The organism is Bradyrhizobium sp. 956_D2_N1_4 (assembly GCF_052076025.1).
Classification (GTDB): Bacteria; Pseudomonadota; Alphaproteobacteria; order Rhizobiales; family Xanthobacteraceae; genus Bradyrhizobium; species Bradyrhizobium barranii.
The window spans coordinates 1-56,103 of record NZ_CP197237.1 but is presented as its reverse complement, the minus strand read 5'-3'; the positions used below and the strand labels follow the sequence as shown (position 1 = coordinate 56,103).

The window sequence follows — 56,103 nt, the reverse complement described above, 5'->3', positions numbered from 1 at the left end:
ATGCCGAAGGCGTCGCCTGATGCATCGAGCGCGAGCCCGCCTTGTTGCGCGAAGCGCAGGCGTACGTCGAGCTCGATCCGCGCATCGATGTCGCCGCCGCGCAAGGAGCGCCAGCTCTTGCCGGACAGTGATACCATGCCGAGCGCCGCGCTCGGCGCATCGCGATCGGTGGCGACGACGACCGACAGCGTGCCGAGGGGCGGAACGGTCGCGGCCAGCTTGACCGGCGCAAGACTGGCATCGGTGCGCAACAGCGCGATGTCGGTCGTATGGTCGCGGCCGACGATTGTGGCGGCCGCGGTGCTGCCGTCGGGGAGGCTGATCTGGATATCGCCCTCGTCGGCCAGCGCTTCGTCGGCGGTGACGATCAAGCCGGGTTTCCAGACGAAGCCGGTGGCGCGGGAGCGATGCGAATGCACGGCGACGACGGATGGCGCGGTGCGCGTCACGACATCCGCGAGCGCGGACGAAAGGGACGACAGAGGAGTGGGGTCGGTCATGGAAGGCTCCTGTAAATTGTCCTCAATCTGGGATGTCGCGGGCGATAGCGAAACTGGCCGGGTGGCCAGGACAGATGGGGCGGACCGGCTTCCGCAGGACTACGGCCGACGAACATGTGATTGGGAGGCCTTCACGGGAACGTGTAGCAATCCAGAAATTGCACCGCACGTCCCTAAGCGTTTCCAGCGAGCCCCGACCGATGACCGTCGACCTCACCCGCCGTACCCTGCTTCAACTCGCCGGTGCGACCTCGCTCGCGATGGCGGCGGCCGCCGCCGCTCGGGCCGAGGGCCTGCCGCAAGGCGGCGGTCCGACCTATGCCAGCCGCACGCCGATGCGGGTGGGCATGGTGACGCTCCGGGTCAAGAACCTCGACAAGGTCGCGGACTACTATCGCGACGTGATCGGGCTCACCGTGATGGAGCGCTCCGCGACCGGCGCGACGCTCGGCACGGCCGGTATCACGCTGCTCGTGCTGGAAGCCCGTCCCGAGGCCGCGATCGAGCCGCGCAACGCCGCGGGCCTCTACCACACCGCCTTCCTGATGCCGTCGCGAAAAGATCTCGCGCGCTGGCTGGTGCACGCCGCCTCGCACCGCGTGCCGCTGTCGGGCTTCGCCGATCATCTCGTCAGCGAATCCGTCTATCTCGACGACCCCGAAGGCAACGGCATCGAGGTCTATGCCGACCGCGATCCCTCGCAATGGCAGTGGAGCGAGGGCAGCGTGAAGATGGCGAGCGACGAGCTCAACATCCCTGACCTCTTGTCGCTGACCAACACGCGCGTGGCAGACTACGCCAAGGCGCCGGATGGTCTGCGCGTCGGCCACATGCATCTGCGTGTCGGCGATCTCGCCGAGGCCGAACGGTTCTATCACGGCACGGTCGGCCTCGATCCGACCCGCCGCCGTGGCGGCGCCGCGTTCCTGTCGTCGGGCCGCTATCACCATCACCTCGGCATGAACGTCTGGCAGAGCCAGGGGGCCGGCCAACGCGACGATCAGACCACGGGGCTCGCCTGGTTCTCGCTGGTGATGGCGAAGCAGGACATTCTCGCTGCGCAGGAGGAGCGCCTGCGCAAGGGCGGCGCGCATGTCACGGCGCTCGCCAATGGTCTGGAGGCCGTCGATCCCTGGGGCACGCGGGTGCGCCTGATCAGGGTTTGATCGATAGCGCGGGCATTGCTATGACCGGTCAGGCGCTAGCCAATTTTCCGGGGTTCAGCCTGACATGCCTGATTTTCACGGCGTCTTTCCCTACCTCATTTCGCCCGTCGATGCCGATGGCACGGTGCGCACCGAAGTCCTCGGCAAGCTCTGCGACGATTTGATCGGCGCAGGCGTGCACGGGCTGACGCCGCTGGGTTCGACCGGCGAGTTCGCCTATCTCAATGCCGCGCAACGCACCGCGATCGTGCAGACCACCATCGAGGCCGCGAAGGGCCGCGTGCCGGTCGTGGCCGGCGTCGCATCCACCTCGACGGCGGATGCAGTGGCGCAGGCGAGGGCGTATCAGAAGTGTGGTGCCAACGGCATCCTGGCGATCCTGGAAGCGTACTTTCCGCTCGCCGATGCCCAGGTCGAATCGTACTTCCGCGCCATCGCGGATGCCGTGGACATCCCGGTCGTCATCTACACCAATCCGCAATTCCAGCGTTCCGATCTCACGCTCGACATCATCGCGCGCCTCGCTGAACATCCGCGCATCGGCTACATCAAGGACGCCTCGACCAATACCGGCCGGCTGCTCTCGATCATGAACCGCTGCGGCTATGCCTTGCGCGTGTTCTCGGCCTCCGCCCACATCCCGGCGGCGGTGATGCTGATCGGCGGGCTCGGCTGGATGGCGGGACCTGCCTGCATCATCCCGCGCCAGAGCGTCGCACTCTACGACCTCTGCAAGGCCGGCCGCTGGGACGAGGCCATGGCGCTCCAGCGCAGACTGTGGCGGATCAACGAGGCTTTCGCCCGCTTCAACCTCGCCGCCTGCATCAAGGCGGGGCTGGCGGTTCAGGGCTACGACGTCGGCGATCCCGTCCCGCCGCAGGCCGCGCTGTCGGCCGACGCCCGCAAGGTGGTGGAGGCGGCGTTGAGGGAGCTTGATTAGCCGTCATGGCCGGGCTTGTCCCGGCCATCCACGTCTTGCCCTGTGGCACATAGAACGTGGATGCCCGGGACAAGCCCGGGCATGACGAATCTGTGGGTTCACCGCCCAAAACCGCGGCTGGTATGCCTCCGATCGATCCGCTAAAAGGCGGCCCGCAGTTTCGAAAAGACCCTGAGGACCCCACGGAATGAACATTCTTCCCGGCAATTTGCGTTTCGGAGCGGGCCAGCCCGTCAAGCGTTTGGAAGACCAGCGGCTGCTCACCGGGAAGGGTCAGTTCATCGACGACAAGCCGGAGGAGGGCGCGCTGTGGTTGCATGTGCTGCGCTCGCCGCATGCGCACGCGAAGATCGTCGCGATCGACACCAGCGCCGCGGCATCGATGCCGGGCGTCACCGCGGTCTACACCGGCGCTGATCTCGTCAAGGACGATATCGGCACCATTCCGACCCTGAGCATCTTCAAGCGCCCCGACGGCAAGCCGATGACGGTGCCGCCGCGCCGCCTGCTCGCCCATGAGATCGTCCGCTATGCCGGCGAAGCCGTGGCCGCAGTGGTGGCCGCCTCGCGTGCCGAGGCGCAGAGCGCGGCCGAAGCGATCGTGATCGAATACGACGTGCAGCCCGCGGTGGTCGATCCGGTCGAAGCGGTCAAGCCCGGCGCGCCCGTGGTGTGGCCCGAGGCGCCCGACAACATCGTCGGTGCGATGAGCTATGGCGATGCCGCCAAGGCGGACGAGGCATTCGCCAAGGCCGCGCATACGGTCGAGCTCGACATCGTCAGCCAGCGTCTGGTGCCCTCCGCGATGGAGCCGCGCTCGACCATTGCCGAGATCGACAAGAAGACCGGCCGCCTCCTCCTGCATGTGCAGTCGCAGACGCCGGCCTCGACCCGCGACGTGCTGGCGGAAGCCGTGCTCAAGCGACCCAAGGACAGCGTCCGCGTGCTGGTCGGCGACATCGGCGGCGGCTTTGGTCAGAAGACCAACCTCTATCCGGAAGACGGCATCGTCGCCTATGCCGCGACCAAGCTGAACCGGAAGATCCGCTGGCGCGGCGACCGCACCGACGAATTCGTCGGCGGTACCCATGGCCGCGATCTCACCTCGACGGCATCCTTCGCGCTCGACGAGAAGGGCAAGGTGCTGGCCTATCGCGTCAAGTCGATCGGCTGCACCGGCGCGTACTCGTCGGGTGCGGCGAACATCATCCCGCTGGTGCTCGGGCCGTTCGTGCAGACCGGCGTCTACGATCTGCCGCTGGTGCATTTCGAGGTGCAGTCGGTGATGACTCACACCGCGCCGGTCGGCGCCTATCGCGGCGCGGGCCGGCCCGAAGCGGTGTTCATCGTCGAGCGCCTGTTCGACGCCGCCGCGCGAAAAATCGGCATGGATCCGCGTGCGATCCGGAAAGCGAACTACATCAAGCCGGCGCAGCTGCCCTACACCAACGCCGCGGGTCAGGTTTACGATTCCGGCGCCTTCGCCCACCTGCTCGATCGCGCCGTGAAGTTGGCCGATTGGGACGGCTTTGCCGCGCGCAAGAAGGCGGCGAAGAAGAAGGGCCTGCTCTACGGCCGCGGGCTCACCTCCTACATCGAATGGACCGGCGGCCGCGCGCATACCGAGAAGGTCAGCCTGCACGCGACCTCGCAGGGCCGCGTCGTGCTGCATTCCGGCACCATGGCGATGGGGCAGGGGCTGCAGACCACGTACACCCAGATGATCTCCGACACGCTCGGCATTGCCATGGACAAGATCGACGTCGTCCAGGGCGACACGGATCTTGCGATGGGCTTCGGCAGCGTCGGCTCGCGCTCGCTGTTCGTCGGCGGCACGGCCGTGGCAGTTTCCTCCAACGACCTGATTCAGAAGGCGCGTGAGAAGGCGGCCAACGTGCTGGAGACCTCGGTCGAGGACATCGAATATCAGGGCGGCATGCTCACCGTGGTCGGCACCGACCGCCGCATCAGCCTGTTCGATCTCGCCGAGAAGGAGGGCGGCGCCAAGCTCAGCGTCGATTCCGAAGGAGAGGTCGATGGCCCGAGCTGGCCGAACGGCACGCATATCTGCGAGGTCGAGATCGATCCGGAGACCGGCGTGTCCAAGGTCGTGCGCTACACCACCGTCGACGACGTCGGCGTTGCCGTGAACCCGATGCTGGTCACCGGCCAGATCCATGGCGGCGTCGCGCAGGGCATTGGACAAGCGCTGTACGAGGGCGTGTCCTACGATGAGGACGGCCAGCTCCTCACCGCGAGCTACCAGGACTATTGCATCCCCCGTGCTGACGACGTTCCGCCGATCGAGGTCACGCTCGACGACTCCGCGCCCTGCCGGACCAATCCGCTCGGCGCCAAGGGCTGCGGCGAATCCGGCGCCATCGGCGGCCCGCCCTGCGTCACCAACGGCGTGATGGACGCGCTCGCCGAGCTCGGCATCACCCAGCTGAACACGCCCCTGACGCCCCAGAAGATCTGGAAGGCGATCAAGGACGCGAAGGTGGCGGGTTAAGCGGGGCGCGTTGTTACGCCGGCTGTCGCCATACACCCAGCTGTCGTCCCGGGGCGCGCAACGCGCGAACCCGGGACCCATAACCACAGGAAGTGGTTTGGCGAAGACTCGTGGTGACCAGCTCGCGCCATAACCTCACCCTGTGGTTATGGGTCCCGGATCTGCGCTTCGCTTCGCTGCGCTTGTCCGGGACGACAGCGGAGAATGCCCCGCCAGCTCTGGCTAAATCCCCACGCCCTTAAATCCCCAGCATCATCTTCGCAATGATGTCGCGCTGGATCTCCGAGGTGCCGCCGAAGATCGTGTAGGCGCGGCCGTTGAGATATTCCGGGACCACCGTCAGCATCTCCTCAGGCGTCGCCGGCGCATGGTTGAGCTTGTAGAGCGGGCGCATCGGCTCGACCGCGAGCGCGTCGTGACCGATCACGTCGACCCCCAGCCGCGTCACGGCCTGCCTGATCTCGCTGTTGCGCAGCTTCAGGATCGACGACACCGCGCCGGGATTTTGCCCGGTCTGAAGTGCGGAGAGCACGCGCAGCTCGGTCATCTCCAGCGCGTCGATATCGATTTCGACCTCCGAGATGCGCGTCGCGATATCCGGGCTGTCGATCGCGCGACCCGTCAGGTCCGACTCGGCCAGCTCCGCGATCGCCTTCAGACCCTCGCGCAATTTTGCCGAGGCGATGCCGGAGCCGCGCTCGAACTCGAGCAGATATTTGCCGTAGGTCCAGCCTTTGCCTTCGTCGCCGACGCGGTTGGCCACGGGCACGCGCACATCGTCAAAGAACACCTGGTTGACCTCGTGGTCGCCGCCGATGGTGAGGATGGGGCGCGTGGTGATGCCCGGCGTTGTCATGTCGATCAGGATGAAGCTGATGCCGTCTTGCTGCCGCGGTCCGTCGCTGGTGCGCACCAGCGCGAACATGCGGTTGGCGTGGTGGGCGTGCGTGGTCCAGATTTTTGTGCCGTTGATGATGTAGTCGTCGCCGTCGCGGACCGCGCGCGTCTTCAGCGACGAGAGATCGGAGCCGGAGCCCGGCTCGGAATAGCCCTGGCACCAATAGTCTTCGCCGGAGAGGATGCGTGGCAAATAAAAATTCTTCTGCTCGGGCGAGCCGAAGCCGATGATGACGGGCCCGACCATCTTCACGCCCATCACGTTGACATTGGGCACGCCGGCGCGTGCGGATTCAGTCTCGAAAATCCAACGCTGCGCCGGCGTCCAGTCCGGACCGCCATATTCGACCGGCCAGCCCGGTGCGCCCCAGCCCTGCCGGTGCAGCGCGCGCTGCCACGCCATGCCGATATCAGGGTCGGAGAACACCGACGGCGTCAGCGCGGTTGCGCGCTTCATCTCTTCGGTGAGGTTTTTTGCAATGAAGCCGCGCACCTCGTCCTGGAAGGCGCGCTCCTCGGTGTTGAACGAGAGGTCCATGATGCGCTCCTTGTGTCAGGCCGTGCGGCCGAGCTGGGCGTGGCGGCTGTAATGGTGCGCGCTGCCGCCGAACAGCGTGTCGAAGGCGACCAGCCGCTTGAAATAGGCGCCGACCTCGAGCTCCTCGGTGACGCCCATGCCGCCATGAAGCTGGATCGACTGCTCGCCGACGAAGCGCGCGCATTTGCCGATCTTCGCTTTCGCACCGGAGGCAGCGCGGGCGCGCTCGACCGGCGAGCTATCGACCTTCAACGCGGCGCGCAGCGCCATCGAGCGCGCCTCATCGACCTGCATCGCCATGTCGGCGAGGCGGTGGCGGATCACCTGGTTGGCGGAGAGCGGCCGGCCGAACTGCTTTCTGATCTTGGTGTATTCCAGCGTTGTGTCGAGCAGCGTCTGCATGATGCCGACGGCTTCGGCACCGAGCGCAGCCATGGCGCGGTCAACGGCCCATTCGATCGCGGGCAGGGCGTCGTGTCCGTCGCCGAGCAGGGCATCCTCCGGCAGCTCGACGCCGGACAGCTCGATATTGCAGGCCCGTCCGCCGCCGAGACGTTCATAGTCGGTGATGACGACGCTGGGCGTCTTCGCCGGCACCAGGAACAGGCCGATCCGTCCCGAAGGTCCCTTGTGATCGTGGATATGCGCGGAGACGATGATCTCGTCGGCGGCGAGGCCGTCGAGCACCGCGATCTTGCTGCCGGCAACGCGCCAGCCTTGCGCCGTCTTGTGGGCGACGGTCGCGACTATTGCGAGATCGAACCGCGCCGCGCGCTCGGAATGGGCGAAGGCGAGTTTCAGTGATCCGTCCGCGACCTTCGGCAGCCGCGCCTGCTTCTGCGCGGTGCTGCCGCATTTGTCGATCAGCGAGGCTCCAAGCACCACCGTTGCAACATACGGCTCCGACACCAGCCCGCGACCAAAGGCTTCCATCAGAATGCCGATCTCGACCGCGCCGCCGCCGAGCCCCTCAAACTCTTCGGGAATCGGCAGCGCCAGCCAGCCAAGCTCGGCGAACTGCTTCCAGACCGCTGGGCTGAAGCCGAGCGGGTCGTTCGCCATCTTGCGGCGGTGATCGGCATCGTAGCTCTCGGCCACGAAGCGCTCCGCGCTTTCGCGCAGCAGCCGTTGCTCGTCACTCAGGTTGAGGTCCATGTCGTTACTCCGCGGCCGCCGGCGGCTTGCGCACGGAGGGATGCAGTCCTGATGGATCGACCACCATGCCGAACTGCTGAAGGTTATGGGCGTGACAGAGCTGATGCAGCGCAAAGGCCTGGTCGATCGCGGCGGGCTGGCCCATCACATCGACCGAGCGATTCACGGCTTCCTTGGTCAGCTTCAGCGCGAAGGACGGCTTTGAGGCGATCCGGCGCGCCAGCTCCAGCACCGACGCTGAAAGCTCCGCGCGCGGCACGACCCGGTTGACCATGCCGAGCTGATGCGCCTCCTGCGCACTCCATGCGTCGGCGGTGAACAGGAATTCCTTGGCCTTGCGCGGGCCGAGCTCCCAGGGATGCACGAACCATTCGACCCCGCAGACGCCCATGGTCACCACGGGATCGCAGAACTGAGCATCGTCGCTGGCGACGATGAGGTCGCAGGCCCAGGCCAGCATCAACCCGCCGGCGATGCACTTGCCGTGCACCTCGGCAATGGTCGGCTTGGCCAGGTTGCGCCAGCGCCGCGTGATCTGGAGATATATTTCCTGCTCGCGCGCGAAGCGGCCATGCGCGTTCGCCTCCGCAAAGCCACCCCAATTTCCGATCGGCGGAAAATCGACGCCTGCGGCGTTCTTGCCGCCGGGGCGCAGATCGTGGCCCGATGAGAAATGCGGCCCGTTGCCGGCGAGGATGATGACCTTGAGCGCGTCGTCCTGCACCGCCTCGTCGAAGGCGGCGTTGAGGTCGTAGGTCATCTGCAGGTTCTGCGCGTTGCGCGCCTCGGGCCGGTTCATCACGATCCGGGCAATCGCCGGCTCGGGCCTCTCCACGAGGATGGTCTCGAACGAGCTCATCGCGTTCCCCTTGGCGTTTCCGTTCTTGTTTTGCTCAAGTTGACTATGTCGGCCAGGGATAGGCAAGGGGCTTGCGTCAGGCGGTTGCTTTTCGCGCCGCCGGCACAAGATGTCTGGCACCGCGCGCGTTCAATCTGATAGTTTACGCCAGATTTCACCGGGAGGAATTTGATGCGCAAGATCCTGACCGTGCTGGCGGCTCTGGCCTCGCTGAGCCTGACCAATTGCGGCTACAACGCGATCCAGAGCGAGGACGAGCAGATCAAGGGCAACTGGTCCGAGGTCGTGAACCAGTATCAGCGCCGCGCCGATCTCGTGCCCAATCTCGTCAACTCGGTAAAGGGCTTTGCGCAGCAGGAGAAGGACGTGCTGCTCGGCGTCACTAATGCGCGCGCCAAGGTCGGCAGCATCCAGGCGACGCCTGAGGTGCTGAACGACCCCGCCGCCTTCCAGAAGTTCCAGGCCGCCCAGGGCGAGCTCTCCAGCGCGCTGTCACGTCTCTTGGTCGTCACCGAGAACTATCCGCAGCTCAAGTCCGATGCGCTGTTCAAGGATTTGATGTCGCAGCTCGAAGGCACCGAGAACCGCATCACGGTCGCGCGCAACCGCTACATCAAGGCGGTGCAGGACTATAACGTCACCATTCGCTCCTTCCCGAGCAACCTCACCGCAATGATGTTCGGCTACAAGGAGAAGCCGAATTTCGCGGTCGAGAACGAAAAGGAGATCTCGACCGCGCCGAAGGTCGATTTCAATCCGGCGCCTGCGCCGTCGAAGTAGCTGCGCGCCGTTTTGCGAATGCGCCCAGCCCCACCCACCGCCGTCATTCCCCGCGAAGGCGGGGAATCCAGTACGCCGCGGCTCCTCCGTAGTCCTCTGGCGTCTCTGGAATACTGGATCGCCCGGTCAAGCCGGGCGATGACAGCGAGGTTGTGGCAAGCGATAGCCGTATTCGTACTCCTCCTCGCATTCAATTTCCCCGCCCTTGCCGACGTCGCCATCCCGCAACTCACCGGTCGCGTGGTCGATCAGACCGGCACGCTGTCGAGCGGCGACATCGCCGCGTTGTCGCAAAAGCTGCGTGATTTCGAGACGCGCAAGGGCAGCCAAATCGCCGTCCTGATCGTGCCGACGACCCAGCCGGAGACGATCGAGCAGTTCTCGATCCGCGTCGCCGACGCCTGGAAGGTCGGCCGCAAGAAGGTGGACGACGGCGCGATCCTCATCGTCGCCAAGAACGACCGGCACTTGCGCATCGAGGTCGGCTACGGTCTCGAGGGCGCGCTCACCGACGTCACCTCGCGGCGGATCATCGACGAGATCATCACGCCGAAATTCAGGACGGGCGATTTCGCCGGCGGCATTACTGATGGCGTCGATCGCATGATCCGCGTGATCGACGGCGAGCCGCTGCCGGTGCCTTCGCCGACTGTGAATTTCGGCAATCTGGACGATATTGCGCCGCTGTTCATCGTGACGCTGTTCGCCTCGATCGGGGTTGGCGGCTTCTTCCGGGCCATGCTGGGCCGGCTGCTTGGCTCATTGGCGACCGGCGGCATCATCGCGGCGCTGACCTGGCTCATTCTCGGATCCTTCGCAATCGCGCTCGCGCTCGGAGCGCTGGGCTTCGTCATCGGCTTCATCGCCGATCTGTTTGCGGCGATGGCGCCAGCCACGAGATCGTCGCGCGGCGGCTCGTGGTCGAGCGGCTCCTCGGGAGGTGGCTGGAGCAGCGGCTCGTCGTCCAGCGACAGCGGCGGTTTCAGCGGCGGCGGTGGCAGTTTTGGCGGCGGCGGCGCCTCGGGGAGCTGGTAGCGGTCATGGGCATCAAGCGCATTGCCAGACATCTCGTGCAGCATCATTGGCGGGCGAAGCAAATCTTTCCGCCAAAGGTGCTCGCCCGCATCGAGCAGGCGATCAAGCAGGGTGAGAGCACGCATTCCGGCCAGGTCCGCTTCGTCGTCGAAGGCGCGCTCGACGGGCGACCGCTGATCCGCAACCAGCCGGCCCGCGAGCGCGCGCTCGACGTGTTTTCGCATCTGCGTATCTGGGACACCGCGCACAACAACGGCGTCCTGATCTATCTCCTGCTCGCCGATCGCGACGTCGAGATCGTGGCCGACCGCGGTATTCACGCGAAGGTCGGTGACGAGGGCTGGGAGAGCATCTGCCGCGCGATGGAGGCCGAGTTCGCCTCCGGCCAGTTCGAGCGCGGTGTGATCGGCGGCATCGCTGCGGTGTCGCGCGAGCTGGCGCGACATTTCCCACCGCAAGGCCCGCATGCGAACGAGCTGCCGGATGCGCCGGTGGTGATGTGACGGATAGTGATGTGGGCGGAGCGGTGACGTGAACGGAGTGGGCGCCGCCCACTCCGTCATTGCGAGGAGCTCTTGCGACGAAGCAATCCAGACTGCGGCCTTGGAAAGATTCTGGATTGCTTCGCTGCGCTCGCAATGACGGTGTGGAGGCAGCCATTCCGCGGCCGTTCATCTTCCCCCGCTTACAATTTGTTTCACGCCCGCCACACCGGTTCCACGTTCCCGGCCCAATTCGGCCCCGGATGACTTCCTAAAATTTCGGTAAGCGGGTCCCGAAGTAAGGATTTCGCAAGCAATGAAAGTTACCAAAAGGTCAATCCAGAGTGGAGTATTCGAACTGTGAGCGAACCAATGGCTGAGCAGGCTGCCCAGGATACGAGCGTCGTGGAAGCTTCGACCGCGCCGCAGGCCGTCGAGGCTGCCGGCATCGAGGCCCCCTCGATCGCCCCCGACCATGAGTCGCCGCCCAAGCCCGATCCAGTCAAGGCAGAGGCCCCGAAGGTCGAGCCGCCCCGGATCGAAGTGCCGAAGTTCGAGACCAAGCCGGAGCCGAAGCCCGGCAAGCTCATCGTCATGGCACCGTCGGAGCGCTCGTGGGAGCGCGAGGAGTTTGCCCCGCATGTGAAGGCGGACGAGTCGCGCGAGACCGGCGACAAGCGCCGCCTGTCGGCGATGGCCGCGGTGGTGGCGATTGCGGCCAGCGTCGGCGCCATCAGCGGCGCGCTCGCGACCGCCGGCATGATGCATTTCGCAGCCCCGGCCCCCGCGCCGGCGCAGGTCGCCGACACCAGCGCGCTGGAATCCTCGGTTGCCAGGATCGATGCCGATGTCGTCGCACTGAAGGCGAATGTCGAGCACACCTCCAAGACTGGCCTCAGCCAGTTCAATCGCGCCAATGACCGCCTCGACAAGCTCGAGAAGGCCCAGGCCGAGCCGATGGCCAAAATCGCAAAGCTGTCCGAGACCGTCGACAAGCTCCGCGCCACGCCGCCCGCGGCCCCCGCGCAGGCCGCGGCAGCCGCCGCGAAGGAGACCACCGGCTCGATCGCGCCGACCCAGGTTGCGACCGCCGCCGCCGCACCGGTTCCGGCCCCAGCCGCGCCCAAGACCGAGGTCGGCCGGTTGCCGACGATCGACGGCTGGGTGCTGCGCGACGTCGCCAATGGCGGCGCACTGATCGAGGGCCGCGGAGGCCTCTACGAGGTCTATGCCGGTGACCCGATCCCCGGAATTGGCCGCGTCGATGCGATCCGCCGTCAGGACGGCCGCTGGGTCGTCGTCACCAGCAAGGGCCTGATCGTCGCACGCTGAGCGTTCGATATCCGCTCTTCAAAGAGGCGCTTCACCACCATGTGAGGCGCCTTTTGACTTGAATAGGCCGGCTTACGCGGTGTTACTGAAGGCATGAGCCGCGCGTTGCGAATTCTCTTTGCTGCCGCCGTCTTGCTTGGCGGAACTGTTTCGCTTTTCGCAGCGGAGAACGCGCCGTTGACGCGCGGCACGGCGATCATCGATCCCGATCTGCTCCGCAAGCTCGACCAGAACGATTCGCTTACGATCTTGCGCCTGCTATGGCCGGAGCGGAACGCAAACGTTCCGCTGACGACCGATTTGCTGTTCTCGTCGCTGTCGCAGCTCAAGGGAATTCCACCCGCGATCGACGCGGAGTTCGACCACTACATCATCCGGCAGAAGGCGGCGTACCCGACCGAAACCATCGGCGTCGGCGAAGGCTTTGACGTGCAGCTGTTCGATCGGGCCAATCTCAAATCCCGCGACACCCGCTTCGTGCTGGCGGGCATCGTCAATCGCATGGACCGCGCCTATGTCTCGGAGGAGGCGTGCGGCGAGATCAGGCTGATTTATCGGCTGGTGCGTTTCGAGAGTAAGCCGGAAGGTGGCAAGACCGCGACGCGCCTGCCGATGACGTTCAATCTGGTGATGAAGGCACGCGATGCGCGCCAGACCGATGCGAACGGAAAGCCTGTTACCTGTGCCGAGGTCGCGCGGCGCTGGCTCGACAATGGCGACTGGCAGGGGCTGATCGGCGGCGGCATCTCTCCTTCCGACGCCATGCTCGATCGCATCGAGACCAATATCCAGATCTCGATCGCGCCGAAATCGGCATTGCACGATTTCCGTTCCGACTATCTGCTCAAGGTGTTCAAATATAACCCCGCGACGAAGACGTTCGAGGAATCGACGCTGGAGAACCAGATCGACCGCGACCGCATCCTCGCCGACAACGATCTTCGACGTGATTTCAAAGCCTGGCTGCTCGCGCCGGAAAATCTCCGCGAGTTCGATCGCGGCACAGTGCTGATCCCCGAGACATTCCTGGCCAAGGCCGCGGTGGTGCCGACGCCGGCGGGCCTTGACGCTTCGCCGTTGCAGCCGGAGTTCGGCATGGTGCAAGGGGAGGACAGGGACAGCAACAAGGGCGAGCCGGTCTTCACCGACAACGACGTGGTCGGCGCGCTGAAGCAGGCGGCGGCGCGTGGCATCGACATGCAGAACATCCGCTCGGTCGCGGGCTTCCAGCGCCGCCTCAACGACGTCACCTGCGCCGGCTGCCACCAGACCCGCGGCATCGGCGGCTTCCATTTTCCGGGCGTCGATTGGCTGGCGGACAAACCGTCGAACTCCACCATCGTGCCGGCCTCGCCGCATTTCTTCGGCGACCAGGTTCGCCGCCGCGACATCCTGACCGCATTCGCCGCGGGAAAACGCCCTGATTTCTCACGCGGATTTGCCAGCCGGCCGCAGACCCGCGGCAGCGGCGAGCTGGCCGGCACCGAATATCAGGATGGTTGGGGTGCCCATTGTGCCCTGCAAAATGCGGGATCGGGAACGCCGGATAAGAGTTTTACGTCATGGAGCTGTGCTAAAGGTCTCACCTGTCAGGCTGCCGCGGCATCGAGCCGCATCGGCATGTGCTTCATCAAGACGCGTTAGCGCGTGATCCGAAAAAGTGTGTAGCGGTTTTTCGAAAAGGTCACGCGCCAGATAAAACCAGCAACCGGTTTGGATGACCCATGACTGAGACCAGCGACGCCGACAAGGAGCGCAATCGCGAGATCGCGCGCAATGAGGAAGCCAAGCAGGTCACCGGCAGCATCCGCGTCAGCACCTGGGCGGTCGCGGTGGTCGTCATCGTCGGCGGGATTCTGTTCACGCTGGGCTGGCTGGCACTGCGGGGTTAGTGCCAGCGCCCTCACTTCGCGTAATTCGTCATCCGCTTGCCGGGCAAGAGTTCATAGGCCGGCTTCCAGCCGGGCAGGGTGGCCATGCGGCCGAGCCAGGCGTGGACGGCAGGATGGCTCGCCGCGAAATCAAAACCGTGCTCGTCGCTCGGATAGTGCAGGTAGGCCATCATCGAGATATCGGCGACCGTCGGCCTCGCCCCGATCGCAAAGGCATTGTGCTGGAGATGTCCGTCGAGAATGCCGAGGAAGTCCTCGAGCCGCCGGCGAAAATGCTTCAGCACCTGCGGATCGTTTTTCTCAGTGAACGCCCGCATGAAGCGATAGGTCGCCATGTAGCCGGTGAGCTTGTGGTTGTCCCAGAACAGCCAGCGCAGCAGCTCGAACTTCTCGTCCTCGGTCTCGGCACCGAAACGGCCGTACTGCCCGGCAAGCTTCAGCAGCAAGGGCGCGGTCTGTGTCATCTTCACGCCGTCGACCTCGAGCACGGGAATCTCGCCCATCGCGTTCACGGCCTTGCGCCATTCCGCCGTGCGCGTGACGCCACCACCGAAATCGGTCCACACCGGCTCGAACCTCTCGCCGCAAAGCGTCAGCATCAGCGCCAGCTTGTAGCTGTTGCCGGACTCCGGGAAGTAGTGCAGGCGATATTTGGGCATGAGGGCCTCACGAGACGCGATGTTGTCGTGAGTTTATAGCGAGATCGTCCCACGCCGTCATTGCGAGCGCAGCGAAGCAATCCAGCAATGCATCCGCGGTGGGATTCTGGATTGCTTCGCTGCGCTCGCAATGACGTCGTCTGTGACGACGAGCTACCTCCCCAACGTCGTCCCGGACAAGCGCGGCGAAGCGGAGCGCAGATCCGGGACCCATAACCACAGGAAGGTGTTTGGCGAAGACTCGGAGTTGGCAGCTCGTGTCACAACCACTCCCTGTGGTTATGGGTCCCGGGCTCGCGCCTTGCGCGCCCCGGGACGACAGGGGAGTTTGTGGCGCCGCCCTACCCCACCGCGCCTGACGACCGCAGCTGCTTGATTGCCTTCTCGTCGTATCCCGCCCCGCGCAAAATCTCGTCACTGTGCTCGCCGACGGCCGGCGGCTTGCGCGGCTGGACCTTCTTGGCGCCGTCGATCCAGATCGGGCTGGAGATGGTGAGCATGGTGTCGTTCTCGAACGGCACCAGCACCTCGTTGTCGAGCATCTGCTTGTCGTTGGGGATGTCGTCGAGAATGCCGACGATGCCGAACACCAGTCCGTTGCCGTCGAGGATCCTGCGCCACTCGGCGAGATCCCTGGTGGCAAACGTCTCGTCAAAAATCTTGATCAGCTCGACCGAGCGGGCGTGGCGGTCAGCCTTGGTGGCAAAGCGCGGATCGGTGATCAGGTCTTCGCGTCCCAGGCATTTGGCGAGCGTCGGAAACTGCTTCTCCTCGCTCAGCAGCGACAGGATCAGCCAGCGGCCGTCCTTGCACTGGTAGTGGTTGGCGACCGCATTCAGCGCGCGCTCGCGCGGCCGCCGCTCGGCGAACCTGGCGCCGCAGAGCTTGGCCTGCGCCAGCGTGCCCGCGGCCCACACCCCGTTCGCCATCAGATTGGAGGCGACATGCGAGCCCTTGCCGGTCTTCTCGCGCTGATACAGCGCGGTGACGATGGCGCCATAGAACGCCATGGCGCAGGGATGGTCGCCCATGCCGGCGACCGAGCGGGCCGGCGTCGTGTGGGTGTCGGCGCGGACGAGGTCCATCAGGCCGGAGCGCGCCCAATAGGCGTTGCTGTCGAAGCCGGGCTTGTTGGCCTCTTCGCCCTTCTCGCCATAGCCGGTGAACGAGGCGTAGATCAGCCGGTCGTTGAGATGGGCGAGGTGGTCATAGGTGATGCCGAGCTTGGCGCGCACCGGCGGCGGCATGTTGGTGATGAAGACGTCGGCCTCTTCGACCAGCTTGTAGAGCACGGCCTGCGCCTCCGGCTTAGAGAGGTCGAGCGCGATGCTCTTCTTGTTGCGGGCCTCCAGCAGCCAGGCGAAATTGTGCTCGCTGCTCGGATAGCCCGGAATGTTGGGCAGATTGCGGTAGGGGTCGCCGGCGCCGGGCGGCTCGATCTTGATGACGTCGGCGCCGAAATCCGACAGCACGGTCGCGGCCGCGGGCGCTGCGATGAAGCTCGCGCAGTCCAGAACCTTGAGCCCTGCAAAAATGCCCTTTTCCATCGCGGCGTAGCTCCCTCGCTCTTGTTGTTTCCCGCGCGCTGGAATTGGCGCAGATCAAGTCATAGCAGCATTAGACCGATGTTTCAGCGGGATGCAACGGCGCCAGGCGCAGGGCCTCACTCCTCCCCCGCAAGCAGCGCGGCATTGCCGCCGGCTGCCGCGGTGTTGATCGTCACGGTCTGCTCGGTCGCAAAGCGTGCGAGATAATGCGGGCCGCCCGCTTTCGGGCCGGTTCCGGACAGCCCGTTGCCGCCGAATGGCTGCACGCCGACCACGGCGCCGATCATGTTGCGGTTGACATAGATGTTGCCGACCTGCACGCGATCGATGATCGCCTCGATGGTGTCGTCGATCCGGGAGTGAATGCCGAGCGTGAGTCCATAGCCGCTGCGCTCGATCGCCTGCAGGACGCGGTCGAGGTTTTCCGCGCGATAGCGCACGACGTGCAGGATCGGTCCGAACACCTCCTCGGTGAGCTGGCCGGCGTCCTTGAGCTCGAAAATGTGCGGGGCGACGAAGCAGCCCTCGGGCGCAGTGCCGGCAAAGTGCAGCCGCGCCTCGCTCTTCATCCGCGCGATATGCGCATCGAGGCGCTGCTTGGCCTCGGCGTCGATCACCGGACCGACATGGGTCGCGACATCTGCGGGATCACCAATCCTGAGTTCGCGAGCAGCGCCCGCGATCATCTCGATCATGCGGTCGGCAACATCCTCCTGCACGAACAGCAGCCGCAGCGCCGAGCAGCGCTGGCCGGCGGAGCGGAAGGCCGAGGTCACGACGTCGTCGGCGACCTGCTCGGGCAGCGCGGTCGCATCCGCGATCATGGCGTTGATGCCGCCGGTCTCCGCGATCAGAGGCACGATGGGCCCGTCCTTGGCGGCGAGCGTCCGGTTGATCAGGCGCGCGACCTCGGTCGAGCCGGTGAAGACGACGCCGGCGATGTCGGCATGCGCGGTCAGCACGGCGCCGATGCGGCCGTCGCCGGTGACGAGATGCAGCGCGCTCTTGGGAATGCCGGCCTCGTGGAGCAGGGCTACGGCCTCGCGGGCGATGCGCGGCGTCTGCTCGGCCGGTTTTGCGACGACGCTGTTGCCGGCCATCAGCGCCGCCGTGACCTGGCCTAGGAAGATCGCCAGCGGAAAATTCCACGGCGAGATCGCGACGAAGGCGCCGCGCCCGCGCATGGCGAGCGCATTGCTCTCGCCGGTCGGGCCCGGCATGGCGGCATCAACGCCGAACAGCTTTCGACCCTGCGCGGCATAATAGCGGCAGAAGTCGGCGGCCTCGCGCAGCTCCGATAGCGCATCGTCCAGCGTCTTGCCGCCCTCGGCTTGCAGCAGCGCGATGAAATGGGCGCTCCGGCTCTCCAGAAGATGCGCGGCCTGCTCCAGTGCGGCCGCGCGCGTAGCCGCCGGCGTCCGGCTCCAGGCGGCAAAGCCGGCGCGCGCAGCAGTCACCGCCGCATTGGCTCGGTCCGGCGTTGCGTCGGCTATGGGCTTGAGGTCGGCTGCCTCGGCCTTCACGTCTGCCAGCAACCGGTCGAGGGCCGCGCGCGCGCCGAATTCGACGCCGCGCGAATTGCGCCGCTCCGGCGCGAACAGATCGCCCGGCAGCGGAATTCTGGGATGGGCCGCCGCTTGCGGCCGGACGATGGCATCGGCCGGACGCTGCAACAGCGCCACAACCGGCACGCGATAGTCGGCCGCCTGCGCCACGAACGACGAGTTGGCGCCGTTCTCCAGCAGCCGCCGCACCAGATAGGCGAGCAGGTCGCGGTGGCTGCCGACCGGGGCATAGGTACGATAAGCGATGTCGGGGTGATCCTTGGCGAGCTGTTCATAAAGCGCCTCGCCCATGCCGTGCAGGCGCTGGAATTCGAAGCCGCCACCATCTTGCGCAAGCTCCAGCACGGTCGCGACCGTCAGCGCGTTGTGGGTGGCGAATTGCGGGAAGATGCGCGGCCGCAGACTCAAAAGCTTCGAAGCGCAGGCGACGTAGTTCAGATCCGTCATCGCCTTGCGCGTGAACACGGGATAGCCGTCCAGCCCGCGCTCCTGCGCGCGCTTGATCTCGGTGTCCCAATAGGCGCCCTTGACCAGCCGCACCATCAGCTGGCGGTCATGCGCGCGCGCCAGCGCGTCGACATAGTCGATCACGGCGCTCGCGCGCTTCTGATAGGCCTGGATCGCCAGCCCAAAGCCGTCCCAGCCGCTGAGCGAGGGGTCGGCGAGCGTCGCCGCGATCACGTCGAGCGACAGCTCCAGCCGGTCGGCTTCCTCGGCATCGACGGTGAAGTTCAGATCATGGGCCTTGGCGCGCTGCGCCAGATCGAGCAGCTGCGGCACCAGCTCGGCCATCACGCGCGCGCGGCTGATCGCCTCGAAGCGCGGATGCAGCGCCGACAGCTTGACCGAGATGCCGGGACGGTCGGGCAGGGGATGGTTGCCGGCCGCCTTGCCAATGGTCAGAATCGCGCTCGCATAGGCGTCGAAATAGCGCCTGGCGTCCGCCGCGGTGCGCGCGCCTTCGCCGAGCATGTCGAAGGAGTAGCGCGTCTTTTGACCGGAGCGCGGACGGCCTCGCTCCAGCGCCTGCTCGATGGTCTCGCCCAGCACGAAATGGTTGCCCATCAGCCGCATCGCCTGGCGCGTGGCGGTGCGCACCGCCGGCGCGCCCAGCCGCTTCACCAGCCGGCCGATGGTGCCGTCGGGCGTCTCGCCGGGCTGGATCACCCGCGCCGAGAGGCCGAGCGCCCAGGCCGAGGCGTTGACCAGGAAGGCGGTGGACTTGGTCTCGTGGTGGATGAAGTCGCCCTCGCCGAGCTTGTCCTCGATGAACTGGTCGGCGGTGCGCGCGTCGGGCACGCGGAGCAGCGCCTCGGCTAGCACCATCAGGGCGAGCCCCTCCTTGGTCGAGAGCGCGAACTCCCGCAGCATGTCCTCGACACCGCCAAGCCGGTCGTCGCGCTTGCGGATCGCCTCGATCAGCCGCGTCGCGGTGCGGTCGATCCGCGCCTCCTGCGGCGGGCCGAGATGCGAAGCCGGCAAGAGCCGCGCGGCAATCTCGGCATCATCGGGCGCGTAGGGGGCGGTGAAGGGCGGCGGGATGTTCGGCATGGCGTGTCCTGTGGCTGAAATCCAGGATAAGGCCCGCTAGACCGTAGTTCGATAGACAAATTAGTCATTTTGCCTTAGGAAATGAAGATCATTGCTATATTGGCCACATAAAATATGGAACTCGATCGAATTGACCGGAAGATCCTCTCAATTCTGCAGCAGGACGGGCGCATCGCCAATGTCGAGCTCGCCGAGCGCATCGGGCTGTCGCCGACCTCGGTCGGCGAGCGGCTGAAGCGGTTGCAGCGGGAGGGCTTTGTCGAGGGCTACGGCGCGCGGCTCAATCCGCACCGGCTCGGCCTGGGTCTTCTGGTGTTCGTCGAGGTGCTGCTCGACAAGACCACGCCGGACAATTTCGAGCGGTTCGCGCGCGCGGTGAAACTCGCACCCGAGGTGCTGGAGTGTCACATGGTTGCAGGAGGCTTCGACTATCTTGTGAAGGCGCGGCTTGCGGACATGACCGCCTATCGACGCTTCCTCGGCGAGACGTTGCTGTCGATGCCGGGCGTGCGCGAGACGCGAACCTATGCGGTGATGGAAGAGATCAAGCGCGACGCACCATTGCCGGTGGACTAACGAAGGGCCGTCGCGATTGTCATTGCTGTGGCGTTGAACGAGCGGTCTTCGCGGGAAAATAGCTCTCCGTGTGCAATCGCAACGCCCGTCGTCGAATGCACTGGCCGTCTTCTAAAATTTTTTTGGCCCGGCTCCCGGACAGATCCGGGAGGCAGCAAAGGCTGCCGGGCTTATACTTTGAGGTTCTCTGCGGAGGTCTTGCCCCGGTTTGCGATCTCTTCGTATTCCACCGTCTGTCCTTCGTTCAGGGACGACAGACCGGCTTTCTGCACTGCCGAGATATGCACGAACACATCCTTGCCGCCCGACGCAGGCTGGATAAATCCATAACCCTTCGTCGGGTTGAACCACTTGACCGTACCTTTAGCCATCACGTCTTCTCCGCGGGTCTTCCTCCGAGATCTCGAACCGCCAGTCCCCGCCAACCGGCCGGTTCGGTCCTAACAGGATACGCGGAATGTGGCCGGCTTGGTAGCTCAAACCATATCGGCATTTCGCCGAATTCCGCTCAACTTCGCAGCGTTTTTGCCGATTTTGCCCGTTTCGCGGTCAATTGATCGGCACGCCGCGCGCCATCCGTCAATAAGTCGTGGCCAGATAATCGACGATCTTGCCGACATCGGCATCGTCGATCGGGGCGCCATAGACCTTGATCATCTTGGTCACCTCGGCCTGCCAAAAACCTTTCTTGTCCTTCATCGGCGGCTGCGTGTTGACGTAATCGGCCGAGTGGCAGGCGCTGCAATTGCCCTGCACGACCTCGAGATTGGGGCCCGGCTTGAAGGCGGCGACCTCGTCGGGCGTCTTGTAGTTGAGCGGCGCTGCAAGGGCCGAACCGACCATTGCGGCGACGGCGAGTGAGATGGCGAGGAGAACGGTGCGCTGCATGATCATTCTCCCTCAGGCCACGGTGACGCGGACGGTTTCGACGACGTTGCGTAGATAACCCGCCGGGTTCCAGCGTGGCGCATCCGGCTGGGTCTCGCCGCCATTGCCGGTGGCGCGCACCTTGAGCTCGTGGGCGCCCGCCGCGAGCTTCACCGGCAGCTTCCATTCACGGAATGAGTATTTGCCGAGATCCTTGCCGAGCTTGGCGCTGACCCAGGTCTTTCCGCCGTCGGTGGAAACCTGGACGTCCTTGATGCCCTTGCCGCCGTCGAAGGCGATGCCGCGCAGCGTCGTGCCGCCGGCCTTCAGCTTGGCGCCATCGGGAACGCTGGTGATGAAGGATCGGATGGTGAAGCGGTTGATCGGGATCGTCGCCTTCGGCGCGGTGCCCGGTTCGACCGCATTGTTCGGCGTGTCCGGAATGCGATAGGCCGACTTCATCCAGAAGCCGTCATAGACATTGTCGATGACGGTGATCTCGTTGAGGTGCTTGACCCAGTAGGTGCCGTAATAGCCGGGCACGATCAGGCGCAGCGGAAAGCCGTTGAGGAACGGCAGGTCCTCGCCGTTCATGCCATAGGCCAGCATCACCTCGCCGTCGGTGGCGTGCTCGAGATCGAGCGCCTTGACGAAATCGGGCGTCTTGTCGCTGACGGGGCCGTCCATGCCGTTGAAGGTGACCTGCTTGGCGCCGCTCTGCACGCCCGCCATCTCCAGCACGGCCTTCAGCGGCACGCCGCGCCAGCGCGCATTGCCCATGGCGCCATTGGCGAGCTGGCCACCGGCGACACGCGGCTCGGAGAAGCCGCGGCTGTTGCCGGAGCACTGATTGACGGCGACGATCTCGGTCGCCTTCATTTTCCTGATGTCCTTGAGCGACAGCTTGAGCGGCTTGTCGACCTTGCCCTTGACCTCGAGCGTGAACTTGTCGGGATCGAGATTGTAAGGCAGGTCCGAGAGGTGATAGCGCACGAAGAACGCGTTATTCGGCGTGATCGGACCGTCGTTGAAGATCGCGAACGGCGTCTCGAGCTGCGGCGGCCGGCTGGTCAGGCCGATCATCGGCCGCTTCTGCGGATATTTCACCAGCGGCCGCTCGCCATTGGCGAAGGGAAGCGTGACGGTGTCGAGTGCCAGCGCCCTGGTGGAATTCAGTGTGGCCGCCATAGCGGCAAGGCCCGCTCCTTTGAGCAGGTCGCGTCGATCGAACATTCTCGTCTCCTCCCGGAGCTTTTCGTTGGACCGCAGTCATCACCGCGATCCCGCGCTCATCTGTCGCAACGATCGAGATGAAGTCAATTCGTGCTTTCGCAGCAGGCCCATGTCGCTGCGTTGCAGCAAGCCGGTGTTACGTTCGTAACGAGATTGCCGAGCTGTAGCCGCAGTGACAGTGCACTCCCTCGCCCCGCCTGCGGGGAGAGGGTTGGGGTGAGGGGGAGTCTCCGCGAGCGAGGTGAGAGTTGGATTCGCGGAGGCTCCCCCTCACCCGGAATCCGCGCTGCGCGCGCATTCCGACCTCTCCCCGCTTGCGGGGAGAGGTGAAGAATCAGGCCGCGACGCGCTCGCTTCGGTCAACCAGCGCCGACAGCTGCCTCGTGTCCGCAACGACGCGCACGGCCAGGGGCTCGTCGCGGCCGCGGATCGCGACCTCCTGCTGCGGCAGCGCATCGTCGGCAAGGCCCGCGGTGCGGCGGACCTCCTCCGAGACGATCGCTTCGCAGGCCAGCGTCTTGGTCATGTCCTGGAGGCGGGCCGCGACATTGACGGCATCGCCGAGCGCGGTGAAGACGATGTGATCGCGATAGCCGATATCGCCGATGATCACCTCGCCGCCGTGAATGCCAATGCCGAAGCGGATCGGCTGGCGGAGATCGTGGCTCAGGAGCTCGTTGAGCTCGTCGATATGCGTGGCGATGCCGGCGGCAGCCTTCAGCGCTTGTCGGCAGGCGGTCTCCGGATCGGCTGACAGCCCGAACAGCGCCAGCATGCCGTCGCCGACGAACTGGTTCGGCTGGCCGCCATTCTCGATCACGGCCCGCGAGACGGCGCCGAGGAAGCGGTTGACGATGAAAACGGTGTCGAATGGCAGCCGCTTCTCGGCAAGCTGCGTCGAACCGCGCATGTCCACGAACAGGCTGACGAGGTAGCGCTCCTGGCCGATTCTGGCTGATGTCGAGGCCTGTCCGTCCGCCGAATGCGTGTGGGGCGTGAAGAGCTGGAAGAAGGAGAGGTCGGAGTCCGGCCGCAGCTGGCAGGCAAGCCGGATCGAGGGATCGGCGGTGCCGACGCGCGCGAGCACGAAGGCCTCGCGCTGCGACGGCACGGGCAGGGCGGCATGATCGCCGATGATGCGGATGCGGCAGGTCGAGCAGCGGGCGCGGCCGCCGCAGACGCTGGCATGCGGCACATTGTGGCGCAGGCTCGCCTCCAGCACGGAGAGACCCTTCGGCACGCGCACCGTCTTGCCGTTGCCGTAGGACAGCGCGATCATGCCGCGGCGCCGCTCGCGCAAGGCGCGCACGCCGCGTGCCGCCAGCGCCAGTCCGAGCAGGCCGACATAGCCGATGGTGAGGCCGCCGGTGATGCGGTCGAGCGTCGCGGCTTCCGCGGTCGAGCCGAGCTGGCGGCGGGTGAGATTGTGCGTGCGCCATTCGCCGTCGTCGACCTCGATCTGGACACTGCGTCCGCCCTGGTAGACGCCGAGCAGCGACAGCGTCGGGATCAGCACGGCGGCGGCGAGCAGATAAGGCGCGGCGCGCGCGAAGAACGGTTTCAGGCGCAGCCAGAAATAGATGCCGATGCAGCCATGGACCCAGGCGATGATCAGCAGGATCGTCATGGTCCAGATGCGGTTCGAGGTGACGAAGAACAGATAGAGTTCCTGCGGATAGAGTTTCTGGTGCCCGTACAGCGTGTAGCCGAGCCGGACGCCGATCACATGGGCCATGACGAGGGCGGGGATGCTCAAGCCAAGCACGAGCTGGAGCGGCTCGATCGTCCGCCAGCGGAACTGGCGGCGTTGATAGAGCGCGTAGATGCCGAGCCCCATATGCGTGAGCGCGGCCGTATAGAACACGATCGCGATGGGGAGGAACCGCCAGAACGCCGTGTGATAGTAGACCCCGATCTCCATGGCATCGACCGAGATGTTGCCGAGCGCATGGTTGAGGAAATGGCTCACCACGTAGGAGAACAGGATGACGCCGCAGACCAGCCGAACCTGCCGCATGCTGGTCGCGCGGGACAGTTCGGACAATCGTGAGGATGCAGTGGCCATGATTCAGTTTGTATCAGTTCATGAAGGAGAACAGCCAGCGTAGCGTTTAATTCCAGGGGCGGACAGCTGGCCTGATCACATGCGCGGCAAGGTTACCGAACCGTAGGGTGGGCAAAGGCGCGCGCCACACCCACCGCTGTCGTCCCGGACAAGCGGCGCGCCGATCCGGGATCCATAGCCACAGGATCGGATTTGACGAAGACTCGTGGTTACCAGTTCGCGCCACGACTCCTCCCTGTGGCTATGGGTCCCGGGCTCGCGACTTCGTCGCGCCCCGGGACGACACCGGTGTTTGCGGCACCACCCCCTGCATTGACTCCCCCTCCCAGGTTGGCGAAAAGCGCGGCCGTGACGACAGCCCCTGATATGACCGTGTCCCCAGCCGGCGCCGCGCGCCGACCCCTCGTTATGGCCGTGCTCGTCATTGCCGCGATGACGCTGCTGCGGATCGTCTACGCCTCCGCGATCGAGCTGCGCACCGACGAGGCCTATTACTGGACCTGGTCGAAGGAGGCAGCGCTCAGCTTCCTCGATCATCCCCCCATGATCGCCTGGTTCATCCGTTTTGGCACCGCGATCTTCGGCGACACCGTGCTCGGCGTCCGCTTCGGCGGCATCGTCGCGATGCTGGTGACGCAGCTGCTGCTCGCCGACATGGTCCGCCGCCTCACTCATGATGCGCGCGCCATCATGTTCGCGGTGCTGATGCCGGAGGCTGCGCTCTATTACGGCCTGCTGATGGCCAAGGTCGCGCCGGACGTTGCCATGATCCCGTTCGCGGTGGCGATGATGTGGGCCCTGGTGCGGCTCGCGCAGGGCGGCGACGGACGCTGGTGGCTGGCGGCGGGCCTGTTCGCCGGGCTGTCGATGCTGTCGAAATTCACCGCGATCATGTTCGCGCCGGCGGTCGCCGCGTTTCTGCTGGTGCCGGATTGGCGCTGGCGCTGGCTGCGCAGTCCTTACCCCTATCTCGCGGTGCTGATCGCGATCGCCGTGTTCTCCCCGGTGCTGATCTGGAACGCGCAGCACGACTGGGCCTCGTTCCGTTTCCAGGGCGTGCGGGCCACTGCCAATTACGGCATCTCGCTGCGCACCATCGGCGACTACATCGGCCTGCAATTCGGGCTGGTCGGCTTCGTCATGCTGCCGGTCGTGCTGTCAGGCCTCGTGATGACGGCGTGGCGCGGCTATCGCACGCGCGAGCCGGTCGCGATCCTGCTGTCGACCGCGGTGCTGGTGCCGTTCCTCTATTTCTTCTTCAAGTCGACGACGCTCAGGGTCGGCGACACCTGGCCGATGTTCATGTGGCCGGTCGGCTTTGCCGCCGCTGCGGTCAACCTCGTCATGCTGTCGCACGAGCACTGGTCGGCGCGGATGATCCGCTCGAGTATCTTCTGGCTCAACACGGCGGTCGTCACGGGGATCGCCTTCGTCGTCATCGTATTCCTGTACTACGTCGCCGCGCCCTGGAACCTACTCGGCAAGATCGATCCGATCGGCGCCGAAGCCGGCTACGAGCAGATCGCGGCGCGTGCGCAGGCTGCGCTCGACGAGACCGGCGCGACCTGGATCGCGACCACGGACTATCGCACCTACGCGATGATGCGCTGGCTGTTCAGGGGCCGCGTGCCCGTCGTCGAGATCAACGAACGCGGCCGCTTCCAGGATTTTCGCGATCCCGGCATGGATCGGATCAGCGGGCATGCGGGCATCTATGTCGGGCGAGAGCCGGACAATCGCGCACCGGTGTGGGGATCGATCCCTGCGAAGCGCGAGCAGCTCGGCCAGGTCGAACGTCGGTGGCGCGGCGTTCTGACGGATACCTACGTGATTGAGAAGCTCACCGGCTGGACGCCGGAACTCTCGCCGCCAACGGATTCGCCGCTGTTTCAATGGCGGGTGCTGGCGGGGGAATTCGAGAAACGTACGCTCGCCTAACGAGGCACCCTTCTTCCCTTCTCCCCTTGTGGGGGCCCAAATGCAAACGAGGCCACGCGTTGAAGCGGCCTGGCGTGGCATGAGAACAACATACAAACAGAAATCTGAGCTGATCGCTTAGCTGCAACCAGCATTTTTCCCGACATTCACAGGCCGCCATCCCAGATTACCACCCGCTCAGGCATTTAAGCCACTAAGCTGGAGCTATCGTGACGAAGCATATTTTCTCTTATTGATATTATCTACGGGGATAGGACATGTTTGATGTCTATCGCAATGGCAAGCGGGACTTCCTCGTCGTCAGCAACGGCTCTCCGATGCCCGCGCTCTACTCTTCCAACAAATGGCGCAAGAGCAGAGCGAGAGTTCTCAAGGTCAGCGACGAGATCAGGGCAGCCGTCCAGGAGCGAGGTTATTATCTTGGCAGCGTGCGGGTGACCAAGAAGGACCTGATCCACACCGAGTGCACCGTTGTCGATACGACACCGGGCAATCTCTGAACATCCGGCCGACTAGGCCGGCAACCGCGCCAGCCCGGCCTCAATCACGACGATGTCTTCCTCGATCTGCCGGATCGTACTCCTGCAGTCGATCCCGGTACATGCATCGAGATCTGCGATAAGTTTGCGACGCTGTGTTCGAAGCTCATCAAGAGCTGCTTGGTCCCTGAGGGAAACGTAGCCCTCCACGATCAGCTCAATTGCACCTGCCACCATCAAACTCCCCACGCCTTGTTAGCCCCGGCAAGGCACTCCCGACCAGCCGAGGATCGAGCGTGCCAATTGGTTACGCGGCTCAATCCCGCGCACTGAGTTCTTCCAGAACAACGCGCCTCCGCAACTCGTGCGCAGCAGCGGTCAAACGAGACCCTGCGATCAGCCCGAGCCGCCTCAATCTTGGCAGAGCGACGGGGTCGCACAGCTCGATGGAGAGCCCGGCGCCCAATATCGCAATGGCGCGTTGCTCCTCCGCGTCGAGATCAGTCCATGGGATGCCCTTCATCACCGGCCTCAAATCGTCCAGTGCACCTCAAAATCCAAACGCGCGCCTGATATGCCGCAGCATATCCATGGCCGCGTCGGTGTACCGGCCGTTGGTCAGGTATCGATCCAGTTGCAGTGTGCTGATCAGCGCCACAAGCGCTGCCATTAAGCCCTTAAACATTGGGCCTCTCCTGAAAGAGACCGCCAACCGGGCGTGTCGAAATATTGAGCCGTTCTCAGAATGCGCGCCGCATATGGCGGCCTAATATGCAAATGGTGACATTGACTGGTAACCAGTTTCTTAACGGGCTGATGCGCCGTGGATGGGGCGGCCAGAGGCTGACTTGAAAGCGGCGACTTGAATTGCCGCTTCCTTGTGCTCAGTTGCCATTAACTGCGGCACATAATCCTCCAATACTCGAAAGGGCTAACTCGATAGTTCGCTTGCGAGGTGCGGCTTGACTGAGCAACGTCATTTTACCGGACAATTGCCCTTTAACCCCGTCCGGGTCTGCCTCAGATCAGCCGGCGAGGGATGATATTCCGCTCGTTGGCTCGATTGGGTGGCATCAGCTGCTCGGAGCCTTTCGTGTGGTCCTTTGCTGTTGCGGCACTGTTCCTGGCGCTGTTGGTGTTTGGTGCGGTCGGGTTTATCATTGTCAGCTTCGACTTTCCCGATGAACCGCGAGCTTAAGCTTCGCTCTTTCAGACGGCGCGCCATGGGTCGGTCCGGCGAATGGCGCGAACGATGGCGCGGATAGCGCCGCTACTCCTCGTCCTTCTTCCGCAGCAGATCCGTCGCGAGGTCCGACAGTTTTGGCGGCGGCAGCGCCGCGAACGGCAGCGGCCGCGTCACGTCGATCGCGGCCAGACCCAGCCGCGCGGTCAGCAATCCGTTCAGCACACCTTCGCCAAGCCGCTGAGACAGCTTTGCCGCAATCCCATGGCCCAGCATCTGCTGCACCAGGCTGTCGCTCGCGGCCATGCCGCCGGTGATGGCGAGATGGGCGATCACGTGGCGGAGCAGGCGGATCATGCCGAGCGCGCCGGGGCGGCCGCCATAGAGAAAAGCGAGCTGACGGATCAGGCGCAACGCGGCCACGAACACGAACAATACGTCGATCGCCGCGCGCGGCGAAACTGCGGTCACGATCGAGACCTTTTGTGCGGCCGACGACACCAGCCGCCGCGCTTCCGCGTCCAGCGGCGACATCAGTTCGCGCTCGGCAAGCCGGATCATGTCGGCGCCGTCGATGATATCGCCGGTGTGGCTTTCCAGCGTGGCGCGCGCGCGGGCGAGCTGCGGGTTCTGGTGCGCGATCTTCAGCAGGTCCTGCACGATCACGCGGCTCTCCTTGCGATCGTCGCTGGCAAGGACCGCGGCGGCGCGCGCATGCAGCTTCTCGATGGTTGCAAGGCGCGCCAGCCCGAAGGCCTCGCGCCCGATCACCACCGCGAGCGCCAGTGCGGTGACGAAGGCGAATGCGAGGCCGACGAAGCCGAGCGTTTCGCTGCGCGCAAACAGATCCTCGATCAGACGGACCACGCCGAGCCCGGTGCCGAGCAGCGTCAGCCCGCCGAGCCCGGACCAGAACAGCGTGCCCCAGGGAAAGCCGCGCCGCGCCGGAAGCGCGGCCTCGATCGGCACCGGCAATGCCTGCGGATCGTGCTCCGGCGTGATCTGGATCGTGGCGCGTCCGAGCCGGCTGGTCTCGTCGGCTTCGGTGACGACGACGCCGGGATCGTCGAGCCGGAACGTCGCCGGCCGCCGCGGCTTGGATCGATCGTTCATGACAGCTTGTCTCCGATCAGGAACTGCAGGGCACGGTCGAGGCGGATGTGTGGCAGCGCCGGCTCGTCATTGCCCTCGCGTTCGAGCTTTGGCGGACGGAAGCGCAGGAAGCGAAAATCGCTCTTCTCGGCGGCCTCGGTCGCGAGGCCCCGGAACGCGCCGGTGCCGTTGAACAGCGGCTCGGGGTCCTGCGGCAGGTCACCCGGAAAGGTCGCAACCTCCGTGTTGCCGTCAAAGAACTCGCCGCCGGCGCTTTCGCCGGCCGCTGGCGTTCCCAGGATCGACGGCAATTTGTCGCGGCCATGCGCGACCTGGGCCTCGCGCGTGGCGCGAACTGCGGCGAGCGCCACCACGTCGATCTCCGCGCCGGTATCTTCCGCGCGCACCACCGCGCGGGTGACGGCGCGGCGCAGCACCGCCTCGAGCCGGTCGTGACTGGAATGATGCAGATGGTCCGCCTTGGTCGCCGCGAACAGGATGCGGTCGATACGCGGCCGGAACAGGCTGGAGAGGAACGTGCTGCGGCCGATGCGGAAGCAGTCGAGAATTCCGGCAAGCGCGGCTTCGAGATCGTGCAGCGCTTCGGGGCCGGAGTTGAACGCCGCGAGCGCATCGGCCAGTACGATCTGGCGATCGAGCCGGGCAAAATGATCATGGAAGAACGGCCGCACCACGACGTCCTTGTAGGCCTCGAAGCGGCGGACCATCATCGCCCACAGCGAGCCGTCCGGTGCCTGGCCGCCCACAGGCACGTCGAGCGGCGCAAAAGTCAGCGCCGGCGTGTCGGCGAGATTGCCGGGCATCAGGAAGCGGCCGGGCGGCAGCAGGCTCATCGCGAAGCGCTCGTCGCGGCAGGCGCGCAAATAGCCGGTGAAGAGCTTTGCCGCCGTCAGCGTCGCCTGCTCGTCCTCGCGCGCCTCGGGCTTGAGCGTCGCGAGATGCGCGTGCCAATCCCCCGCAAGATGCGCGCGCGGCGCCTCGCGCGACAGCGCGAGGCTTTCGGCTGACCATTGCTCATAGCTCTTCTGGAGCAGCGGCAGGTCGAGCAACCACTCGCCGGGATAATCGACGATGTCGAGCGTCAATGTGCGATCGGCGCCGTTCTGGCGCTGATAGTCGATGACGAGCCTGAGTTCGCTGATGTCGACGGTCGAGTTCGGCCAGCGCCGCTCCTCGAGCAGCGCGCGCAAATGGTTCTCATAGGCGAAGCGCGGCACGGCGTCGTCCGGCTGCGGCGCCAGATGCGCCCGCGCGATCCGGCCCGAGGCATAGGCCTCGAACACCGGAAAGCGGCCGCCACGGGTGAGGCCGTGGATCAGCGCGGTAATGAATACGGTCTTACCGGCCCGTGACAGGCCGGTGACCCCGAGACGCACCGTCGGGTTGAAGAAGTGCTCACCATAGTCGATCAGCGCCCTGGCCGACAGCCGCGCTTCTTCGACCATATCCTGGAAACTGAATGCCATATGAACGTGATTGATCTCGGGGCGGGCGGAACAGTGAAGCCGTTCACAAAAGTGGCAATTGCGTAGGGAAAATCAAGCTTCATACTTCCACCGCCTTTGTCGGCAAATCAGCCGTTTGAACGATGCGCCGATCGCGAAAGACCCTACAAGAGGGCATTGTCTTAGCCTTGCGGATTGCCATGACCGTCTTCCAGCTGAAACAGCTTGCATCCACCTCCGTCCACGCCGCGGCCGACGCGATCGGCTGGAACTACGACCGTGCCGAATTGATCGCGGACGGCGTGATCCACGCGATCGGCGTGTTCTGCGGCATCGTCGCCGCCACGGTCCTGGTGGTGCTGACGGCGGTTTATGCCGACGCCACCAACATCGTCGGGGTCTCGATCTATGTCGCCGGCCTGCTCTCGATGCTGGTGCTGTCGGCGACCTATAATCTCTGGCCGGTCTCGCCGGCCAAATGGCTGCTGCGGCGATTCGACCATTGCGCGATCTATCTGCTGATCGCGGCGACCTATACGCCGTTCATCCTCGAGGTGAGGGACAGTGTGTTCGCGCTGGTGCTGCTCGGTGGCGTCTGGTGCGTCGCGATCCTGGGTATCGTGCTGAAACTTCTCTACCCCGGCCGGTTCGACCGCGTCGCAGTCGGAATCTATCTCGCGATGGGCTGGAGCGGCGTGATGGTCTACGACGCCGTGGTCAAGGCGCTGCCTGCGCTGGTGCTGGGCTTCATCCTTGCGGGCGGCCTGCTCTACAGCTTTGGCGTGATCTTCCATGCCTGGCGGCGGCTGCGCTTCCAGAATGCGATCTGGCACGGCTTTGTCTTGGCCGGCGCGGCGTGCCATTATACCGCGGTGCTCGACCTCGTGTTGAGCTGAGCAAGATCCGCGAAGCGGAATAAGCGAAGCGGTATAAGATAGCGAAGCGCTATCCGAAAAGAGAAGCGCTACAAGACAAAGAGGAGACGTCGCATGCAGGTGACCGGCAAGGTCGTGGTCGTCACGGGCGGCGCAAACGGCATCGGCAAGGCGCTGTGCGAGGCCTTCCACAAGGCGGGTGCCGCCAAGGTCGTCGTCGCGGACATGGACGCCGCCAATGCAAGAGCCGTCGCCGCCACGGTGGATGGCGCGGCCTTCAGATGCGACGTCGCGCAGGAAAAAGAGATCGCCCACGTCATCGAGGAGACCGAACGGCAGTTCGGCCCGATCGAATTGTTCTGCTCCAATGCCGGCATCGGCGGCGGCTTCGATCCGATGTCGGTCAATGCCGGCGGCGCCTCCGACGAGCCGTGGCAGCGGAGCTGGGCGATCCATGTCATGGCCCATGTCTATGCGGCGCGGTATCTCATTCCCCGCATGAAGGCGCGCGGCGGCGGATATTTTCTCAATACGATTTCGGCGGCAGGTCTGCTGTCGCAGGTCGGAAGCCCCGCTTACTCCACCACCAAGCACGCCGCGGTCGGCTTTGCCGAAAACCTCGCGATCTCGCACAAGGCCCACAACATCAAGGTGTCGATCCTCTGCCCGCAGGGCGTCGACACCAACATGCTGCGCTCGATCCCGAAGGGCCCGCAATCCGGCGACGGCGATCTCACGCCGGAGCAGGTCGCGAAAGACGTGCTCGCCGGCCTCGAGCAGGAGACGTTCCTGATCCTGCCGCACCCCCAGGTGCTCGGTTACATGCGCAAGAAGACCGAGAATTACGACCGCTGGATCGGCGGCATGGCCAAGATCCAGGCCAAGATGCGGGAGGAGTTCGGGAAGTAGGGTAGGCTGGTGCCACCCGCACCGCTGTCATTCCCCGCGGAAACGGGGCATCCAGTACGCCGCGGCCTGTCGAGGAATCACAGCCGTCTCTGGAATACTGGATCGCCCGCCTTCGCGGGCGATGACACTGAGAATACGGCTACGCCGCCGACTCCCCCTCATCCTCCATGCGGCTCTGCCGCAGCGCCCGGGCATAGAGCATCATGCCCTCGCGCACCGTGCGCTGCTCGGCCTCTGTCAGCGCGGCCAGCGCGCCGCGCACCTGCTGGCGTCCGAACGCGTGCAGCGCCTCCAGCGTGCGCCGGCCCTTCGCCGTCAGCGACAAGAGCTTGCTGCGCGCGTCGGCTTCATCAGGCGTCTCCCGCAGCTCGCCGCAATCGACCAGCTTGCGCACCAGGCGGCTGACGCTGGATTTCTCCAGCCGCAGGAAATCGCCGAGGTCGCCTGAGTTCATCGGGCCGCGGATGCCGATCTCCAAAATGGTGTGCACCGCCGAGGGCGGATAGTCCGAGGCCGCCACCGTCGCATCCATGAAGCCGAGCTCCCGCACCATCAATCGCGAGGCGGCGCGGATGTCGTCGATCAGCGCAAGCTCGGCCATCTTGACTCCCGGCATATAGTTGTATCATACAACTATATGCGCGCAACGTCGCGCGCAAGCGTTTTGGAGTGAGCCATGAGCGGAACTGTGCCGGCCGGGATGCGGATGAGAGGCAAGGTCTGCCTCGTCACGGGCGGCGGCAGCGGCATCGGCCGCGCCACGGCGCTGCGGATGGCCTCGGAAGGTGCGGAGGCGATTGTTGTCGCGGGACGGCGGGAGGCCGAAATCAAGGACACCGCCGCAGCGTGCCGGGAGCTCGGCGCTGACGCGATCGCGATCCAAACCGACATCACGCAAGAGGATGACGTCGAACGGCTGGTTCGCACGGCGGTCGAGCGCTGCGGCCGGCTCGATGTCGCCTTCAACAATGCCGGATTCCAGGAGCGCCGCGCGCCGCTGGAAGAGCAGGGCACGGAGATCTACGACACGGTGTTCGACACCAATGTCCGTGCGCTGTTCCTGTGCCTGCGCCATCAACTGCCGGCGATGCTGGCGCAGGGCCGCGGCAGCATCGTCGTCAACGCCTCCGTCAGCGGCGTGCGCAATCCCAATCCCGGCTTCTCGCTCTACTCGGCCTCGAAGGCGGCGGCGATCTCGCTGACACGCTCGGCCGCGATGGAGAACGCCCCGCGCGGCATCCGCATCAACGCCATCGCGCCCGGCCGCGTCGTCACCGACATGATGCTGCGCGCCGGCGTCGGCGATGTCGCAACCGTCAGTGCGGGCCTGCCGCTGCGGCGGATGGGGAGCCCGGAGGAAGTGGCGGAGGCCGTGGTGTGGCTGTCGTCCGACGCGTCGTCGTATGTCGTTGGCCACGTGCTCGCGGCGGACGGGGGATTTTTGGCGTCGTGATGTCGTAGTCGTAGTTCGTAGCCCGGATGGAGCGCAGCGTAATCCGGGTCGACTCGCTTGTGCCACGATTCCCGGATTTCGCTTCGCTCCATCCGGGCTACGCGCCCCCCTAATGCTTCTGCCCGTACAGCACCGGCACCGCCGAATCCACGACGACCTCGACGAGGCTCGTCCCCTCGAACGCCATTCCGCGCTTGAGCGCCTCGCCCAGCTCCGCGGCCTTGCTCACCCGCACCGCATGGCAGCCCATGCCCTCGGCGAGCCTGACGAAATCGATCCCCGGCAGCTCCAGCCCCGGCACGTTCCTCACCTGCATCACCTGGCTGAACGAGCGCATCGCGCCGTAGCCGGAATTGTTGATGACGACGATGGTCAGCGGCAGTTTTCGTTGCGCGGCGGTCCACAGCGCCTGGATCGAATACATCGCCGAGCCGTCGCCGATCAGGCACACCGTCCGCTGCTTCGGCTTGCCGAGCGCCATGCCGACCCCCGCGGGCAGGGAGTAACCGAGGCCACCGCTCGCCATGGTGTAGAAACTGTCCTGGCCGCGCATCGGCATGAACTTCTGCATCGCCGGTCGGTGCGAGGGCACTTCCTCGACCAGCGACGCGTCATCCGGCATCGCCTGCGACAGCGAATGCAGCAAAAATTCGACCGGCAGCGGGTCGGCGGCCTGCGGCGCCGACGGCAGCGTGCGGCCTTTCGGCGTCGCGCGTTTGCTCTCCGGCAGCAAGTCGAGCAGCAGGCTCAGCGCCGGCTTCATGGTCGCGATGATGCTGGTGCCGACCGGCGTCACCGCCGCCGCGTCCGGATCGTCGGTGATCTGAAAAATCGTCGCGCCGCCATCGAAGATCGCGGCATGGCCTTCGACATGGAAGGTGAACACCGGCGCGCCGATGACGACGACGAGATCGTGCTCGCGCAGCGCATCGGACAGCTGCGCCGGCGAGGCGTGCAGGAACCCCGCGAATTGCGGATGACGCTCGGGGAACGAGCAGCGCGCGGAGAACGGGCTGACCCAGACGCTGGCCTTGGCTTTCTCGGCCACGCGCACCATCAAATCGACCGCGCCGGCGCGGTCGATGCCGGGGCCGACCACGAGGGCAGGGTGTTTTGCTGAGCCGAGCGCGGCGACGAGCGCCTTCATCGCGTCCGGCTCGGGCCCGATCTCGCGGCTGACCTTGCGCGCCTCGACCGGTGCGGTCGCATGCGCCCAGTCGTCGATCGGGATCGACACGAAGGTCGGCCCGCAGGGCGGCTGCATCGCGGTGTAATAGGCCCGCGCGATCGCGGCCGGAACGTCCTCGGGCCGGGCCGGCTCGACGCTGTATTTGACGTAAGGCCGCGGGAATTCCGAGGCGCGCTCGGCATAGAGGAACGCCTGCAAGGGCAGGATCGAGCGCGCCTGCTGGCCCGCGGTGATCACGAGCGGCGTCTGGTTGCGGTGCGCGGTGTAGATATTGCCGAGCGCGTTGCCGACGCCGGCCGCCGAATGCAGATTGACGAAGCCGGCATTGCGCGTCGCCTGCGCGTAACCATCGGCCATGCCGACGGCGGAGGCTTCCTGCAGCGCCAGCACGTAGTCGATGTCATCAGGCCAGTCGCTCAGGAACGGCAGTTCGGTCGAACCGGGGTTGCCGAACACCCTGTCGATGCCCAGCGAGCGCAGCAGATCGAGCGTCGCCTGCTTCACGGTGACGGACTTGCTGCCGCTCTTGCCGTTCTTGGACATGGTTTCCGTCCCCTGTAAATTCCTCATCCTGAGGAGCGCGGAACGCGCGTCTCGAAGGATGAAGGCCCGGCTGGTGGCCTCGCCCTTCGAGACGCGCGCGAAGGGGCGCGCTCCTCAGGGTGAGGGTCTAATAGCGGTGCCTACCACACCGCCGCGCCCTTCATCGTCGGCTGTCCCTCCGCATTCGCGGTCCACAGCTCCATTCCCGCCTCGGTCTCGTTGGCGTTGATGGAGAACTCGGTGCCCTCGAACAGCGGCTGCACGCCGCGATAGGTGAATTTCTTCGGTGCCTTGCCGTCGTGCAGCTTCGCCGCCATCTCCACGATCAGCGACGCCTGCAGCGGCCCATGGAAGATCAGGCCCGGATAGCCCTCGACCTTGGTGACGTAGTCACGGTCGTAATGGATGCGGTGACCGTTGAAGGTCAGCGCGGAATAACGAAACAGCAGCACGGGATCGGACACATGCGTCTCGCGGTGCTGCGCCTTCGGCGGCGGGGGCGGGGCCTTGGCGCCGGCGGGCGCGCTGCTCGTCATCTCGCGATAGACGATGTCCTGCCGCTCGCGGATGGCAATGCCCCGCGGCGAGGAGATGCTGTGCTCGACCGAGACGAAGCACAGCGTGCCGGTCGTGCCCGATTTCACCTGCACGTCGGCGATGCGCGAGGTCCGCGTCGATTCATCGCCGACGCGCAGCGGCTGCAGGAATTCGATCTCGCCGCCGGCCCACATCCGGCGCGGCAACGGCACCGGCGGCAGGAAGCCGCCGCGGGTCGGATGGCCGTCGGGGCCGAGCATCGACATCGGAAACACCGGCTGCGCCAGGCACCAATGCACCGTGAACGGCGCGGCATCGCCCGCTTTGGGCTCGCCGACCTCCTGGAACAGGGTCGCGCGCAGGCCCTTCACGAGCTGCGCGGTGACGATGTCGGTGGCCTCGGTGCTGCGGCCGATCCATTGCCGCAAGTGGTCGATGTCGAGCTTCTCGGTCATGACGCCTCGCTCTTGTTATGACTTCCTGGCCGGCCGCTCGCCGATGGCGGGCACAGCGCCGTAAGCGCGGGTCTCGCCGACGATGATCGGCGCCGGCGCGGGATAGCTGACACGTCCCTGCGGCGTGTCGACCTCGATGCGGCGCAGATGCGGATGATTGGTGAGGTCGGCCATGGTGTTGACCTCGGCAAAGGCGATGTCGGCGTCCGACAGCCGCTTCAACAGCTCGTCGCGCGTCATCTTGCCGAAGATATCTGCGACCGTCGTGTCGGTGAAATCGCGGTTGCGCACGCGCTCGACCATGTTGGCGACGCGCGGATCGGCCGGCAAATCGGGCTGGTCTAGCACCTTGACGCAGAGCGTCTTCCACTCGCGCTCGCTCTGGATCGAGATCAGGATGTCCTTGCCGTCCTTCGAGGTGAACACGCCGTAGGGCGCGATCGAGGGATGGCGCAGGCCCATCCGCTTCGGCGGATTGCCGGCTTCGGAATTGAGCAGCGGCACGGTGCACCAGTCGGCCATCACGTCGAACATGGAGATGCGGATGTCACAGCCCTTGCCGGTGCGCCCGCGCGCGATCAGCGCTTCCAGGATCGCCGCATGCGCGGTGGCGCCGGTCGCGACGTCGACGATCGACATGCCGACTCGCGAGGCTCCATCAGGGTTGCCGGTGATCGAGGCAAGGCCGCTCTCGGCCTGGATCAGCAGGTCATAGGCCTTGCGGTGGGCGTAGGGGCCTTCGTCGCCATAGCCGGTGATCGTGCACGAGATCAGCTTCGGATAGTCCTTCAGCAGCCGTTCGCGCGAAAAGCCGAGCTTGTCCATCGAGCCCGGCTTGAGATTCTGGATCAGCACGTCCGCGCTCGCGATCAGTTTCTCGAGCTCGGCGCAGCCTTCTTTCATTGCGAGATCGACCACCGCCGATTGCTTGCCGCGGTTGAGCCACACGAAATAGCTGCTCTGGCCCTTGGCCGCCGCGTCATAGCCGCGAGCGAAATCGCCTTCGGGCCGCTCGATCTTGATCACCTCCGCGCCGGCGTCTGCCAGCCGCGACGAGCAGAACGGCGCCGCGACCGCCTGCTCGACCGCAATCACCCTGATCCCGTCCAATGCTCCCATGACGCGACCTCAGTACGAGCGGGGCATGCCGAGCACGTGCTCGGCGACGTAGGACAGCACGAGGTTGGTCGAGATCGGCGCCACCTGGTAGAGCCGCGTCTCGCGGAATTTGCGCTCGACGTCGTACTCCTCGGCGAAGCCGAAGCCGCCATGGGTCTGGATGCAGGCGTTTGCCGCTTCCCACGACGCATCGGCCGCCAGCATCTTGGCCATGTTGGCCTCCGCGCCGCAGTCGAGCCCGGCCTCGTATTTGCGCGTCGCTTCCTTCACCATCAGCTCGGCCGCGCGCATCGAGGCGTAGGCCTTGGCGATCGGAAACTGAATGCCCTGGTTCTGGCCGATCGGCCGGCCGAACACCGCGCGCTCCTTGGCGTAGTTCGTGGCCTTGGCGATGAACCATTTGGCGTCGCCGACGCATTCGGCGGCGATCAGGATGCGCTCGGCATTCATGCCGGAGAGGATGTAGCGGAACCCCTTGCCTTCCTCGCCGATCAGATTCTCCGCCGGCACCTTCATGTCGGTAAAGAACACTTCGGTGGTGGCGTGGTTCATCATGGTGCGGATCGGGCGGATCTCGAGGCCGTTGTTCTTGGCCTCGCGCATGTCGACGATGAACACCGAAAGACCATCGGTGCGCTTCTTGCTCTGCTCCTTCGGCGTAGTGCGCGCCAGCAGCACCATCAGGTCGGAATGCTCGGCCCGGCTGGTCCAGATCTTCTGGCCGTTGACGATGTAGCTGTCGTTGCCTTCCTTGCGCGCAAAGGTCTTCAGCGAGGAGGTGTCGGTGCCGCTGGTCGGCTCGGTGACGCCGAACGCCTGAAGCCGCAATTCGCCGCTTGCGATCTTCGGCAGATATTTTGCCTTCTGCTCGTCGTTGCCGTGCCGCAGCACCGTACCCATCGTGTACATCTGGGCGTGGCAGCCGCCGCCGTTGCAGCCAGCGCGCTGGATCTCCTCGAGGATCGCAGCCGCGGCGGAAAGCTTCAGGCCCGCGCCGCCATATTCCTCGGGGATCAGCACCGAGAGATAGCCGGCCTGCGTCAGCGCATCGACGAAGGCCTTGGGATAGGCCATCTCGCGATCGAGCTTGCGCCAGTACTCGCCGGGAAACTGCGCGCACAGCTTCGCGACGGCTTCGCGGATGTCGGCGTGATCTTCGGTGTGGTGTTCTTCACTCATGGCGTTTCCCGTATCTAGCGGCAGTCAAGATAACGCCGGCCGATCCTCTGGCGTTGTGAAAACATCGCCAGCCCCCTATGCTCATTTGCTATAGCGTATGAAGTAGCCTTCGAGGATTGGCAAGCATGGATTTCCGGCAGCTCAGGACCTTCAGTTGCGTGGCGGAGCTCGGCAGTCTCTCCAAGGCCTCCGACACGTTGCGCGTGGCGCAGCCGGCGCTCTCTAGGCAGATCAAGCTGCTGGAACACGAGCTGCGCACCGAATTGTTCACGCGCAATGGCCGCGGCATGGTGCTGACGGAAGCCGGCCGTCTCCTGCTGGCACGCACCTCCGGCATCGTGCGGCAGATCGACCAGATCCGCGACGACATCCAGTCGACCAAGGGGCCGCCGTCCGGCCAGGTCGTGCTCGGCCTGGTTCCGACCGTGAGTTGCGTGCTGTCGGCGCGCTTTGCGCGCCGCTGCGTCGAAAAATTTCCCGGCATTTCGCTGCGCATCGTCGAGAGCTACAGCGGCCATCTCGTCGAATGGCTGCATCGCGGCGAGATGGATCTGGCCATTCTCTACGGCCGCTCCGCCGATCTGCATCTCAACGTGGAGAGCCTTGGCCGCGACAACATCGTCGCGGTTGGCCCGCGCGGCTGCGGCCTCGCGCGCAAGAAGAGCGTCGATGTCGGCTGGCTGCTGCGCCAGCGGCTGGTGCTGCCCAGTCATTCCCACGGTCTCCGCGCGCTGATCGAGCACGCCGCCGCCCAGCGCAAGATCAAGCTCAACGTCCAGCTCGAGGCGGATTCCTTCCGCGTGCTGACGAGCCTCGTCGAGGAAGGCCTCGGCTTCGCGCTGCTGCCGCCCTCGTCGGTCCACGGTGAGGTCGCCGACGGACGGCTGGAGACCGCGCCCGTATCCAAGCCGATGACGCGCGAACTCATTTTCGCCTCTCCGATCGACCGCCCGGGCTCAACGGCGTCGCTCGCCATCACGACGCTATTGCGCGAGGAAGTCGCGGCCTGCCGCAAGGAAGGCCTGTGGGACATCAAGTTGAGTTGAGGGCCAGTGCTGAATTCTCAGGAGAATTTAGGACACAAGCCCGCAGCTGGCCCTTCGCATATTGAGCGAGCTGTCATGCCGGAATTTTATAGCCGGCCGCGCGCTCCTCGAGCGTTAGGAGCACACTCTTCGTCCTACACTCGGTGTCATTGCCCGCGAAGGCGAGCAATCCAGTATTCCAGAGACGGCGCGGCTAGAATCGAGGAGCCGCGGCGTACTGGATGCCCCGCCTGCGCGGGGCATGACAGCAGAGATTGGCGAGGCCGCTTGCCTTAAGGTAGTCCCTAGAGCACGCCTACCCCGGAATCCTCACCGGCAACGACTCATATCCCTTGATGAAGCTCGAATAGATCCGCTTGGGCTCGCCGACCACCTCGATGCGGTCGAAGCGCTTCAGCATCTCCTCCCACACGATCCGCAGCTGCAGCTCGGCGAGGCGCATGCCGACGCAGCGGTGGATGCCGAAGCCGAAGGAGAGGTGGGTGCGCGGCCGCGGGCGGTCGATGATGAAGTCGTTTGGCTTCTCGAACATCTCCTCGTCGCGGTTGCCCGAGACGTACCACATCACGACGCGGTCGCCTTTCTTGATATGCTTGCCGCCGATTTCGGTGTCGGCAAGCGCGGTACGCCGCATATGCGCCAGCGGCGTCTGCCAGCGGATCACCTCGGGCACCATGGAGTCGATCAGCTCCGGATTGGCGCGCAGCTTGTCGAACTGGTCCGGGTTCTCGCTCAGCGCCAGCACCGAGCCGCTCATGGTGTTGCGCGTGGTGTCGTTGCCGCCGACGATGAGCAGGATGATGTTGCCCATGAGATTGTCGGGGTCCATGAAGCGCGTCGCATCATTATGTGCCATCAGCGACAGCAAATCGTTGCGCGGCGCGGAGTTGACGCGTTCGTTCCAGAGCTTGGACATGTAGGCGTAGCATTCGTCCATCTCGCGGCGGCGCTCTTCGGCCGAGGCGACGATGCCGCTCTTGGGCAGGGCGGTCGCGACATCGGACCAGCGCGTCAGCTTGCGGCGTTCTTCCCAGGGGAAGTCGAACAGGGTCGCCAGCATCTGCGTCGTCAGCTCGATCGAGACGCGTTCGACGAAATTGAAGGTCTCGTTGCGGGGTAGATTGTCGAGCACGGTCTGCGAGCGCTGGCGGATCAGTTTTGCCAGCTCGTCCAGATGCGTCGGCGTGAACATCGGCGACACCGTCTTGCGCTGCGCCGAGTGCTGCGGCTGGTCCATCGCGATGAAGCTCGGCCAGTCATAGCCCTGCGGCACGTCGCGGATCCCGATGCCGCCGAGCGTCGAGTCCGAGGAGAAGATGCCGTGACTGGTGTCGACATGCATGATGTCGTTGTACTTCACCACCGACCAGTACGGCTCGATCGGCGCATTGGTGCAGTAGTGCACCGGCTCTTCCTTGCGCAGCCGCTCGAACCACGGCCACAAGGTGTCGTCCTGGAACAGCCTGGGTGCGCCGGGGTGGAATTGCGCCAGCGGCGTCGCATAGGCCTCCTCGCGGGCCCTGCGCATGCGTTCGGCGTTGTCGGTTTTGACCGGAGTCTGGATGTTCATGGTAGTAGCTCCAGTGTTTCTCTTTCTCCCCGCAAGCGGGGAGAGGGAGTGATCTCACGCCGTGATCTTCACCGGCAAGGTTTCAAGTCCCTTTACGAAACTCGAATAGACCCGTTTGGGTTCGCCGACCACGTCGATATGGTCGAAGCGCTTGAGGATCTCTTCCCAGATAATCTTGAGCTGAAGTTCGGCAAGCCGCAAGCCGACGCAACGGTGAATGCCGAAGCCGAAAGAGAGGTGCGTACGCGGGCGGGCGCGGTCGATGATGAAATCGTAGGGCTTTTCGATCGCTTCCTCGTCGCGGTTGCCCGAGACGTACCACATCACGACCTTGTCACCTTGCTTGATCTGCTTGCCGCGGAACTCGAAGTCGGCAAGCGCGGTGCGCCGCATATGCGCCAGCGGCGTCTGCCAGCGGATCACCTCCGGCACGAAACTGTCGAGCAGGCCGGGGTTCTCGCGCAGCTTGCGATACTGCTCCGGATGCTGGCTCAGCGCGTAGATCGATCCCGACATCGTGTTGCGGGTGGTGTCGTTGCCGCCGACGATCAAAAGGATGAGATTGCCGAGGAAGTTTTTTGCATCCATGTCGCGCGTCGCGGCACCATGCGCCATCATCGAGAGCAGGTCACTCTTCGGCGGCTGCTCGATGCGCTCCTTCCACAGCCGCGCGAAATAGCCCGCACATTCGGTCAGCTCGGCCTGCCGTTCGTCTTCGGTGGCGACGAGGCCGTCGGGGCCGGGAATGGTGGTCGCGATATCGGACCAGCGCGTCAGCTTGCGGCGGTCCTCCCAGGGAAAGTCGAACAGCACCGCGAGCATCTGCGTGGTGAGCTCGATCGAGACACGATCGACCCAGTCGAACACCTGGCCCACGGGCAGATTGTCGAGGCACTCGGCGGAGCGCTCGCGGATGCTGAGCGCGAGATTGTCCAGATGCGTCGGTGTGAACATCGGCGCCACGGTCTTGCGCTGCGCCGCGTGGCGCGGCGGATCCATCGAGATGAAACTCTCGCGGCGCAGGTCCGGGTCGATGTCGCGGATGGTGATGCCGCCGAGCGCGGAGGCCGAGGAGAACACCGAATGGTTGGTCTCGATCTCCATGATGTCGTTGTAGCGCGTCACCGACCAGTACGGCCCGAACATCGAGTCCTTGCAATAGTGCACGGGATCTTCGCGGCGCAGCCGATCGAAATACGGCCAGAACGTATCGGTCCTGAACAACTCGGGATCGCCCGGATCGAACTGCTCCAGCGGCAGTGACGTGGCGCGCGCGCGTAGCTCGTCGAGCTTCGCCGCGCTCTCGATGGTCCCATGCATGACCGCTCTCCCTGACATGAACCGCGCGTTCTCGTTGAATTCTGCGCTGCGGTATTTGATTTGCAATTACAGCCGGTTGTCTGCGTCGGAGCAAGGGAGACTTTTGCCACATCCAACCTTTGCGAGAGGTGGCTAGATGCGTAGCCCGGATGGAGCGGAGCGAAATCCGGGATTCGGGCCGCCATTGGCGCTGTCCCGGATGACGCGGAGCCTGTCATCGGGCTACGGATCAGCAACCGTCACGCAGATGTGTCAACGTGATCTCCCGCACCCCCGCGCCTGCGGAATCATGCGAGAAATCGAGGTAAATCGAACCCAGCCATCTTGGGGATCGACCAAATCTCTGATCTATAGTTTGACCGTATCAGGTCCGCACCCCGAGGTTGCCGCCGTGAACGACATGCAATGGGCCCCCATCGGCTCCGAACCCTTACCCCCGCCGCTGCCGCCCACGCGGGTCGACTTCACCGGCAACCGCTCCGAGTTCCGCAAATTGGTCACCAAGGGTGCCATGCTTGAGCTCGTCACCTTCGGCTTCTACCGGTTCTGGCTGGTCACCGACATCCGCCGTCATTTGTGGACGAACACCGCGGTCGACGGCGATGCGGCCGAATACACCGGCCGGGCCAAGGAGCTGCTGGTCGGCTTCCTGTTCGCGCTCGCGATCCTGGTGCCGATCTACCTCGCTTATTTTCTCATCGGCATCGAGTTCGAGCGCTGGCAGGGCTTTGCCTCGACGCCGCTGTTCATCAGCTTCTACGCCTTCGGACAGTTCGCGATTTTTCGCGCGCGGCGCTATCGCCTGACGCGCACGGTCTGGCGCGGCGTCCGGTTCTGGATGGACGGCTCGGGCTGGGCCTATTCGTTCCGGGCCATGGCGTGGGGCCTGCTGGTGTTCCTCACCCTCGGCCTGGCGCTGCCCTGGCGCGAGGCGTCGCTCGAACGCTACAAGATGCGGCACACCCATTACGGCGATCTCTCCGGCGACTTCGAAGGCGACGGCTGGACCTTCTTCAAGCGCGGCTGGTGGCTGTGGCTCTTGAGCCCGATCGCACTCGTGATCTTCCCGCTCGCCCCGTTCTTCTATGCCGAGTTCAAGGCGCGTGAATGGCGCTGGTGGCTCGACGGCATCCGCATCGGCGGTGTCAGCCTGTCCTCGGAGTTGCCGCACAACGCGTTCTACGGCCTGTACTGGAAAGTGATCGGCTGGTGGATGCTGCTTTCGACCGTTTTCGCCGCCTATATGGGCGGTGGCGCCTTACTCGTCGTCCAGCTAAGTGGCGTTCCGGCTGATCAGGTCTTCGGCCCCGGAAATGCCGGCAAGAGCATCCCGATGCTGGTCATGATGGTGATCGGCTATTTCGCCGTGGCGCTAGCGATCAACATCGTCATGCGGGTCTATCTGCAGCGCGATCTCTGGGCCAAGGTGCTGGAAACCGTCGAGGTGCACAACATCGGGGCCGCGGCGGATGTACGCGGCAGCGGTGAGCTTGCCAGCGCGCTCGGCGAAGGCTTTGCCGATGGGCTCGATGTCGCGGGATTCTGATCTGTGAGTGAGTTGTCCACCGAGGTTCCGGCGCAGTCCGCCAAGCCGACGATATTCTTCGACGGCGTGTCGAGCCGCAGGCGGGAGGTGTCGCTGGCGCTCGGTGACGCGCTCGACATCGTCGAGGAGGGCGGAGCGCCGGTTCGCTGGACCTATGCCGACATTCGCCGCGCCGACAGTCCGGCCGGGATATTGCGCCTGGCCTCGACATCCGCGCCGCCGCTGGCGCGGCTTGAAATTCGCGACGCCGCGCTCGCCGCCGACGTGACCGCCCGCTGCATGCGTCTCGACGAGCACCAGACGTCGCGCCGCGGTGTCGCAAAGATCGTCGGCTGGTCGGTGGCCGCCGCCGTCTCCATCGTTTGCGTCGTGCTGTTCGGTGTGCCGCTCGCTGCCGACCGGCTAGCGCCGCTGGTGCCCAAGCCGATCGAACGGCGCATTGGCGACGCCTCCGAAGTCCAGGTGAAAACCATCTTCGGCCGCAAGGCGTGCGAAGACCCCGCGGGCAAAGCCGCGTTCACAAAACTGGTCAATCGTCTGCGCGATGCCGCCGGCCTCGACGACGATTCCATGACGGCCGGTGTACTGCCGACCTCGGTGCCGAATGCATTCGCGCTGCCCGGCGGCAAGGTGTACGTGCTGAGGGGCCTGGTCGACAAGGCCGAAAACCCCGACGAACTCGCCGGCATCCTTGCCCATGAGCTCGGCCATCTCAAGCATTACGACAACATGCGCGGGCTGATCTACAACGGCGGCACATCGTTCCTGATCGGCCTGTTGTTCGGCGACGTCACCGGCTCGAGCGCCGTGATCTTCGCCTCGCGCAGCGTGGTCGAAGCCTCCTATTCGCGCGAGGCCGAGACCGCCGCGGATACGTTTGCGATCGAGATCATGCACAAGCTCGGCCGCTCGCCGAAACCCGCGGCCGAACTGATGTTCCGCATCACCGGCAAGGAAGGCGGCTCCGGCCTCACCACGATCCTGGCGAGCCACCCGCTCACCGAAGACCGCCTCGCACGCATGACGAAGGAAGATCGTCCCGCCAGCGGCCCGCCGCTGCTGACGGACAAGGAATGGCAGTCGCTCAAGCTGATTTGCGGCAGCGGGAAGATCTAGAGCGTTTTCGAGCGAAGTGGCGACCGGTTCGCGTGAAGAAAACGCGTCAAAAAAAGAGCTCCGCGCCTACCGCGTCCCGTAAGCGCGGTCGCCGGCATCGCCGAGGCCCGGCAGGATAAAGCCGTTCTCGTCGAGACCTTCGTCCACTGCAGCCGTCCAGATCGGAACGTCGGGATGCAGTCCGCGCAGCCGTTCGAGCCCTTCAGGGGCCGCGATCAGGCAGGCGAGACGGATGTCCCTGGCGCCGCGCTCCTTCAGCCGGTCGATTGCGGCGACGGCCGTGTTGGCGGTCGCGACCACCGGGGTCACCACGATCGCGAGGCGCTCGCTGAGGTCGGACGGCGATTTGAAGAAATACTCGACCGCGGCAAAACTGTGCGGCTCGCGGTAGAGGCCGATATGGGCGACGCGCGCGGTCGGCACCAGATCCATCATGCCGTCGACGAAGGTCGTGCCGGCGCGCAGCATCGGCACGAATACCAGCTTCTTGCCGGCGATCTTGGCCGAATGCATCGTCGCCAGCGGCGTCTCGATGACGGTATCGGCGAGCGGCAGATCCCGCGTGATCTCGTAGCACAGCAGCATGCCGATCTCCTTGATCAGCTCGCGGAAGGACTTGGTCGAGATGGACTTGTCCCGCACCAGCGTCAGCTTGTGCTGCACCAGCGGATGATCGACGATCGTGACGCCTTCCATGAAACGCTCCTAACGAAATGCACTTGGGTGAAACGCGACGGGCCGTTGCTTCTTCCCTTCTCCCCCTGTGGGAGAAGGTGGCATAGGCGGCCCTTGGGCCGCCGTTCTTAAGAACGCCGATGCCCCGCATCGGCTACGGCGCCGGATGAGGGGTCTCTCTCCACGAACTCCAATGAGAGATGCCCTCGCGGAGACAACCCCTCACCCGGCTTCGCTTTCGCGAAGCCACCCTCTCCCACAGGGGGAGAGGGTTTAGAAAACCGTGCCGTCGCTGATCACCTTGAGCGGCGGCGCGCCGTCCGGCCGGCGCGCGAAGGCGATGGCGCGGCCGGCGGCCCAGCTGCCACCTTCGAGAATGCTCGCGAGGGGCAAGGTCTCGGGCGTGCGGCCGAGCCTGGCGCGGATGCTGCCCGCAAGCCGGTCGAGCAGCGCGACGGTGAGCGCGCGCCATTCTACGACGAGCAGGGAATCCACCGCATGCGCGCGCTCGGCATCGGCGGCGTCGCGCAGGCGCAGCACCTCGTGATCGACGAACAGGCCGCCATTGCGGTATTCGGCGAGGCCGGTGAGGCCGTCGATGTCGGTGACGTCAAAGCCGGCGCGCTGCAGCGGTTCGATCAGCGAATAGCTCAGCCATTGCGACAGCTTGTGCAGGGGTACGAGGCCTGCCGTTCCGTCGTCCGCCCCGATCGCCGGATGACGCCAGCAATCGCCGAGCGGAATCCCGGCGAGCTCGAGCCGTGACGGCCAGATCGGTCCAAGCTGGTTCAGCACTGCGGACAGGATGGCGGGCGCGGCGACCGCGCCCCCCACGGCCTGTGCCGCGATGTGATCGAACAGGCCGCCTGGCCGCGGCGTATCGTGCAGGCCGAAGATGTCCGCGCGCTCGGCAACCAGCTTGCCCAGACGTCGCAGCAGATCAGTGCGTCCGTCGAGACCGAGCAGCGGATTGGCATCGCTCGCCTGAAAGGCGGAGGTGAGGGAGGCGAGCGGTAGTTTCGCCAGCACGTCTGCATCGGCCCTGAACGGCGCACGCGCATCGCCGGAGAACAGGCCGCCTGCAAACATGTCGAGGCTTGCGATGGCAAGCCCCTCCGATCGGCCGATACTTTCGCCGGTCACAGCGTCGCGATAGCGCCACGTGGCTCCCGCACCTGCGTCGAGCAGCACGCTGACAATGGCGAGGTCGAACTCGGCGCGCGCACGTGCCGCGCGATCCGGCCACGATGCGACGTTGGCAAGCCTCGCCCAGCGATCGACGCCGCCGAGCACGAAATGCCGCCAGCGGGCATGGAAGGGAATCTCCAGCGTCGGATAGGCCTTGCGCGTGACCGCGATCACGGCCTCCGCGACGCCGTCCATGCGGTCGAGGTCGATCGTGAAGTGCCGGAGCCCGCCGGCGAGGCCGATCTCGAGCATTTTTGCGGCACGCGCGCGAACCGCTCCTGCGCTGAGCAGGGAGCGGGCCTGTTGTTCCAAAGCCTCCGCCATCGCGCGATCAGTACTTTTCCAGCGAGCGCCCGACCACGCCGTTCACGTCCTTCTCCGGCGCGATGTCGGTCGAGTAATAGCCGGCAGCCTTTTTCGCGGCGATCTCGACATAGGCGTCGGCCGGGATCAGCTCCGGCGGGATCGGCACGCGCTCGACGATGTCGATGCCCTGCGAGGTCAGCGCGTCATGCTTCATGTCGCTCATCGACAGGAAACGGTCGATGCGCTTCAGGCCGAGCCAGTGGATCGTATCCGGCATCAATTGCTGGAAGCGCGCGTCCTGGACGCCGGCGACGCATTCGGTGCGCTCGAAATAGGCGGCCGCCGCGTCGCCGTCCTCCTGGCGCTTGCGCGCATTGTAGACCAGGAATTTGGTGACCTCGCCGAGCGCGCGGCCTTCCTTGCGGTTGTAGATGACGAGCCCGAGCCCGCCCTCCTGCGCGCCGCGCGCGGATTCCTCGATGCCGTGGATGAGATAGGGGCGGCAGGTGCAGATGTCGGAGCCGAACACGTCGGAGCCGTTGCACTCGTCATGCACGCGGCAGGTGATCTTGGTGCGGTGGTCCGGAAGTTTTGTCACATCGCCGAACATGTAGACGGTGGTGCCGCCGATCGGCGGCAGGAATACCTTCATGTCCGGCCGGGTGACCAACTCGGGGAACATGCCGGCGGTCTGCTCGAACAGCGTGCGCCGCAGCTCGGTCTCGCCGGTGCCGAAGCGCGTCGCAAGGCCCGGCAGGTACCAGACCGGATCGATCGCGATTTTCACCACCGACACGCTGCCATTGGCGTGCACGACCTCGCCGTCGGCGCGCAGCCGTTTTGCGGCGAGCGCCTCGCGGATCTCCGGCAGGTCGAGCCGCGCGCGCGTCACCGCGATGCTCGGCCTGATGTCGACGCCCTCGGCGATGTCCTTGCCGAAATTCTCCGCGACGAGATGCCCCCAGGGATCGAGCGCGACGATCTTGTCGGGATCGCGCCATTGCTCGAACGGCCCGATGGTCGCGGCCGGAAAGGTGTTGGTGAGGTCGGGCCGGCGGATCGGATCGAGCGCGCCGGCGGACACCGCGAGCGCCCGGTACATGGCGTAGGAGCCGCCATGGCTGCCGATCACGTTGCGATCCCCAGCGCGCGATACCGTGCCGATGATCGGCCCCCGGGTGCGTGCGTCGGCTGCGCCCCAGTGAATCGGAAACGCGGCCTTTTTGCCCGGCTCCGGATGGGAGGTCAGGCGGATGTGATCGGTACGGTTCGCGCGGCTCATGTCCAGGCTCCCAAAAAGCCGACGGCCCGCCGCTCGGACGGGCCTGGCTCACTTGCGTTGCCGGTGCCGAACACCGGCGACGCGAGCTCAATCCAACATATTGTAGCGGCTGGCGACGACAGACAAGTTAATGGTTCCCCGCCGGGCAGGCGACCCTGGCCAAATTCCCGTCACCGACGGGCAGGTCCGGCTCGCCTGGATGCCGCTCCTTCGCCCCGGCCGAACCTTGCTATTCGATCCGCGCGATAGGTCTAAGGATTTGAACTAGTTATATTTTTTATGTTTTCAAGAGGGCGGCGCGGCGGTTGCGCCACCGCGGTGCCGTGGACTGGACCAGACCCACATAATCGGACAAATCGTATAGATCGCCTCTCGCCTGGAGACTGCCATGCCCACCGCCAGCTACATCGACCCCCGTAACGGACGGCTCTATCCGCTGGACCAGCCGCGCTGGTGCTCGGACGAGCGGACGCCGCTGCTGGTGACGCCGGGACCAGGCATATCGCGCGCGGACATCGACGGCGCCACGCGCTCGCTCTGGCGCTACCGGGCGGCGCTGCCGGTCGAGATCAAGAAGCCGATCACGCTCGGCGAAGGCTGCACGCCGCTGGTCCAGCAGGACTGGGGCGATTTGCGTCCGTTCTTCAAGCTCGAATGGTTCAACCCGACCGGCAGCTTCAAGGATAGGGGCTCTTCGGTGATGCTGTCATTCCTGCGGCAAATCGGCGTCGACGCGATCCTGGAGGACTCCTCGGGCAATGGCGGCTCGTCGATGGCGGGATTAGGTGCCGCCGGCGGCACGCGCGTGAAGATCCTGGCGCCAGCCTCGACGTCGCCGGCCAAGATCGCGCAGGTGCGCGCCTATGGCGCCGCGGTTCAACTCGTCGAGGGGCCGCGCGAGGAGTCGGAGGCCGAGGCCATCCGCCAGTCGAGCCAGACCTTTTATGCCAGCCACAATTGGCAGCCGTTCTTCCTCGAAGGCACCAAGTCGCTCGCCTATGAAATCTGGGAAGACCTCGGTTTTCGCGCGCCCGACAATATCATCGTTCCCGTTGGCGCCGGCAGCAGCCTGCTCGGTTGCGCCTTCGGTTTCCGCGAGCTGTTGAAAGCCGGGCAGATCGCGAAGCTGCCGCGCCTGTTCGCGGCGCAGCCGCTAAACTGCTCGCCGATCGATGCAAGCTTCAAGGCGGGTGTCGACACGCCGGTCGCCCGCGAGGTGAACAAGACCGTCGCCGAAGGCACCGCCATCAAGAATCCGCTGCGCCTGCGCGAGATCATCGGGAGCTTGCGCGAGAGCGGCGGCGGCACCGTTGCGCTGACCGAGGACGAGATCGTCGCCGCGTTGCGGCGTCTTGCGCGGCAGGGATTGTTTGCCGAACCGACCAGCGCCAGCGCGGCTGCTGCATTGGAAAAACTCTCCGCGGCGGGATCTATCAAGGCGAACGAGACCACGGTTGTGGTCCTCACCGGCACGGGCCTGAAGGCTGCGGCCACGGTTGCTGATCTCGTGCAGTAGAGGCGGAGGAGGCGTTCCGCTTACCCTCCCCTGGAGGGGGAGGGTCGATCGCGCGTAGCGCGAGCGGGGTGGGGTGATCTCTCCACACGGGCAGCGCTTCGGTGGAGAGACTTTCACCCCACCCCGTCTCACGTCGCTGACGCGCCGCGAGCCGACCCTCCCCCTCCAGGGGAGGGTAAGACGCGCCTCACTCCTTCAAATCATTCACGCGCTTCACCCAGGCGCGCACATCGGCGAGCACCTGGGGCAGCACCGCCCTGACCTCCTGCACGGTCATGCCGGGTTTGATGCGGGGATCGTAGAGCAGGTTGAGGATGTACTGGTCGTAGACGTCGAAATAGCCCATCGACACATTGTCGTTGAACATGGTCCACGGCACGCTCGCGGTGTCGTTGATAGGGCCGAGCGATTGCAGCAGTTCCTCATAGGCGCAATCGAGGAAGGTGAAATCGCCGTTGTCGACGGTGAGGATGACGTCGGAATGCTCGATCTCGAAATTGTCGTTCTTGCGGAAGCCGGACAGGCATTGCGGATCGAGCGAGGTGCGGATCTCGCGCGCCTTCTCCGCGCCGTAGAAGCTGGAAATCGTCCGAAACAGGTCGCGGTCGCGAACCAGCTTCACCCGCACGTTCGCGGCTTCGCTGGTGTCGATCATGGCGATGTCGAGATGCTGCACGCGCCTGCCGATGTCGGCCACGACCTTGGCGAGCTGCGTCTTGCGGTCGGCGCGCTCGCTCTCGGCGTAGACGCGCACCGGCCCGTCGAATTTCCGGATGCGGTCGACGCGGCCGGCGAGGTGGTATTCGGCGCCGAACGCCGTCTTCAGAAAGCCTTCGACGATCTCGCCGTCGGTGAAGCTCTTCTTCTCGGCGCGCTGGCGCGAGGCGATCGCGGGCAAATCGCCCGCGACGGCGATGGTAGCGGTGTCAGGGGCGAACGCGAAAGTGGCGAGCGCCAGCAGGGCGATGCGAAAGCCTGACGAAGGCGGGGCCAATGCGCTCATTACGACCCGACGCTGCCGTATTCGGCAGCGACGCACAAGACCGCATATTCACGCGCCCTGCGGGTTCCCGCAGTTCGCCGACGGCTAGTTGTTGAGCACGACCACCTTGGTGCCGACCGAGACGCGGCTGTAGAGATCGCTGACGTCCTCGTTGGTCATGCGGAAGCAGCCCGAGGACACGGCCTGGCCGATCGTCTCCGGCTCGTTGGAGCCGTGGATGCGGTAGAGCGTCGAGCCCAGATACATCGCGCGCGCGCCGAGCGGATTCTCGATGCCGCCCTTCATGTGGCGCGGCAGGTCGGGCCGGCGGGCCAGCATCTGCGACGGCGGCGTCCAGTCCGGCCATTCCTTCTTGGCGGTGATCCTGTGCACTCCGCCCCAGCGGAAGCCGTCGCGGCCGACGCCGATGCCGTAGCGCAGCGCCTGGCCGTTCTGGAGCACCAGATACAGGCGGCGCTCGCTCGTGTTCACCACGATCGTGCCGGGGGCGTAATTGCCGTTGTACATGATGGTGGTGCGGGGGATCGGGCTAGAGCCGCCGCGGAAGAAGCTCGGGCCGAAGCCCATGATCTCGCGCGAGTCGAACCCCTCGGCGAATGCGCCGCCGGCGGTGGCCGACAGCAATGCGATGGCGGCAATCGGCGCGGCAAAAAATCGGATCATTGTTTCCCCCAGTAAAAAAATCGGATTCAACTGAAGTCACAGGCCATATTTGCGGGCATTTCGCAAGCCACGGGCCCGTGAGGGAGATCATCCTTAACGTCTGGCGTTGCCAAACCGGCAACCACGCTAATTTGCCTGAAAGCATTAGCCAAACAAGCGGATCGTCGCGCGGGGCAGGCCGGCGATGCCGGCTATTGCTTTGACGGAGGCGGCGAACAATGATTGATCGAGCGGACATTTGAATATTGCCGGTTGCAGGGAGCTTTGGGATGAACGGTGCGGAAAGCCTGGTGCGGACGATGGTCAAGGGTGGGGTGGATGTCTGCTTCACCAACCCAGGCACCTCCGAGATGCATTTTGTCGCGGCGCTCGACCGCGTGCCGGGCATGCGCTGCGTGCTCGGCCTGTTCGAAGGCGTGGTGACCGGCGCCGCTGACGGCTATTTCCGCATGAAGGGCACGCCGGCTTCGACGCTGCTCCATCTCGGCCCTGGCCTGGCCAATGGCCTGGCCAATCTGCACAACGCCAAGAAGGCGAATTCCGGCATCGTCAACATCGTCGGCCAGCATGCGGTCTACCACATCGACTACAACGCGCCGCTGACCTCCGACATCGAGGGCCTGGCCCGGCCGATGTCGTCCTGGGTCCGCACCTCGCCGGACTCCAAATCGGTTGCAGCTGACGGCGCCGCGGCGATCGCCGCCGCCAAGAGCGCACCGCCACAGATCGCGACCCTGATCCTGCCCGCCGACACCGCCTGGAACGAGGCCGATGGCATCGCCGAGGTACCGGCCGAGCAGCAGCGCGCCAGCTATTCGCCGCAGGCGGTCGAGCGGGCCGCGAAGATCCTGCACGGCGATGGCGAGGGTACGCTGCTGCTGATGACCGGCAGCGCGCTGAGCGAACAGGGCCTGGCGCTGGCCGAGCGTATCGCCGGCAAGACCGGCTGCACGGTGATGGGCCCGACCTTCCGTCCCAAGATGGCGCGCGGCCGCGGCCGCTATTCGATCGACCGCATTCATTACGTGATCGAGAACGCGCTGCCGATGCTGGCGAAGTTCCGGCACATCGTGCTGATCGAGTCCGATGATCCGGTGGCGTTCTTCGCCTATCCGAACAAGCCGAGCATGCTCAAGCCCGAGGGCTGCGAGGTGCATCGCATGACCTCCTGGGGCGAGAATTCGGTCGCGGCGCTCGAAGCACTGGCCGGCGCGGTGAAGGCGAGCGCGAAGGACGTCAAGCCGCAGGCCCTGGCTGAGCTGGTGAAGCCGACCGGCGCGCTGACCTTCGCCTCGATCGCGCAGGCGATCGCATGCGCCATCCCCGAGAACGCGATCATGGTCGACGAATCCCTGACCACCGGCCGCGGCTTCTTCCCGCCGACGGCGGCGGCCGCTCCGCACGACTGGCTCCAGAACATGGGCGGCTCGATCGGCTTCTCCACGCCGCTTTCGATCGGCGCCGCGATCGCATGTCCGGACCGCAAGGTGATCACCATGGTCGGCGACGGCAGCGCGATGTACACGATCCAGTCGCTGTGGACGCAGGCCCGCGAGAACCTCAACATCGTCACCATCGTGTTCGCCAACCGCATCTACCAGATCCTGCGCGGCGAGTTCGACAATGTCGGCGCCGGCGAGCCCGGCCAGCGTGCCAACGACATGCTGCGCCTCGACCGTCCGACGCTGGACTTCGTCGCGCTGGCGAAGGGCATGGGCGTCCCCGGCCGCGCCGTCACCAATGCCGAAGAGTTCAACAAGGCTCTGGCCGAAGCCGTCGCCGAGCCCGGGCCGCGGCTGATCGAAGTCCAGATGTAGGGCACAGCACCAGGGAGCGCCGAGGGCCGGGGGGCAAGATGCAGACCGAGCTGAACAAGGTGATCGCGGCGCTCCGGGACTTCTACGCTCACGAAGGATTCTTGTTCGAGAAGGACGTCGGCGAGCGGGCGGTGACGCACCGCTTTGCCGTCTATCTGGAGCGGCAATTCTCGGGCTGGTCAGTCGATTGCAACTACGACCGCCTCGGCGAGCGCACGCTGCATCTGCCGCACGGCACGATCGTCTCCACCGACGATCATCTGGGAAAATCGATCTACCCCGATGTCGTCGTGCATCAGCGCGAGATCCCGAACAATCTGCTCGCCGTCGAGATCCGCAAGGCGAGCAATCACACCTCGCTCGAGCACGACCAGCACAAGCTGATGGCGCTGACCGACGCGCATGTGTGGTTCGCGTACTGGATCGGCGTGCTGCTGGTGCTGGACAGGCAGCATGTGACGATTTCGGAAGTCTATGTCAGCGGCCTGGTCGATCAGCCGCTGTCGCTATGGTTTGCGGCGCGGCTGGAGGAGAGCGGTCTCGGGGCCGCGCATTAGACCGTCTCCACAGCGTCATGGCCGGGCCTGTCCCGGCCATCCACGCCTTGTCACGCAGCACAAAGAACGGGTCTCATCTCATCAGGCCTCAGTGCAGCGGATCGCCCTGGCCGAGCGCATAGGCGACGAGGTCCTTCAGCGCGAAGCTGGAGCCGGTCACCGGCGTCCATTGCGGGTCGAGCGACAGCACGGAGGAATGGTCGCCGAACATCATGCCGAGGAAGACCTCGGCGACGATGCGACCGCCGACGGGGCCGAGCTGCGGCGTGTTGATTCCGGTCGCCGGCGCGCCGGTGGCCGGGATCGTCACCGCGGTCTGGAATTGCCGCGCCTCGGCAAGGATGTAGGTCCAGAGCGGGCAATTGCCGGCAAACACGCCGTTCGCGATGGTTGCGATCCCAGTTTGCGGATCGCCCGCGCCGGGTTCGTCGACGGCCTTGCCGACGATGATCTGATCATCCGTCAGCGGCGTCAGGTTCATCGCCTTGGCGACGGCCTGGCCTGAGGGCAGGCCGAGCCGCCAGCTGCGCTCGAGATTGCGCAGCGCCAGCGACGACGGATTGGATGCGACCTCCGGCGGCAGCTTGCGCAGCGGATCGACCAGCGAGGCGTCGATGCGATAGGCGAACTGCAGCCGCTTCTTGTTGTCGGGGTTGGTGTCGTCGTCCTCGACGCCGTAGGGACGCGTGTCCAGATCGATGAAGCGGCCCCAATCCATGGCGCGTCCCGGGCCCATGGCGCGGAAGCCGGTCAGCGCGTTTTTGTCGGGATTGTTGGGGTCGGGGAAGATCTGCAGCAGCATGTTGTCCGCATCGTTCAGCCGATAGCCGGGGCGGATCATGGAATGGCCGAGACGGTAGGCCGCAACCGAGAACTCGACCGGCATGAACGGGTAAGTCTTCCAGTGGTAGTGGGCGAGCTTGCTGCGGTCGTACTGGCCTGCGGTCCTCAGCTCGTCCAGCACGCTGGCGTGAACGATGCGCGGCAGGAAGTCGTTCAGCACGACGTATTGATAATGGAATCGGACGCGCTGCTGCACGTCCTCGAACGACAGGCTGTCGTTGTCGTCGACCATGCGGTTGTGAAAGCGCAGCATCAAGGCCTGGAACTGCGAGACGATGCTGTTCTCGTCGTTGCGGGGGTCGCCGATCAGGGCGCGGCCCTTGAAGCGCGGCAGGTCGCTGGCATCGGGTACGCCCGCGCCGGTCAGCTTCTCGCCGAGCCGGAACTTGATGCCGTCATACATGTAGGGCTGATCGTTCGGACCACGGCCGTAGAGATTGTCCAGATCGAGCGACGGCGTGCGGAAGTCGACGAGCCCGTCGGGATCCTGCTGCTTGGTCAGCGAGCTGACCGGATCGAAGGTGATGTCGTGGTCGATGAACTGGCCGAAATAGGTGTAGAGCGCGGGAATGCCGCTCTCCTCCGCGTCCGGCCCGTCCTTCGGACCATCGAAGTCGGCGACCATCTTGTCGGCCAGCGCCGAAAGGTTCGCGACATTGTCGGCGTCGTTCGGACCGAATTTCGCCGGCGTGAGCTTGCGGAACATGCGTCCGAAGCGGCCCTGGGAAAGCGGCGAACGCGTTGCGTTCAGACCGCGCGGAACAATGCTGTGGCGGCTGCTCATTGAAAACACCTCCCTGAAAAGTCACGACGTGCAACGAATAAAGCTAAAGTTGTTCGCAACAGAATATGCATGTCACGCTAGATCAGGCGATTGGGTGCCACAAGCGATCTGCTTCACACACTGCGCGACATCGATGTTGTTCCGGGAGGGAGCGTTACGAGCAAGCTGCGGCCGCGCTTTGCAAATTTTTCCCTGTGCGATGACGGATAACATTCTCGTCATCGGCGCGCACGAGCGGCTTCGCGCAAGTGAGTTCGCCGGACTGTCGGCGAAGCGGATCGTCTTCACGCAATAAGTGTGGCG

General features: G+C 65.1%; 49 protein-coding genes (1 of these 49 only partly in view). 21 read left to right on the top strand and 28 right to left on the bottom strand.

What is annotated here, in order from left to right:
• Positions 1 to 500, bottom strand: the 5' portion of a protein-coding gene (locus AB7535_RS00245; RefSeq protein ID WP_354080841.1) for a S1C family serine protease. 367 nt of this gene lie to the left of the window's left edge; the window shows 500 of its 867 coding nt (coding positions 1-500); the start codon lies at positions 498 to 500; the stop codon falls past the left edge of the window.
• Positions 501 to 700: 200 nt separating this feature from the next.
• Here AB7535_RS00245 and AB7535_RS00240 point away from each other — a divergent pair, with 200 nt between their 5' ends.
• The 3 genes from AB7535_RS00240 to AB7535_RS00230 all read left to right on the top strand — a co-directional run bounded on the left by AB7535_RS00240 (position 701) and on the right by AB7535_RS00230 (position 5,118).
• The gene (locus tag AB7535_RS00240) at positions 701 to 1,666 is read left to right on the top strand and encodes a VOC family protein (protein ID WP_085399807.1); all 966 of its coding nucleotides are present in this window, start codon (positions 701 to 703) and stop codon (positions 1,664 to 1,666) included.
• Positions 1,667 to 1,730: 64 nt separating this feature from the next.
• A complete protein-coding gene (locus AB7535_RS00235; RefSeq protein WP_085399808.1) occupies positions 1,731 to 2,606 on the top strand; it encodes a dihydrodipicolinate synthase family protein in 876 nt (291 codons plus the stop codon).
• 187 nt (positions 2,607 to 2,793) lie between these two features.
• Positions 2,794 to 5,118 carry a xanthine dehydrogenase family protein molybdopterin-binding subunit gene (locus AB7535_RS00230; RefSeq protein ID WP_085399809.1) on the top strand — a complete coding sequence of 775 codons (2,325 nt, stop codon included), beginning with the start codon at positions 2,794 to 2,796 and terminating at the stop codon, positions 5,116 to 5,118.
• Between the two features lie 238 nt (positions 5,119 to 5,356).
• On the opposite strand, the gene AB7535_RS00225 is transcribed toward AB7535_RS00230, so the two are convergent.
• From AB7535_RS00225 to AB7535_RS00215, 3 genes are read right to left on the bottom strand one after another with little or no spacing between them, the layout of a single operon-like run.
• Positions 5,357 to 6,553, bottom strand: coding sequence for an acyl-CoA dehydrogenase family protein (locus tag AB7535_RS00225; RefSeq protein ID WP_085399810.1), 1,197 nt, complete (start codon positions 6,551 to 6,553; stop codon positions 5,357 to 5,359).
• Positions 6,554 to 6,568: 15 nt separating this feature from the next.
• Positions 6,569 to 7,708: an acyl-CoA dehydrogenase family protein gene (locus AB7535_RS00220; protein ID WP_085399811.1), complete on the bottom strand. Its 1,140-nt coding sequence runs from the start codon at positions 7,706 to 7,708 to the stop codon at positions 6,569 to 6,571.
• Positions 7,709 to 7,712: 4 nt separating this feature from the next.
• A complete protein-coding gene (locus AB7535_RS00215; protein WP_085399812.1) occupies positions 7,713 to 8,567 on the bottom strand; it encodes an enoyl-CoA hydratase in 855 nt (284 codons plus the stop codon).
• A gap of 171 nt (positions 8,568 to 8,738) precedes the next feature.
• Between AB7535_RS00215 and AB7535_RS00210 the strand changes: the two genes are divergently transcribed.
• The 6 genes from AB7535_RS00210 to AB7535_RS00185 all read left to right on the top strand — a co-directional run bounded on the left by AB7535_RS00210 (position 8,739) and on the right by AB7535_RS00185 (position 14,088).
• Positions 8,739 to 9,347 (top strand): LemA family protein, encoded by a 609-nt coding sequence (locus tag AB7535_RS00210; RefSeq protein WP_063985447.1) that lies wholly within the window; start codon positions 8,739 to 8,741, stop codon positions 9,345 to 9,347.
• A 138-nt stretch (positions 9,348 to 9,485) separates the two neighbouring features.
• A complete protein-coding gene (locus AB7535_RS00205) occupies positions 9,486 to 10,382 on the top strand; it encodes a TPM domain-containing protein (RefSeq protein ID WP_085399813.1) in 897 nt (298 codons plus the stop codon).
• 5 nt (positions 10,383 to 10,387) lie between these two features.
• Positions 10,388 to 10,885 carry a TPM domain-containing protein gene (locus AB7535_RS00200; RefSeq protein WP_085399814.1) on the top strand — a complete coding sequence of 166 codons (498 nt, stop codon included), beginning with the start codon at positions 10,388 to 10,390 and terminating at the stop codon, positions 10,883 to 10,885.
• A gap of 351 nt (positions 10,886 to 11,236) precedes the next feature.
• Entirely contained in the window at positions 11,237 to 12,196 is a 960-nt protein-coding gene (locus AB7535_RS00195; protein WP_085399816.1) for a hypothetical protein, read from the top strand.
• Between the two features lie 93 nt (positions 12,197 to 12,289).
• Entirely contained in the window at positions 12,290 to 13,840 is a 1,551-nt protein-coding gene (locus tag AB7535_RS00190) for a hypothetical protein (protein ID WP_135215200.1), read from the top strand.
• Positions 13,841 to 13,920: 80 nt separating this feature from the next.
• A complete protein-coding gene (locus tag AB7535_RS00185; RefSeq protein ID WP_014492272.1) occupies positions 13,921 to 14,088 on the top strand; it encodes a hypothetical protein in 168 nt (55 codons plus the stop codon).
• A gap of 11 nt (positions 14,089 to 14,099) precedes the next feature.
• On the opposite strand, the gene AB7535_RS00180 is transcribed toward AB7535_RS00185, so the two are convergent.
• The 3 genes from AB7535_RS00180 to putA all read right to left on the bottom strand — a co-directional run bounded on the left by AB7535_RS00180 (position 14,100) and on the right by putA (position 19,410).
• Entirely contained in the window at positions 14,100 to 14,747 is a 648-nt protein-coding gene (locus tag AB7535_RS00180; protein ID WP_085399818.1) for a glutathione S-transferase family protein, read from the bottom strand.
• Between the two features lie 341 nt (positions 14,748 to 15,088).
• Positions 15,089 to 16,294: a CaiB/BaiF CoA transferase family protein gene (locus AB7535_RS00175; RefSeq protein ID WP_085399819.1), complete on the bottom strand. Its 1,206-nt coding sequence runs from the start codon at positions 16,292 to 16,294 to the stop codon at positions 15,089 to 15,091.
• A 116-nt stretch (positions 16,295 to 16,410) separates the two neighbouring features.
• Complete coding sequence (putA, locus tag AB7535_RS00170) at positions 16,411 to 19,410, bottom strand: bifunctional proline dehydrogenase/L-glutamate gamma-semialdehyde dehydrogenase PutA (RefSeq protein ID WP_085399820.1); 3,000 nt, start codon at positions 19,408 to 19,410, stop codon at positions 16,411 to 16,413.
• 114 nt (positions 19,411 to 19,524) lie between these two features.
• Here putA and AB7535_RS00165 point away from each other — a divergent pair, with 114 nt between their 5' ends.
• Positions 19,525 to 19,986 carry an Lrp/AsnC ligand binding domain-containing protein gene (locus AB7535_RS00165; RefSeq protein ID WP_038954741.1) on the top strand — a complete coding sequence of 154 codons (462 nt, stop codon included), beginning with the start codon at positions 19,525 to 19,527 and terminating at the stop codon, positions 19,984 to 19,986.
• Between the two features lie 170 nt (positions 19,987 to 20,156).
• Here AB7535_RS00165 and AB7535_RS00160 read toward each other — a convergent pair whose 3' ends face one another.
• The 4 genes from AB7535_RS00160 to AB7535_RS00145 form a co-directional block, all read right to left on the bottom strand.
• The gene (locus tag AB7535_RS00160; protein WP_008134691.1) at positions 20,157 to 20,357 is read right to left on the bottom strand and encodes a cold-shock protein; all 201 of its coding nucleotides are present in this window, start codon (positions 20,355 to 20,357) and stop codon (positions 20,157 to 20,159) included.
• A 208-nt stretch (positions 20,358 to 20,565) separates the two neighbouring features.
• Entirely contained in the window at positions 20,566 to 20,874 is a 309-nt protein-coding gene (gene sorB, locus AB7535_RS00155; protein WP_439037211.1) for a SorB family sulfite dehydrogenase c-type cytochrome subunit, read from the bottom strand.
• 12 nt (positions 20,875 to 20,886) lie between these two features.
• Positions 20,887 to 22,086: a SorA family sulfite dehydrogenase catalytic subunit gene (gene sorA / locus AB7535_RS00150; protein WP_085399821.1), complete on the bottom strand. Its 1,200-nt coding sequence runs from the start codon at positions 22,084 to 22,086 to the stop codon at positions 20,887 to 20,889.
• Positions 22,087 to 22,420: 334 nt separating this feature from the next.
• Positions 22,421 to 24,151, bottom strand: a complete 1,731-nt coding sequence (locus tag AB7535_RS00145; RefSeq protein ID WP_135215202.1) for an adenylate/guanylate cyclase domain-containing protein — start codon at positions 24,149 to 24,151, stop codon at positions 22,421 to 22,423.
• 366 nt (positions 24,152 to 24,517) lie between these two features.
• On the opposite strand from AB7535_RS00145, the gene AB7535_RS00140 reads away from it, so the two are divergent.
• Both AB7535_RS00140 and AB7535_RS00135 read left to right on the top strand, forming a co-directional pair.
• Positions 24,518 to 26,089 (top strand): glycosyltransferase family 39 protein, encoded by a 1,572-nt coding sequence (locus tag AB7535_RS00140; RefSeq protein WP_244623209.1) that lies wholly within the window; start codon positions 24,518 to 24,520, stop codon positions 26,087 to 26,089.
• 257 nt (positions 26,090 to 26,346) lie between these two features.
• A complete protein-coding gene (locus AB7535_RS00135; protein WP_085399824.1) occupies positions 26,347 to 26,589 on the top strand; it encodes a hypothetical protein in 243 nt (80 codons plus the stop codon).
• A gap of 12 nt (positions 26,590 to 26,601) precedes the next feature.
• Here AB7535_RS00135 and AB7535_RS00130 read toward each other — a convergent pair whose 3' ends face one another.
• From AB7535_RS00130 to AB7535_RS00115, 4 genes are all read right to left on the bottom strand, one after another.
• Positions 26,602 to 26,802 carry a hypothetical protein gene (locus AB7535_RS00130; RefSeq protein ID WP_167768100.1) on the bottom strand — a complete coding sequence of 67 codons (201 nt, stop codon included), beginning with the start codon at positions 26,800 to 26,802 and terminating at the stop codon, positions 26,602 to 26,604.
• A gap of 316 nt (positions 26,803 to 27,118) precedes the next feature.
• Positions 27,119 to 27,253 carry a hypothetical protein gene (locus AB7535_RS00125; RefSeq protein ID WP_275552114.1) on the bottom strand — a complete coding sequence of 45 codons (135 nt, stop codon included), beginning with the start codon at positions 27,251 to 27,253 and terminating at the stop codon, positions 27,119 to 27,121.
• Between the two features lie 585 nt (positions 27,254 to 27,838).
• Positions 27,839 to 28,864, bottom strand: coding sequence for a YcjF family protein (locus tag AB7535_RS00120; protein WP_085399827.1), 1,026 nt, complete (start codon positions 28,862 to 28,864; stop codon positions 27,839 to 27,841).
• The gene (locus AB7535_RS00115) at positions 28,861 to 30,330 is read right to left on the bottom strand and encodes a YcjX family protein (RefSeq protein ID WP_085399828.1); all 1,470 of its coding nucleotides are present in this window, start codon (positions 30,328 to 30,330) and stop codon (positions 28,861 to 28,863) included. The genes AB7535_RS00120 and AB7535_RS00115 overlap by 4 nt, the downstream gene beginning before the upstream one ends.
• Positions 30,331 to 30,509: 179 nt before the next feature.
• Here AB7535_RS00115 and trhA point away from each other — a divergent pair, with 179 nt between their 5' ends.
• Both trhA and AB7535_RS00105 read left to right on the top strand, forming a co-directional pair.
• Entirely contained in the window at positions 30,510 to 31,205 is a 696-nt protein-coding gene (trhA, locus tag AB7535_RS00110) for a PAQR family membrane homeostasis protein TrhA (RefSeq protein WP_028151267.1), read from the top strand.
• Positions 31,206 to 31,298: 93 nt separating this feature from the next.
• Positions 31,299 to 32,093, top strand: coding sequence for an SDR family oxidoreductase (locus AB7535_RS00105; protein ID WP_085399829.1), 795 nt, complete (start codon positions 31,299 to 31,301; stop codon positions 32,091 to 32,093).
• Positions 32,094 to 32,232: 139 nt separating this feature from the next.
• Here AB7535_RS00105 and AB7535_RS00100 read toward each other — a convergent pair whose 3' ends face one another.
• Entirely contained in the window at positions 32,233 to 32,694 is a 462-nt protein-coding gene (locus AB7535_RS00100; protein ID WP_085399839.1) for a MarR family winged helix-turn-helix transcriptional regulator, read from the bottom strand.
• 75 nt (positions 32,695 to 32,769) lie between these two features.
• On the opposite strand from AB7535_RS00100, the gene AB7535_RS00095 reads away from it, so the two are divergent.
• Positions 32,770 to 33,546, top strand: coding sequence for an SDR family NAD(P)-dependent oxidoreductase (locus tag AB7535_RS00095; RefSeq protein WP_063985429.1), 777 nt, complete (start codon positions 32,770 to 32,772; stop codon positions 33,544 to 33,546).
• Between the two features lie 109 nt (positions 33,547 to 33,655).
• Here the strand turns inward: AB7535_RS00095 and mdlC are convergent, their stop codons facing one another.
• From mdlC to AB7535_RS00075, 4 genes are all read right to left on the bottom strand, one after another.
• Positions 33,656 to 35,278 (bottom strand): benzoylformate decarboxylase, encoded by a 1,623-nt coding sequence (gene mdlC / locus AB7535_RS00090; protein ID WP_085399830.1) that lies wholly within the window; start codon positions 35,276 to 35,278, stop codon positions 33,656 to 33,658.
• A gap of 140 nt (positions 35,279 to 35,418) precedes the next feature.
• Entirely contained in the window at positions 35,419 to 36,270 is an 852-nt protein-coding gene (locus AB7535_RS00085; protein WP_085399831.1) for an FAS1-like dehydratase domain-containing protein, read from the bottom strand.
• A gap of 15 nt (positions 36,271 to 36,285) precedes the next feature.
• Positions 36,286 to 37,389, bottom strand: a complete 1,104-nt coding sequence (locus AB7535_RS00080; protein ID WP_085399832.1) for a CaiB/BaiF CoA transferase family protein — start codon at positions 37,387 to 37,389, stop codon at positions 36,286 to 36,288.
• Positions 37,390 to 37,398: 9 nt separating this feature from the next.
• Positions 37,399 to 38,568, bottom strand: coding sequence for an acyl-CoA dehydrogenase family protein (locus tag AB7535_RS00075; protein ID WP_063985425.1), 1,170 nt, complete (start codon positions 38,566 to 38,568; stop codon positions 37,399 to 37,401).
• Between the two features lie 125 nt (positions 38,569 to 38,693).
• Here AB7535_RS00075 and AB7535_RS00070 point away from each other — a divergent pair, with 125 nt between their 5' ends.
• A complete protein-coding gene (locus tag AB7535_RS00070) occupies positions 38,694 to 39,614 on the top strand; it encodes a LysR substrate-binding domain-containing protein (protein WP_085399833.1) in 921 nt (306 codons plus the stop codon).
• A gap of 295 nt (positions 39,615 to 39,909) precedes the next feature.
• Here AB7535_RS00070 and AB7535_RS00065 read toward each other — a convergent pair whose 3' ends face one another.
• Both AB7535_RS00065 and AB7535_RS00060 read right to left on the bottom strand, forming a co-directional pair.
• Positions 39,910 to 41,184: a cytochrome P450 gene (locus tag AB7535_RS00065; RefSeq protein ID WP_063985423.1), complete on the bottom strand. Its 1,275-nt coding sequence runs from the start codon at positions 41,182 to 41,184 to the stop codon at positions 39,910 to 39,912.
• Between the two features lie 54 nt (positions 41,185 to 41,238).
• A complete protein-coding gene (locus AB7535_RS00060; protein ID WP_085399840.1) occupies positions 41,239 to 42,504 on the bottom strand; it encodes a cytochrome P450 in 1,266 nt (421 codons plus the stop codon).
• A 400-nt stretch (positions 42,505 to 42,904) separates the two neighbouring features.
• Here AB7535_RS00060 and AB7535_RS00055 point away from each other — a divergent pair, with 400 nt between their 5' ends.
• Together AB7535_RS00055 and AB7535_RS00050 are read left to right on the top strand one after the other, a co-directional pair.
• A complete protein-coding gene (locus tag AB7535_RS00055) occupies positions 42,905 to 44,050 on the top strand; it encodes a YjgN family protein (protein ID WP_193560897.1) in 1,146 nt (381 codons plus the stop codon).
• Positions 44,051 to 44,053: 3 nt separating this feature from the next.
• Entirely contained in the window at positions 44,054 to 45,166 is a 1,113-nt protein-coding gene (locus tag AB7535_RS00050; protein WP_063985420.1) for a M48 family metallopeptidase, read from the top strand.
• 66 nt (positions 45,167 to 45,232) lie between these two features.
• Here AB7535_RS00050 and upp read toward each other — a convergent pair whose 3' ends face one another.
• The 3 genes from upp to AB7535_RS00035 all read right to left on the bottom strand — a co-directional run bounded on the left by upp (position 45,233) and on the right by AB7535_RS00035 (position 48,617).
• A complete protein-coding gene (upp, locus tag AB7535_RS00045) occupies positions 45,233 to 45,862 on the bottom strand; it encodes a uracil phosphoribosyltransferase (RefSeq protein WP_014492299.1) in 630 nt (209 codons plus the stop codon).
• 252 nt (positions 45,863 to 46,114) lie between these two features.
• Positions 46,115 to 47,353, bottom strand: a complete 1,239-nt coding sequence (locus AB7535_RS00040; RefSeq protein ID WP_085399835.1) for a URC4/urg3 family protein — start codon at positions 47,351 to 47,353, stop codon at positions 46,115 to 46,117.
• Between the two features lie 7 nt (positions 47,354 to 47,360).
• On the bottom strand, positions 47,361 to 48,617 hold the full coding sequence (locus AB7535_RS00035) for a GTP cyclohydrolase II (RefSeq protein ID WP_028159520.1): 1,257 nt from the start codon (positions 48,615 to 48,617) through the stop codon (positions 47,361 to 47,363).
• Positions 48,618 to 49,005: 388 nt separating this feature from the next.
• On the opposite strand from AB7535_RS00035, the gene AB7535_RS00030 reads away from it, so the two are divergent.
• On the top strand, positions 49,006 to 50,133 hold the full coding sequence (locus tag AB7535_RS00030) for a threonine synthase (RefSeq protein ID WP_085399836.1): 1,128 nt from the start codon (positions 49,006 to 49,008) through the stop codon (positions 50,131 to 50,133).
• Positions 50,134 to 50,320: 187 nt separating this feature from the next.
• On the opposite strand, the gene AB7535_RS00025 is transcribed toward AB7535_RS00030, so the two are convergent.
• Together AB7535_RS00025 and AB7535_RS00020 are read right to left on the bottom strand one after the other, a co-directional pair.
• Positions 50,321 to 51,136: a DUF2927 domain-containing protein gene (locus tag AB7535_RS00025; RefSeq protein WP_441279786.1), complete on the bottom strand. Its 816-nt coding sequence runs from the start codon at positions 51,134 to 51,136 to the stop codon at positions 50,321 to 50,323.
• Positions 51,137 to 51,220: 84 nt separating this feature from the next.
• On the bottom strand, positions 51,221 to 51,799 hold the full coding sequence (locus tag AB7535_RS00020; RefSeq protein ID WP_063985416.1) for a L,D-transpeptidase: 579 nt from the start codon (positions 51,797 to 51,799) through the stop codon (positions 51,221 to 51,223).
• 269 nt (positions 51,800 to 52,068) lie between these two features.
• Here AB7535_RS00020 and AB7535_RS00015 point away from each other — a divergent pair, with 269 nt between their 5' ends.
• Positions 52,069 to 53,616, top strand: coding sequence for an acetolactate synthase large subunit (locus tag AB7535_RS00015; RefSeq protein ID WP_085398748.1), 1,548 nt, complete (start codon positions 52,069 to 52,071; stop codon positions 53,614 to 53,616).
• Between the two features lie 38 nt (positions 53,617 to 53,654).
• Positions 53,655 to 54,173: a hypothetical protein gene (locus tag AB7535_RS00010; protein ID WP_085398747.1), complete on the top strand. Its 519-nt coding sequence runs from the start codon at positions 53,655 to 53,657 to the stop codon at positions 54,171 to 54,173.
• 88 nt (positions 54,174 to 54,261) lie between these two features.
• On the opposite strand, the gene AB7535_RS00005 is transcribed toward AB7535_RS00010, so the two are convergent.
• Positions 54,262 to 55,800 carry a peroxidase family protein gene (locus AB7535_RS00005; protein WP_085398746.1) on the bottom strand — a complete coding sequence of 513 codons (1,539 nt, stop codon included), beginning with the start codon at positions 55,798 to 55,800 and terminating at the stop codon, positions 54,262 to 54,264.
• Positions 55,801 to 56,103: the final 303 nt, after the last annotated feature.

Bases quoted from the DNA above. Each gene is read 5' to 3' on its own strand.
- trhA (WP_028151267.1), top strand. From the start codon at position 30,510: ATGACCGTCTTCCAGCTGAAACAGCTTGCATCCACCTCCGTCCACGCC.
- AB7535_RS00010 (WP_085398747.1), top strand. From the start codon at position 53,655: ATGCAGACCGAGCTGAACAAGGTGATCGCGGCGCTCCGGGACTTCTAC.
- AB7535_RS00005 (WP_085398746.1), bottom strand. From the start codon at position 55,800: ATGAGCAGCCGCCACAGCATTGTTCCGCGCGGTCTGAACGCAACGCGT.
- AB7535_RS00240 (WP_085399807.1), top strand. From the start codon at position 701: ATGACCGTCGACCTCACCCGCCGTACCCTGCTTCAACTCGCCGGTGCG.
- AB7535_RS00165 (WP_038954741.1), top strand. From the start codon at position 19,525: ATGGAACTCGATCGAATTGACCGGAAGATCCTCTCAATTCTGCAGCAG.
- AB7535_RS00205 (WP_085399813.1), top strand. From the start codon at position 9,486: ATGACAGCGAGGTTGTGGCAAGCGATAGCCGTATTCGTACTCCTCCTC.
- AB7535_RS00025 (WP_441279786.1), bottom strand. From the start codon at position 51,136: ATGAGCGCATTGGCCCCGCCTTCGTCAGGCTTTCGCATCGCCCTGCTG.
- AB7535_RS00080 (WP_085399832.1), bottom strand. From the start codon at position 37,389: ATGGGAGCATTGGACGGGATCAGGGTGATTGCGGTCGAGCAGGCGGTC.
- AB7535_RS00065 (WP_063985423.1), bottom strand. From the start codon at position 41,184: ATGAACATCCAGACTCCGGTCAAAACCGACAACGCCGAACGCATGCGC.
- AB7535_RS00100 (WP_085399839.1), bottom strand. From the start codon at position 32,694: ATGGCCGAGCTTGCGCTGATCGACGACATCCGCGCCGCCTCGCGATTG.
- AB7535_RS00055 (WP_193560897.1), top strand. From the start codon at position 42,905: ATGCAATGGGCCCCCATCGGCTCCGAACCCTTACCCCCGCCGCTGCCG.
- AB7535_RS00220 (WP_085399811.1), bottom strand. From the start codon at position 7,708: ATGGACCTCAACCTGAGTGACGAGCAACGGCTGCTGCGCGAAAGCGCG.
- AB7535_RS00035 (WP_028159520.1), bottom strand. From the start codon at position 48,617: ATGAGCCGCGCGAACCGTACCGATCACATCCGCCTGACCTCCCATCCG.
- AB7535_RS00175 (WP_085399819.1), bottom strand. From the start codon at position 16,294: ATGGAAAAGGGCATTTTTGCAGGGCTCAAGGTTCTGGACTGCGCGAGC.
- AB7535_RS00030 (WP_085399836.1), top strand. From the start codon at position 49,006: ATGCCCACCGCCAGCTACATCGACCCCCGTAACGGACGGCTCTATCCG.
- AB7535_RS00125 (WP_275552114.1), bottom strand. From the start codon at position 27,253: ATGTTTAAGGGCTTAATGGCAGCGCTTGTGGCGCTGATCAGCACACTG.
- AB7535_RS00040 (WP_085399835.1), bottom strand. From the start codon at position 47,353: ATGGCGGAGGCTTTGGAACAACAGGCCCGCTCCCTGCTCAGCGCAGGA.
- AB7535_RS00075 (WP_063985425.1), bottom strand. From the start codon at position 38,568: ATGAGTGAAGAACACCACACCGAAGATCACGCCGACATCCGCGAAGCC.
- AB7535_RS00070 (WP_085399833.1), top strand. From the start codon at position 38,694: ATGGATTTCCGGCAGCTCAGGACCTTCAGTTGCGTGGCGGAGCTCGGC.
- AB7535_RS00015 (WP_085398748.1), top strand. From the start codon at position 52,069: ATGAACGGTGCGGAAAGCCTGGTGCGGACGATGGTCAAGGGTGGGGTG.
- AB7535_RS00095 (WP_063985429.1), top strand. From the start codon at position 32,770: ATGAGCGGAACTGTGCCGGCCGGGATGCGGATGAGAGGCAAGGTCTGC.
- AB7535_RS00145 (WP_135215202.1), bottom strand. From the start codon at position 24,151: ATGGCCACTGCATCCTCACGATTGTCCGAACTGTCCCGCGCGACCAGC.
- AB7535_RS00235 (WP_085399808.1), top strand. From the start codon at position 1,731: ATGCCTGATTTTCACGGCGTCTTTCCCTACCTCATTTCGCCCGTCGAT.
- AB7535_RS00200 (WP_085399814.1), top strand. From the start codon at position 10,388: ATGGGCATCAAGCGCATTGCCAGACATCTCGTGCAGCATCATTGGCGG.
- mdlC (WP_085399830.1), bottom strand. From the start codon at position 35,278: ATGTCCAAGAACGGCAAGAGCGGCAGCAAGTCCGTCACCGTGAAGCAG.
- AB7535_RS00195 (WP_085399816.1), top strand. From the start codon at position 11,237: ATGGCTGAGCAGGCTGCCCAGGATACGAGCGTCGTGGAAGCTTCGACC.
- AB7535_RS00210 (WP_063985447.1), top strand. From the start codon at position 8,739: ATGCGCAAGATCCTGACCGTGCTGGCGGCTCTGGCCTCGCTGAGCCTG.
- AB7535_RS00135 (WP_085399824.1), top strand. From the start codon at position 26,347: ATGTTTGATGTCTATCGCAATGGCAAGCGGGACTTCCTCGTCGTCAGC.
- AB7535_RS00180 (WP_085399818.1), bottom strand. From the start codon at position 14,747: ATGCCCAAATATCGCCTGCACTACTTCCCGGAGTCCGGCAACAGCTAC.
- AB7535_RS00085 (WP_085399831.1), bottom strand. From the start codon at position 36,270: ATGACCGAGAAGCTCGACATCGACCACTTGCGGCAATGGATCGGCCGC.
- AB7535_RS00120 (WP_085399827.1), bottom strand. From the start codon at position 28,864: ATGAACGATCGATCCAAGCCGCGGCGGCCGGCGACGTTCCGGCTCGAC.
- AB7535_RS00140 (WP_244623209.1), top strand. From the start codon at position 24,518: ATGACCGTGTCCCCAGCCGGCGCCGCGCGCCGACCCCTCGTTATGGCC.
- AB7535_RS00230 (WP_085399809.1), top strand. From the start codon at position 2,794: ATGAACATTCTTCCCGGCAATTTGCGTTTCGGAGCGGGCCAGCCCGTC.
- AB7535_RS00105 (WP_085399829.1), top strand. From the start codon at position 31,299: ATGCAGGTGACCGGCAAGGTCGTGGTCGTCACGGGCGGCGCAAACGGC.
- sorA (WP_085399821.1), bottom strand. From the start codon at position 22,086: ATGTTCGATCGACGCGACCTGCTCAAAGGAGCGGGCCTTGCCGCTATG.
- AB7535_RS00160 (WP_008134691.1), bottom strand. From the start codon at position 20,357: ATGGCTAAAGGTACGGTCAAGTGGTTCAACCCGACGAAGGGTTATGGA.
- upp (WP_014492299.1), bottom strand. From the start codon at position 45,862: ATGGAAGGCGTCACGATCGTCGATCATCCGCTGGTGCAGCACAAGCTG.
- AB7535_RS00185 (WP_014492272.1), top strand. From the start codon at position 13,921: ATGACTGAGACCAGCGACGCCGACAAGGAGCGCAATCGCGAGATCGCG.
- AB7535_RS00020 (WP_063985416.1), bottom strand. From the start codon at position 51,799: ATGATCCGATTTTTTGCCGCGCCGATTGCCGCCATCGCATTGCTGTCG.
- AB7535_RS00115 (WP_085399828.1), bottom strand. From the start codon at position 30,330: ATGGCATTCAGTTTCCAGGATATGGTCGAAGAAGCGCGGCTGTCGGCC.
- AB7535_RS00190 (WP_135215200.1), top strand. From the start codon at position 12,290: ATGAGCCGCGCGTTGCGAATTCTCTTTGCTGCCGCCGTCTTGCTTGGC.
- AB7535_RS00215 (WP_085399812.1), bottom strand. From the start codon at position 8,567: ATGAGCTCGTTCGAGACCATCCTCGTGGAGAGGCCCGAGCCGGCGATT.
- sorB (WP_439037211.1), bottom strand. From the start codon at position 20,874: ATGCAGCGCACCGTTCTCCTCGCCATCTCACTCGCCGTCGCCGCAATG.
- AB7535_RS00225 (WP_085399810.1), bottom strand. From the start codon at position 6,553: ATGGACCTCTCGTTCAACACCGAGGAGCGCGCCTTCCAGGACGAGGTG.
- AB7535_RS00060 (WP_085399840.1), bottom strand. From the start codon at position 42,504: ATGCATGGGACCATCGAGAGCGCGGCGAAGCTCGACGAGCTACGCGCG.
- putA (WP_085399820.1), bottom strand. From the start codon at position 19,410: ATGCCGAACATCCCGCCGCCCTTCACCGCCCCCTACGCGCCCGATGAT.